General features: G+C 71.1%; 55 protein-coding genes, 3 tRNA genes, 1 other RNA gene and 3 pseudogenes. 36 read left to right on the forward strand and 26 right to left on the reverse strand.

All coding sequences use genetic code 11. The features are described from left to right. Positions 1-4: 4 nt before the first annotated feature. A pseudogene (locus IE294_RS47865) lies at positions 5-435 on the forward strand (DNA-binding response regulator); the annotation flags it as partial. A gap of 23 nt (positions 436-458) precedes the next feature. After that, a tRNA-Gly gene (locus IE294_RS28180) sits at positions 459-531 on the forward strand. A 45-nt stretch (positions 532-576) separates the two neighbouring features. Here the strand turns inward: IE294_RS28180 and IE294_RS28185 are convergent. From IE294_RS28185 to ffs, 6 genes are all read right to left on the reverse strand, one after another. Further along, positions 577-1476, reverse strand: coding sequence for a phosphoribosylaminoimidazolesuccinocarboxamide synthase (locus tag IE294_RS28185; RefSeq protein ID WP_189890695.1), 900 nt, complete (start codon positions 1474-1476; stop codon positions 577-579). 103 nt (positions 1477-1579) lie between these two features. Further along, positions 1580-3079 carry a N,N-dimethylformamidase beta subunit family domain-containing protein gene (locus tag IE294_RS28190; protein ID WP_189890697.1) on the reverse strand — a complete coding sequence of 500 codons (1500 nt, stop codon included), beginning with the start codon at positions 3077-3079 and terminating at the stop codon, positions 1580-1582. Between the two features lie 236 nt (positions 3080-3315). Continuing rightward, positions 3316-5571 (reverse strand): M48 family metalloprotease, encoded by a 2256-nt coding sequence (locus IE294_RS28195; protein WP_189890699.1) that lies wholly within the window; start codon positions 5569-5571, stop codon positions 3316-3318. A 287-nt stretch (positions 5572-5858) separates the two neighbouring features. Then, a complete protein-coding gene (gene purD, locus IE294_RS28200; RefSeq protein ID WP_189890701.1) occupies positions 5859-7124 on the reverse strand; it encodes a phosphoribosylamine--glycine ligase in 1266 nt (421 codons plus the stop codon). Between the two features lie 91 nt (positions 7125-7215). Continuing rightward, positions 7216-9594, reverse strand: coding sequence for a DNA polymerase III subunit gamma and tau (locus tag IE294_RS28205; protein ID WP_189890703.1), 2379 nt, complete (start codon positions 9592-9594; stop codon positions 7216-7218). A 66-nt stretch (positions 9595-9660) separates the two neighbouring features. Beyond that, an RNA gene (ffs, locus tag IE294_RS28210) (signal recognition particle sRNA small type) lies at positions 9661-9757 on the reverse strand. A 119-nt stretch (positions 9758-9876) separates the two neighbouring features. Here ffs and IE294_RS28215 point away from each other — a divergent pair. Further along, positions 9877-9964: transfer RNA gene (locus IE294_RS28215), tRNA-Ser, on the forward strand. Positions 9965-10303: 339 nt separating this feature from the next. Here the strand turns inward: IE294_RS28215 and IE294_RS28220 are convergent. Genes IE294_RS28220 through IE294_RS28230 form a run of 3 tightly spaced genes read right to left on the reverse strand, consistent with a single transcriptional unit; the run spans position 10304 to position 12211 of the window. Beyond that, the gene (locus IE294_RS28220; protein WP_189890705.1) at positions 10304-10717 is read right to left on the reverse strand and encodes an arsenate reductase ArsC; all 414 of its coding nucleotides are present in this window, start codon (positions 10715-10717) and stop codon (positions 10304-10306) included. After that, entirely contained in the window at positions 10710-11807 is a 1098-nt protein-coding gene (gene arsB, locus IE294_RS28225) for an ACR3 family arsenite efflux transporter (protein WP_268252817.1), read from the reverse strand. The genes IE294_RS28220 and arsB overlap by 8 nt, the downstream gene beginning before the upstream one ends. After that, positions 11804-12211: an ArsR/SmtB family transcription factor gene (locus IE294_RS28230; RefSeq protein ID WP_189890707.1), complete on the reverse strand. Its 408-nt coding sequence runs from the start codon at positions 12209-12211 to the stop codon at positions 11804-11806. Before IE294_RS28230 ends, arsB begins: the two co-directional genes overlap by 4 nt. Before the next feature lie 78 nt (positions 12212-12289). On the opposite strand from IE294_RS28230, the gene IE294_RS28235 reads away from it, so the two are divergent. After that, entirely contained in the window at positions 12290-12763 is a 474-nt protein-coding gene (locus IE294_RS28235) for an ArsI/CadI family heavy metal resistance metalloenzyme (protein ID WP_189890709.1), read from the forward strand. 97 nt (positions 12764-12860) lie between these two features. Further along, a complete protein-coding gene (locus tag IE294_RS28240) occupies positions 12861-13328 on the forward strand; it encodes a hypothetical protein (RefSeq protein ID WP_189890711.1) in 468 nt (155 codons plus the stop codon). Between the two features lie 19 nt (positions 13329-13347). On the opposite strand, the gene IE294_RS28245 is transcribed toward IE294_RS28240, so the two are convergent. Beyond that, positions 13348-15204 carry a copper resistance CopC/CopD family protein gene (locus IE294_RS28245; protein ID WP_189890713.1) on the reverse strand — a complete coding sequence of 619 codons (1857 nt, stop codon included), beginning with the start codon at positions 15202-15204 and terminating at the stop codon, positions 13348-13350. 336 nt (positions 15205-15540) lie between these two features. Here IE294_RS28245 and IE294_RS28250 point away from each other — a divergent pair. From IE294_RS28250 to IE294_RS49100, 5 genes and pseudogenes are all read left to right on the forward strand, one after another. Continuing rightward, positions 15541-15828: pseudogene (locus IE294_RS28250) on the forward strand (SIP domain-containing protein); the annotation flags it as partial. An 83-nt stretch (positions 15829-15911) separates the two neighbouring features. Beyond that, positions 15912-16505, forward strand: coding sequence for an HhH-GPD-type base excision DNA repair protein (locus tag IE294_RS28255; protein ID WP_189890715.1), 594 nt, complete (start codon positions 15912-15914; stop codon positions 16503-16505). 115 nt (positions 16506-16620) lie between these two features. Then, positions 16621-17316 (forward strand): HdeD family acid-resistance protein, encoded by a 696-nt coding sequence (locus IE294_RS28260; protein WP_189890717.1) that lies wholly within the window; start codon positions 16621-16623, stop codon positions 17314-17316. 232 nt (positions 17317-17548) lie between these two features. Then, on the forward strand, positions 17549-17869 hold the full coding sequence (locus tag IE294_RS28265) for a hypothetical protein (RefSeq protein WP_229917374.1): 321 nt from the start codon (positions 17549-17551) through the stop codon (positions 17867-17869). A gap of 53 nt (positions 17870-17922) precedes the next feature. Continuing rightward, on the forward strand, positions 17923-18048 hold the full coding sequence (locus IE294_RS49100; protein ID WP_014673632.1) for a hypothetical protein: 126 nt from the start codon (positions 17923-17925) through the stop codon (positions 18046-18048). 21 nt (positions 18049-18069) lie between these two features. Here the strand turns inward: IE294_RS49100 and IE294_RS28270 are convergent, their stop codons facing one another. Then, a complete protein-coding gene (locus IE294_RS28270) occupies positions 18070-19632 on the reverse strand; it encodes a helicase HerA-like domain-containing protein (protein WP_189890719.1) in 1563 nt (520 codons plus the stop codon). 113 nt (positions 19633-19745) lie between these two features. On the opposite strand from IE294_RS28270, the gene IE294_RS28275 reads away from it, so the two are divergent. Beyond that, a complete protein-coding gene (locus IE294_RS28275; RefSeq protein WP_004943146.1) occupies positions 19746-20042 on the forward strand; it encodes a type II toxin-antitoxin system VapB family antitoxin in 297 nt (98 codons plus the stop codon). A 108-nt stretch (positions 20043-20150) separates the two neighbouring features. Continuing rightward, positions 20151-20789 carry a LytR C-terminal domain-containing protein gene (locus tag IE294_RS28280; RefSeq protein ID WP_229917375.1) on the forward strand — a complete coding sequence of 213 codons (639 nt, stop codon included), beginning with the start codon at positions 20151-20153 and terminating at the stop codon, positions 20787-20789. An 88-nt stretch (positions 20790-20877) separates the two neighbouring features. On the opposite strand, the gene upp is transcribed toward IE294_RS28280, so the two are convergent. Beyond that, positions 20878-21513, reverse strand: a complete 636-nt coding sequence (gene upp, locus IE294_RS28285) for a uracil phosphoribosyltransferase (protein ID WP_014673635.1) — start codon at positions 21511-21513, stop codon at positions 20878-20880. Between the two features lie 95 nt (positions 21514-21608). Between upp and IE294_RS28290 the strand changes: the two genes are divergently transcribed. The 9 genes from IE294_RS28290 (at position 21609) to IE294_RS28330 (ending at position 27055) form a co-directional block, all read left to right on the forward strand. Continuing rightward, entirely contained in the window at positions 21609-21854 is a 246-nt protein-coding gene (locus IE294_RS28290) for a hypothetical protein (protein ID WP_189890721.1), read from the forward strand. A gap of 299 nt (positions 21855-22153) precedes the next feature. Then, the gene (locus tag IE294_RS28295; protein ID WP_132785103.1) at positions 22154-22684 is read left to right on the forward strand and encodes a tRNA adenosine deaminase-associated protein; all 531 of its coding nucleotides are present in this window, start codon (positions 22154-22156) and stop codon (positions 22682-22684) included. A 59-nt stretch (positions 22685-22743) separates the two neighbouring features. Next, positions 22744-23175, forward strand: coding sequence for a tRNA adenosine(34) deaminase TadA (tadA, locus tag IE294_RS28300; RefSeq protein WP_015493289.1), 432 nt, complete (start codon positions 22744-22746; stop codon positions 23173-23175). 56 nt (positions 23176-23231) lie between these two features. Then, positions 23232-23316, forward strand: a tRNA-Ser gene (locus tag IE294_RS28305). 158 nt (positions 23317-23474) lie between these two features. Next, positions 23475-23654, forward strand: a complete 180-nt coding sequence (locus IE294_RS28310; RefSeq protein ID WP_014673639.1) for a hypothetical protein — start codon at positions 23475-23477, stop codon at positions 23652-23654. Positions 23655-23664: 10 nt separating this feature from the next. Next, a complete protein-coding gene (locus tag IE294_RS28315) occupies positions 23665-23958 on the forward strand; it encodes a Dabb family protein (RefSeq protein WP_189890723.1) in 294 nt (97 codons plus the stop codon). Between the two features lie 175 nt (positions 23959-24133). Further along, complete coding sequence (locus IE294_RS28320) at positions 24134-24970, forward strand: RNA polymerase sigma factor SigF (RefSeq protein WP_041665339.1); 837 nt, start codon at positions 24134-24136, stop codon at positions 24968-24970. A gap of 336 nt (positions 24971-25306) precedes the next feature. Beyond that, on the forward strand, positions 25307-26248 hold the full coding sequence (locus IE294_RS28325) for an RNA polymerase sigma factor SigF (protein WP_189890725.1): 942 nt from the start codon (positions 25307-25309) through the stop codon (positions 26246-26248). Positions 26249-26296: 48 nt separating this feature from the next. Further along, positions 26297-27055, forward strand: coding sequence for a hypothetical protein (locus tag IE294_RS28330; protein ID WP_229917376.1), 759 nt, complete (start codon positions 26297-26299; stop codon positions 27053-27055). Positions 27056-27058: 3 nt separating this feature from the next. On the opposite strand, the gene IE294_RS28335 is transcribed toward IE294_RS28330, so the two are convergent. Then, positions 27059-27253, reverse strand: a complete 195-nt coding sequence (locus IE294_RS28335; protein WP_059263728.1) for a hypothetical protein — start codon at positions 27251-27253, stop codon at positions 27059-27061. Positions 27254-27458: 205 nt separating this feature from the next. On the opposite strand from IE294_RS28335, the gene IE294_RS28340 reads away from it, so the two are divergent. The 5 genes and pseudogenes from IE294_RS28340 to IE294_RS47870 all read left to right on the forward strand — a co-directional run. Beyond that, positions 27459-27953, forward strand: coding sequence for a MarR family winged helix-turn-helix transcriptional regulator (locus IE294_RS28340; protein ID WP_189890727.1), 495 nt, complete (start codon positions 27459-27461; stop codon positions 27951-27953). Positions 27954-28038: 85 nt separating this feature from the next. Continuing rightward, positions 28039-30501 carry an MFS transporter gene (locus IE294_RS28345; protein WP_494487333.1) on the forward strand — a complete coding sequence of 821 codons (2463 nt, stop codon included), beginning with the start codon at positions 28039-28041 and terminating at the stop codon, positions 30499-30501. Positions 30502-30603: 102 nt separating this feature from the next. Then, a complete protein-coding gene (locus tag IE294_RS28350; protein ID WP_189890731.1) occupies positions 30604-31425 on the forward strand; it encodes a YceI family protein in 822 nt (273 codons plus the stop codon). 55 nt (positions 31426-31480) lie between these two features. Further along, positions 31481-31948, forward strand: a complete 468-nt coding sequence (locus IE294_RS28355) for a PPOX class F420-dependent oxidoreductase (RefSeq protein ID WP_189890733.1) — start codon at positions 31481-31483, stop codon at positions 31946-31948. 235 nt (positions 31949-32183) lie between these two features. Next, positions 32184-32288: pseudogene (locus IE294_RS47870) on the forward strand (PPOX class F420-dependent oxidoreductase); the annotation flags it as partial. 51 nt (positions 32289-32339) lie between these two features. Here the strand turns inward: IE294_RS47870 and IE294_RS28360 are convergent. From IE294_RS28360 to IE294_RS28400, 9 genes are all read right to left on the reverse strand, one after another. Continuing rightward, entirely contained in the window at positions 32340-33098 is a 759-nt protein-coding gene (locus IE294_RS28360; RefSeq protein ID WP_229917377.1) for a TetR/AcrR family transcriptional regulator, read from the reverse strand. Between the two features lie 99 nt (positions 33099-33197). Further along, on the reverse strand, positions 33198-34583 hold the full coding sequence (locus tag IE294_RS28365) for an MFS transporter (protein WP_229917378.1): 1386 nt from the start codon (positions 34581-34583) through the stop codon (positions 33198-33200). 63 nt (positions 34584-34646) lie between these two features. Beyond that, positions 34647-36824, reverse strand: coding sequence for a glycosyltransferase family 39 protein (locus IE294_RS28370; RefSeq protein WP_189890735.1), 2178 nt, complete (start codon positions 36822-36824; stop codon positions 34647-34649). After that, complete coding sequence (locus tag IE294_RS28375; protein ID WP_189890736.1) at positions 36821-38305, reverse strand: bifunctional glycosyltransferase family 2/GtrA family protein; 1485 nt, start codon at positions 38303-38305, stop codon at positions 36821-36823. Before IE294_RS28375 ends, IE294_RS28370 begins: the two co-directional genes overlap by 4 nt. A 14-nt stretch (positions 38306-38319) precedes the next feature. After that, on the reverse strand, positions 38320-39924 hold the full coding sequence (locus tag IE294_RS28380; protein ID WP_189890737.1) for a sensor histidine kinase: 1605 nt from the start codon (positions 39922-39924) through the stop codon (positions 38320-38322). Next, positions 39921-40661 carry a response regulator transcription factor gene (locus IE294_RS28385; RefSeq protein ID WP_189890738.1) on the reverse strand — a complete coding sequence of 247 codons (741 nt, stop codon included), beginning with the start codon at positions 40659-40661 and terminating at the stop codon, positions 39921-39923. Before IE294_RS28385 ends, IE294_RS28380 begins: the two co-directional genes overlap by 4 nt. Before the next feature lie 94 nt (positions 40662-40755). Then, complete coding sequence (locus IE294_RS28390) at positions 40756-41628, reverse strand: DUF2797 domain-containing protein (RefSeq protein WP_189890739.1); 873 nt, start codon at positions 41626-41628, stop codon at positions 40756-40758. A gap of 121 nt (positions 41629-41749) precedes the next feature. Next, positions 41750-42373 carry a DNA-binding protein gene (locus IE294_RS28395; protein ID WP_229917379.1) on the reverse strand — a complete coding sequence of 208 codons (624 nt, stop codon included), beginning with the start codon at positions 42371-42373 and terminating at the stop codon, positions 41750-41752. Between the two features lie 285 nt (positions 42374-42658). Next, positions 42659-43054 carry an HGxxPAAW family protein gene (locus tag IE294_RS28400; protein WP_189890740.1) on the reverse strand — a complete coding sequence of 132 codons (396 nt, stop codon included), beginning with the start codon at positions 43052-43054 and terminating at the stop codon, positions 42659-42661. Between the two features lie 87 nt (positions 43055-43141). Between IE294_RS28400 and IE294_RS28405 the strand changes: the two genes are divergently transcribed. Then, the gene (locus IE294_RS28405; protein WP_189890741.1) at positions 43142-43633 is read left to right on the forward strand and encodes a MarR family winged helix-turn-helix transcriptional regulator; all 492 of its coding nucleotides are present in this window, start codon (positions 43142-43144) and stop codon (positions 43631-43633) included. A gap of 62 nt (positions 43634-43695) precedes the next feature. On the opposite strand, the gene IE294_RS28410 is transcribed toward IE294_RS28405, so the two are convergent. Then, entirely contained in the window at positions 43696-44373 is a 678-nt protein-coding gene (locus tag IE294_RS28410; protein WP_189890744.1) for a GAP family protein, read from the reverse strand. A 369-nt stretch (positions 44374-44742) separates the two neighbouring features. Between IE294_RS28410 and IE294_RS28415 the strand changes: the two genes are divergently transcribed. From IE294_RS28415 to IE294_RS28435, 5 genes are all read left to right on the forward strand, one after another. Next, a complete protein-coding gene (locus IE294_RS28415; RefSeq protein WP_229917380.1) occupies positions 44743-45333 on the forward strand; it encodes a hypothetical protein in 591 nt (196 codons plus the stop codon). 118 nt (positions 45334-45451) lie between these two features. Further along, the gene (locus tag IE294_RS28420) at positions 45452-46822 is read left to right on the forward strand and encodes a Dyp-type peroxidase (RefSeq protein ID WP_189890746.1); all 1371 of its coding nucleotides are present in this window, start codon (positions 45452-45454) and stop codon (positions 46820-46822) included. A gap of 35 nt (positions 46823-46857) precedes the next feature. Beyond that, positions 46858-47988 (forward strand): catalase family protein, encoded by a 1131-nt coding sequence (locus IE294_RS28425; RefSeq protein WP_189890748.1) that lies wholly within the window; start codon positions 46858-46860, stop codon positions 47986-47988. A gap of 272 nt (positions 47989-48260) precedes the next feature. Further along, positions 48261-48791, forward strand: coding sequence for a Pycsar system effector family protein (locus IE294_RS28430; protein WP_189890749.1), 531 nt, complete (start codon positions 48261-48263; stop codon positions 48789-48791). A gap of 13 nt (positions 48792-48804) precedes the next feature. Then, positions 48805-49533 carry a nucleotidyl cyclase domain-containing protein gene (locus tag IE294_RS28435; RefSeq protein ID WP_189890751.1) on the forward strand — a complete coding sequence of 243 codons (729 nt, stop codon included), beginning with the start codon at positions 48805-48807 and terminating at the stop codon, positions 49531-49533. A 47-nt stretch (positions 49534-49580) separates the two neighbouring features. Here IE294_RS28435 and IE294_RS28440 read toward each other — a convergent pair whose 3' ends face one another. Continuing rightward, on the reverse strand, positions 49581-51485 hold the full coding sequence (locus IE294_RS28440) for a tetratricopeptide repeat protein (protein ID WP_229917381.1): 1905 nt from the start codon (positions 51483-51485) through the stop codon (positions 49581-49583). 735 nt (positions 51486-52220) lie between these two features. Between IE294_RS28440 and IE294_RS28445 the strand changes: the two genes are divergently transcribed. Beyond that, positions 52221-52421 (forward strand): hypothetical protein, encoded by a 201-nt coding sequence (locus IE294_RS28445; RefSeq protein WP_189890755.1) that lies wholly within the window; start codon positions 52221-52223, stop codon positions 52419-52421. A gap of 12 nt (positions 52422-52433) precedes the next feature. Here the strand turns inward: IE294_RS28445 and IE294_RS28450 are convergent, their stop codons facing one another. Both IE294_RS28450 and IE294_RS28455 read right to left on the reverse strand, forming a co-directional pair. After that, positions 52434-52904, reverse strand: a complete 471-nt coding sequence (locus IE294_RS28450; RefSeq protein ID WP_171154822.1) for an NUDIX domain-containing protein — start codon at positions 52902-52904, stop codon at positions 52434-52436. 2 nt (positions 52905-52906) lie between these two features. Beyond that, on the reverse strand, positions 52907-53650 hold the full coding sequence (locus IE294_RS28455; RefSeq protein WP_189890756.1) for a helix-turn-helix domain-containing protein: 744 nt from the start codon (positions 53648-53650) through the stop codon (positions 52907-52909). Between the two features lie 119 nt (positions 53651-53769). Between IE294_RS28455 and IE294_RS28460 the strand changes: the two genes are divergently transcribed. The 3 genes from IE294_RS28460 (at position 53770) to IE294_RS28470 (ending at position 55598) form a co-directional block, all read left to right on the forward strand. Further along, positions 53770-54000, forward strand: coding sequence for a hypothetical protein (locus tag IE294_RS28460; protein ID WP_229917382.1), 231 nt, complete (start codon positions 53770-53772; stop codon positions 53998-54000). Between the two features lie 247 nt (positions 54001-54247). Continuing rightward, complete coding sequence (locus IE294_RS28465; RefSeq protein WP_189890758.1) at positions 54248-54691, forward strand: UCP032817 domain-containing protein; 444 nt, start codon at positions 54248-54250, stop codon at positions 54689-54691. 70 nt (positions 54692-54761) lie between these two features. Then, positions 54762-55598 carry a protein kinase domain-containing protein gene (locus IE294_RS28470; protein ID WP_189890760.1) on the forward strand — a complete coding sequence of 279 codons (837 nt, stop codon included), beginning with the start codon at positions 54762-54764 and terminating at the stop codon, positions 55596-55598. Positions 55599-56375: the final 777 nt, after the last annotated feature.

Consider the following 56375-nt stretch of genomic DNA (forward strand, 5'->3'; position numbering starts at 1 on the left):
CCGAGGCGCCGGTGATGTGAGGGTCGCCACATCCCGCGTGCCGAACTGCCCGGTTGCCAGACGCTGATCGTCATCGGACACGGGCGGCCCGGATGTGCGGAACGGGCGCTCGCGGCCGGCGGTCGCGGGTTCGTCCCGAAGGCCGTCAGGAGCCGGCGGCTCGCCGAGATCATCCGCACCGGACACGCCGGACACCCCTCCGGGGAACCCGAGTTGGCCGCCGACGCGCTTTCCGCCCGGGGCTCCCCGCCGACCGCGCGGAAGGCCGGGACGCCGGAGCCGGCCGCCGACGGAGCACCGGTCGCGCAGAGCGCCGGGCGGGCCGCGCTGTCACCGGGAACCGCGCGGAACCGCCCCTCCTCGGCGGCTACGGAACCCGGTGCCGAGAACCGTCATGCGGCAGTGCGTCTCACACGCGGGCGAGGTTGGGTATAGTTGCTCTCGCGCCACGGCGCAACGCGGACGTAGCTCAGTTGGTAGAGCGCAACCTTGCCAAGGTTGAGGTCGCGAGTTCGAGCCTCGTCGTCCGCTCGGGAATGAGACCCCGGTCCACTGGACCGGGGTCTTCTTCATGCCCTACGACCAGCTGGTGCCCGTCAGCCGCTCGTACGCCTCCACGTACTTCTGCCGGGTCGCCGCCACGACCTCCTCCGGCAGCGCCGGCGGGGGCTGCTCGCTCTTGCGGTCCCAGCCGGACGCCGGCGAGGTCAGCCAGTCCCGCACGAACTGCTTGTCGTACGACGGCTGGGCGCGGCCCGGCTGCCACTGGTCGGCCGGCCAGAAGCGGGAGGAGTCCGGGGTGAGCACCTCGTCGGCGAGGACGAGCACGTCGCCCTCGAAGCCGAACTCGAACTTGGTGTCGGCCAGGATGATCCCGCGGTCCCGGGCGATGTCCCGGGCGCGCGAGTACACCGCGAGCGTGGCCTGGCGCAGCTGGGCGGCGGTCTCGGCGCCGACCTGACGGGCCACCTCCTCGTAGGAGACGTTCTCGTCGTGCTCGCCGACCTCGGCCTTGGTGGCGGGGGTGAAGATCGGGGCGGGGAGTTCGGAGCCGTCGACGAGGCCTTCGGGGAGGGCAAGGCCGCAGACCGTACGGGACTCCTGGTACTCGGCGAGGCCGGAGCCGGTGAGGTAGCCACGGGCCACGCACTCCACCGGGACCATCTTCAGGGACTTGCACACCAGCGTCCGGCCCGCCCAGTCGGCCGGGGCGCCCTCGGGCAGCTCGGTGCTGATGACGTGGTTCCTGGCGAGGTCGCGGAGCTGGTCGAACCACCACAGGGAGAGCTGGGTGAGGACGCGGCCCTTGTCGGGGATCTCCGTGGGCAGCACCCAGTCGTACGCGGAGATGCGGTCGCTGGCGACCATCACGAGGTCGCCCGCCTCGTTCTGGTACAGCTCGCGCACCTTTCCGGTGTGCAGGTGCACCAGGCCCGGAACCTCGATCGGCTCGGGCTTTTCTACGAATCCGGACACGGTTCCTCCCCGTGGTTCTGTCCAATGCCTCGATTCTCCCGTATGGGGCTGATAGGGCGCGCCCGGGGGTGTGGGGCGGGTGCCGGGTGGGGGGCGCGTGGTGTCAGTCGCGTTTGCAGATGCGGTCCAGCAGGTTCGCCGTGGCGCGCTGGACCCGGGCGTCCACATGGCCCGGACGGTCCAGGGCCGGGGACCAGGCGAAGGTGCCGGAGGCGAACACCCAGGCGCCGGAGAGGGCGCGGTAGAGCGACGTCTCCTGGTGGCGCAGGGCGCCGTCGTTGTCGGTGTAGGGGGAGTGGGCGAGCAGGATGCGCTCGTCGTGCTCGGGCAGGGGGGTGCGCGGGAAGTAACGGTCCGCCTCACCGGCGACCAGGCCCGCGATCTCGTCGCCCTCGTGGGCGCCGGTCGCCTCCCACAGCCAGTGGCCGGCGTTGCGGACGATCAGCGGGTGCGGCTCGGGGACCCGGCCCGCGTACTGGATGCCGACCACCTGCTGCTCGGGCCGGTCGATCTCGCGCCACAGCACCGGCCGGCCGGGGCCTTTGCGTTTGCGGCAGGTCAGCAGCCGGTCCGGGACCCCGGACGGGGACGGGCCCAGCTCCACCTGCCAGTACATGGTGTTGGCGGAGAGGAAGACCAGCGAGGTGCCACGGTCCCGGGCGTCCTCGACGGTCCGGCGCATCGGCGCCGACCAGTACTCGTCGTGGCCCGGGAAGACCAGTCCCCGGTAGCGGGTGGCGTCGATCCGGCCGGCGTGCAGGTCACGGGCCTCGGCGTAGGCGAGGTCGTAGCCGTAGCGCTCGGCCCAGCGGATGAAGTCGTAGGCGTGGCCGACGTGCAGGGGCAGGCCCGCGCCGGCGTACGGCCGGTCGAAGGAGACGGTGGTCGCGGCGTCGGCCTCCCCCAGCAGCCGGCCCTTCTCGTCCCAGGCGTGGTAGAGGCTGGCGCCGGTGTGGCCGTCCTCCGGGTAGAGGTTGTACGCCTGCCAGGTGATGTCCGGCAGCAGCAGGAGGAGGTCGGCGGGGTGGTCGTCGCGGACCGTGAACGGCACGTGGGAGCGGTAGCCGTCGGCTGTGGTCAGGACGGCCACATAGGCACCGATGCTCCAGTAGGAGGGCACCTGGAGGCGCCAGGACAGCCACCAGTGGTGGCAGGAGACCGTGCGGTCGGCGGTCAGCGGCGGGGGCTGGACGATGCCGGAGAGGCGCGGGCTGGTGGTGATCTTGGACGCGCCGTCGCCGCCGTAGTGGCCGATGCGGTAGATGTCCACGCTGAACTGCTGCGGCGGGTCGACCGTGATGTGGAAGTCGATCGCCTCGCCGGGCGCGACCGCCCCGGTGGAGGTGAAGCCCTTGATCTGCCGGTGCACGTCGTCGGCCGAGCGGGGGCCGGGCCCGGACGTGCGGGGCGCCGGGACGCGTGCGCGGTCGCCGCCGGTGAGCTGCTGCGGGCTGGGGTCGACGTACCACGGCACGACGTGGCCGGTGTCGTCGAAGTACGTCTCACTGCCGCGGAGCCAGGGCACCGGGCCCTGTCCGAAGGGGTCCGTGACGGCGTGCGCGAGTGCTCCGGACTCCCAGCGGCGGATGTGGTCCGAGGCCATGGTCGCTCCCCTCCCTCAGGCCCCCGTGCCTGTCGCGGTGGTGCTCGCTGTTCTCGCTGTGCTCGGTCGTTCTCGGCCGTACTGTCGTATGTCGCGTGCCTTTGCCAAAGGCGTGGTCGGTCCCAGCACATCACATAACGCACGGGGACGGTCACTAGTCGTTGCGAATTGACCTGAACTGGAAGTCGTCTTTCCGTTACGGAGTGCGACGCGCGGGCCGCGGGCTTGCGGTCCGGTCAGACGAGACGTACCGGCTTCTCGGGGCGTATGCCGGACGCGGCCAGCCAGTCGCGCAGCGGGCCCGGGTCTCCCTCCTCGATGAGGGTGAGGACCTTGGGGGCCAGGTCGGCGGCCCGCTCACCGCCCAGCAGCAGGGAGGGACCGTCCAGCCAGTCCAGGGCGGGGACGGCACCGGCGGTGTCCACGGCCGCGCAGCACACCATCGCCGTGACGTGGTCGGCGAGCAGCTCGCGGGCGGTGCGCTGGGGTTGCAGCGGGAAGAGGGGCAGCCCGCAGGCGAACTCGTCCCACTGGGCACTCTCGGGACTCCGCCGGCCCGCGGCGCCCGCGTCCACCCCGGCGGCCTCCTCCCGAGCGAGCTCGGCGCTCAGCCCGGCGGCGAGAGCGGCACTGCGCTCGGTGGTGGGGTCTTCCTCCTCACCGAAGGGGAGCTGGGAGCCGGGCTCCCGGGCGGTGGGGGCACTGTCGGCGGCGGGGACAGCGGTGGGCAGATCGGCGGGAACATCGGTGGGGGCAGCAGCGGGGGCTGGTCCGTCGGCGTCGTCGGCCTGGGAGTCGGAGGGACCGGTCCCGGAGGCGGAAGGGCTCGGGGTCGGGGCGCCCGTCGTACCCGGGGCGGCCACAGTGGCCAGGTCGTCCATCGCCCCCGTGCCGACGCCGTCAGTTCCGGAGCCGGAAACCCCAGCGGCCACGGCGCCCCGGGCGCCCGGAGCGCCTTGGTCCGCTCGGGAGCCGGAACCGGAGGCCCCGGCAGCCCTGGCAGCCCTGGCAGCCACGTCGGCCCCAGCGCCGTTCCCTCCGGCACCGGAAGCCTCACAAGCCGCCACGCCCATGCCGGTCGCTGCGGGAGCCCCGGCGGCCCCGGGCCCCGCCGCACCCGTACCCGCACCCGCACCCGCACCCGCACCCGCACCCGCACCCGCACCCGCACCGGTACCCGCGTCGGCGTCCATCGCCCCCCAGGCTCCGTCCTCGGCGGTAGCCGTGAGGTGGTCCAGGACCCGGGCCAGGGTGGGGCCGCCGGGGTCGGGGGTCCGGGGGTCCAGGGAGGGGCGGACGCCGAGGGTGTCCAGGACGCGGTGCAGGCGGGCCGCTTCGGCGCGCCAGGTGCGGTCCACGACCTCCTCGGGATACGCCTGCCAGTCCACCGGCGCCCAGTCGGAGCCCGACTCGGCGGGACCGCCGTGGAAGAGCCGGGCTGCGAGGAGGGAGGCGGCCTCGTCGACCACGCCGGGCTCCTCCAGGAGATCGCACGCGGGCCGCTCGCCGAGCCGGGAGGCGAAGCCCTCGGCGAGCCGGTCCCGGCGGGAGAGCTCGGTGAGCGCCGCCACCACCCCCGCGTCGAGCCGGGACGGCCACCGCCCCATCCGCCAGGCCGGCAGCGCCACTCTCGTCAGCAGCCGGTCCCAGCCGGCGTACGCCAGCCCGACCTGCTCCTGGGCGACGATCCGCAGGCCGTAGTCCACCGCCTGGGCGCGCTCGGCGGCTGCCGCCGCGACCCCGCGCTCCATCTGGGTCGCGTGCTCTTGGCAGCCGCGCAGCAGCAGCCGGGCCACCCAGCCGAGGGCGGCGCACACCCCGCGGGTCAGCGGACAGCGGCCCCGGGTCGAGGCGACGGCCACGGCCGCGTCCAGCCCCCGCACGAAGCGGCGGGCGGCGGCTATGTCCGGGTGCGCCGAGGGACCCGTACCGGCGATGACCGGGGCGAGGACCGCGCGCAGCTCGCCGACGCGCATCCACCACAGGAACGGCGAGCCGATGACGAGGACCGGCGCGACCGGGGTCCGGCGGCGGCCGGGGCCCGCTATCTCGTCGGGCGCCGGACGCGGGGGCGGTCCGTGGGCCGAATGGGCCCGGTCCTCCAGCCAGCTGTCGCAGTCCGGGGTGAGCGCTATGGCCGAGGGCACCGGCACGTCCAGCCGGTCGGCGAGGTCGCGCACCATCCCGTACAGGTCGGGGGCGGAGCCCTCCGGGACCGGCACCGTGGGACTCATGGCGGGGCGGGCCCGGGCCACGACCACCGCGATACCGGCCGCGGCCAGCAGCACCAGCACCGCGAGCACGCCGACGACCCACCGGGCGGCGTGCCACCCCGGGCCGACGAGACGGCCGGTGGAGGCACCGGTCAGCAGGATCACCTCGGTGCCCGCGGGCAGCAGCGCCACGGCCAGCGCCCGGCCCCGGACCCGCAGCACGGCGAGGGCCCGGGAGCGCGCGGCCTGCGCGCCCGCCTCCACACCGATTCCGGTCACGTGCCGATCTCGCCCCCTCCCTCGCGATCGCGTGCTGCCCTGGTCTTGCTCACTCCCCCACTGTGGCACCCGCCACTGACATCGCAATGCCGGTGGGCCAAGTGCCGGAACGCTTGCGCGGCACCCTAGTTGGGGCACCGGCCCCCGTCAGCCATATGGGCGATTGCTCACTCGATGGAATGGCTTTGGTCAGAGCTGGGTGACAGACAGCAAAGATCAGGCCCCGGATTGCCTCCGGGGCCTGATGGGGTGCGAGGGGCGGTACGAGGGAGCCGTACCGGCCGTGGTCACGCCTGCGTCTGTGCCGCCTGCGCCGCCTTCGCCGCGATGTCGGTGCGGTGCTGCGAGCCGTCGAGCCGGATCCGGCCCACCGCCCGGTACGCCCGCTCGCGCGCCTCGGCCAGGTCCTGACCGGTCGCCGTGACGGACAGCACGCGTCCGCCCGCGCTGACGACCGCGTCGCCGTCCCGCTTGGTGCCGGCGTGCAGCACGTACGCGTGCGGGGCGTCCTCGGCGGCCACCTCGTCCAGGCCGGTGATCGGGTCACCCGTGCGCGGGGTGCCCGGGTAGTTGTGCGAGGCGACGACGACGGTGACGGCCGCGTCCTCGCTCCAGCGCAGCGGCGCGAGGTCGGCGAGGTTGCCGGTGGCGGCGGCCATCAGGACACCGGCCAGCGGAGTCCGCAGCCGGGCCAGCACGACCTGGGTCTCCGGGTCGCCGAAGCGGGCGTTGAACTCGATGACCCGGACCCCGCGCGAGGTGATCGCGAGACCGGCGTAGAGCAGCCCGGAGAACGGCGTGCCCCGGCGGCGCATCTCGTCCACGGTCGGCTGGAGCACCGTCTCCAGCACCTCGTCGACCAGTTTCGGGTCGGCCCACGGCAGCGGCGAGTACGCGCCCATGCCGCCCGTGTTCGGGCCCTCGTCGCCGTCCAGGGCGCGCTTGAAGTCCTGGGCGGGCTGGAGCGGGACGACCGTCTCGCCGTCGGTGATGGCGAACAGGGACACCTCGGGGCCGTCGAGGAACTCCTCGATCACCACGCGCTCGCACTCGGCGGCGTGCGCCTTGGCCGCCTCGGCGTCGGAGGTGACGACGACGCCCTTGCCGGCGGCGAGACCGTCGTCCTTGACGACGTAGGGGGCGCCGAAGGCGTCGAGGGCCTGGGCGGCCTCCTCGGCGGTGGTGCAGACGTAGGAGCGGGCGGTCGGCACGCCGGCCGCCGCCATGACGTCCTTGGCGAAGGCCTTGGAGCCCTCGATCAGCGCGGCCTCCCGCGAGGGGCCGAAGACCGGGATGCCCGCGGCGCGGACGGCGTCGGCGACGCCGGCGACCAGCGGGGCCTCCGGGCCGACGACGACCAGCTCGGCACCGAGGCCGGTGGCCAGCGCGGCCACCGCGGCACCGTCGAGCGCGTCGACCTGGTGCAGCTCGGCGACCTCGGCGATGCCGGCGTTGCCGGGGGCGCAGTGCAGCGCGGTGACGTCGGGGTCGAGGGACAGGGAGCGGCACAGGGCGTGTTCGCGGGCGCCGCTGCCGATGACGAGGACCTTCACGGGGGTCAGCCTAATGGCAAGGTTGCCGAAGCCTGGGCGCCGGGTTTGTTGGACTTTCCTCCAAAGAGACCGTTCCCCATGCGTGGGGCCCTCACTCGTTGGAGAACTCTTCCACCACCGTCGCCCCCAGTTCCCGCACGATCAGCTCGTGCCCGGAGAGCGCCGACTCGTCGAGATCCGGGTCGTCGTCCTCCGGGATGTCGTCCTCGGGGGAGACGGGCGGCGGCTCCGGTGGGGCGGCCGGCCGGGGTGCCGGAGCGGGCGCGGCGGGCGCGGCAGGGGTCCCGCTCCGCGGGGCGGCGGGCGGCTGCGGGGACGACTGGGAGGCTCCGGGGCGAGGTGCGGCCGGGGCGCCGTAGCCACCGCCGCCGGGGGCGCCGCCATGGCCACCGGCGGAAGAGCCGCCGTAGCCGCTGCCTCCGCCGTAGCCGCCGGCGACCGGTGGGGCAGAGCCGCCGCCCGACGGGTCGACGACCGCCTCGATCTTCCACTGCACGTTGAACTGCTCGGCCAGCGCCTGCCGCAGCACGTCCTCGCTGCCGCTGCCGGAGAAGTTGTCACGCGCGCCGGCGTTCACGAAACCGAGCTGGAGGGTCGTGCCGTCGAAGCCGGTCACCTGGGCGTTCTGGCTGAGCAGGATCCAGGTGAACCGGCGGCGGTTCTTGACGGCCTCCAGGATGTTCGGCCAGAGCGCGCGCGGGTCGAGCCCCCCGGTGGGGGCGGCCGGGGCGGGGGCCTGGGGCGCCGGGGCCGGGGCGGCGGGCGCGGACTGCGCCGGCTGGGTCTGGGGCTGGGCCGCGACCGTACGGCCGGGACCCTGCCCCCCGCCCTGGCTCTGCCCCTGCTGGCCGCCGGGAGCGGTGGCCGTGGGCCAGCCGCCGGGGCGTCGGCCGCCGCCGGCGGGGGCGGCGGTGGGCCAGGCGCCGGGAGCGGGGGCAGCCGGGGTCTGGGCGGCTGGAGCGGGAGCGGGTGCGGGCGCGGGCGCAGGGGCAGGGGTCGTAGGCACCGGAGCGGCCGGGGCAACCGGAGCGGCCGGGGCGACGGGGGCGACCGGAGCGGACTCACCCGGAGCCGCCGTACCGGAGGGGCCGCCCGGACCGGCCGGAACCGCGGCCGGCGTACCGGACCCGGCCGGTCCCCCCACGGCCCGGACCGCCGCGCGAGCCGCCGCGGGCCCCCCACCGGGCGGCACGGGCGAGCCACCGGCACCCGGACCGGCGCCGGCACCCGCGCCCGGTGCGAGGGCGCCGCCGTGGGCCTCGGGACCGGGGACGTACCCCATGGCCGGCGCACCGGCGCCGGCGGAGAAGCTGACGCCGCGCTCCAGGCGGTCGAGCCGGGCCATCACGGACCGCTGGTCGCCGTAGGCGGCGGGGAGCAGGACGCGGGCGCAGATCAGTTCCAGCTGGAGGCGGGGCGAGGTGGCGCCGCGCATCTCGGTCAGCCCCTCGTTGACCAGGTCGGCGGCGCGGCTCAGCTCGGCGGCGCCGAAGGTCTCGGCCTGGGCCTGCATCCGCTCCAGGACGTCGGCCGGGGCGTCGAGGAGCCCCTTCTCCACGGCGTCGGGCACGGCGGCGAGGATCACCAGGTCCCGCAGCCGCTCCAGCAGGTCGGCGACGAAGCGGCGCGGGTCGTTTCCGCCCTCGATGACCCGGTCGACCACCTCGAAGGCGGCGGCGCCGTCACCGGTGGCGAAAGCCTCCACGACGGAGTCGAGCAGGGAGCTGTCGGTGTAGCCGAGGAGGGAGGTGGCCATGGCGTACGTCACACCGTCCGCCCCGGCGCCGGCGAGGAGCTGGTCCATGACGGACATGGAGTCACGCACGGAGCCGGCGCCCGCGCGCACGACGAGCGGCAGCACGCCGTCCTCGACCGGGATGTCCTCCTTCTGGCACACCTCGGCGAGGTAGTCCCGCAGGGTGCCGGGCGGCACCAGCCGGAACGGGTAGTGGTGGGTCCGCGACCGGATGGTCCCGATGACCTTCTCGGGCTCGGTGGTCGCGAAGATGAACTTCAGGTGCTCGGGCGGCTCCTCGACGACCTTCAGCAGCGCGTTGAAGCCGGCCGGCGTGACCATGTGGGCCTCGTCGATGATGTAGATCTTGTAGCGGCTGCTCGCGGGACCGAAGAAGGCCTTCTCGCGCAGCTCACGGGCGTCGTCCACACCACCGTGAGAGGCCGCGTCGATCTCGATGACGTCGATCGATCCGGGTCCGTTGCGCGCGAGGTCGCGACAGGACTGGCACTCGCCGCAGGGCGTCGGGGTGGGACCTTGCTCACAGTTCAGGCAGCGGGCCAGGATGCGCGCGCTGGTCGTCTTGCCGCATCCGCGCGGACCGCTGAAGAGGTACGCGTGATTGACCCGGTTGTTCCGCAGCGCCTGCTGCAACGGGTCGGTGACATGCTCCTGCCCGATGACCTCGGCAAAGGTCTCCGGGCGATAGCGGCGGTACAGCGCGAGAGACGACACGCATACGAGGTTAATGGCGCCCACTGACAACCGGCCCCGCCTGGACGCGCACCCCGGGCCCCGGAACGCAAGGGCCCCCCACGCACCCGCCAGAGCCGACCTACCCTTGCTGCCTTCCGGCCCTGGGGGAGTTCAGTCAGATAGCGCCGCGTGAGGGGCTGTGCCCCACAGTACCCGATGGCGGGCGGCGGTCCGAACCCGATCGGGCCCGCGACCCCACCCGGGGACGGCCTGCGGGAACGAGTTCGCGAGCACTCCCCTCGGTCATGTAATGTTTCCGGCGGAGGATTCGCCTAGAGGCCTAGGGCGCACGCTTGGAAAGCGTGTTGGGGGCAACCCCTCACGAGTTCGAATCTCGTATCCTCCGCCAGCTCAGAGGGCCGGACCACGTCAGGTGGTCCGGCCCTCTGGCGTTCGTCCGTCTCGGTTTCCGTCTCCGTCGGGTTCCCGGCCCGCTCCGAGCGGTGCCCAGAGGGCGTCTCCGGCCTGCTGAGCGACCTTCCTGAGCATGACTCCGGTCACATGCGTGGAGCGAGCGCGCGGCAGCCCGAGTCCTTCTCCTCGGCGGAGGCCGGCATCGGTCGGGAACCGGCACGGCGGCGAACCGGCCGAGCACCTCGGCCGACTCGTCAACGGCGACGTACCGGTGTCGCGGAAGCTCGGCGGCGCCGAACTCCTCCCAGCCGGTACGGGCCGGCCGTGCCCACGGTCAGTTCGCCGGGGCGATCTCGTCGACCAGGCCGCGGATGCGCTTCTCGATCTCGTCGCGGATCGGGCGGACCGCTTCAACGCCCTGCCCGGCCGGGTCGGGGAGTTCCCAGTCGAGGTAGCGCTTCCCGGGGAAGACGGGGCAGGTGTCGCCGCAGCCCATAGTGATCACGACGTCGGACGCCCGGACCGCCTCCACCGTGAGCACCTTGGGTACCTCGGCCGCGATGTCGATGCCGACCTCCGCCATGGCTGCGACGACGGCCGGGTTCACGGTGTCGGCCGGGGCGGAGCCGGCGGAGCGGACCTGGACGCCGTCGCCCGCGAGGTGGGTGAGGAAGGCGGCGGCCATCTGGGAGCGTCCGGCGTTGTGGACGCAGACGAAGAGCACGGACGGCACGGCCGTGTCAGACATGGGCGGGGTCTTCCTGGAGGGCGGGGACGGCGGGGGCGGTGAAGTAGCGGCGGGCGTACAGGGCGACGTACACCAGGCCGATGAGGACAGGCACTTCGATGAGGGGGCCGACGACGCCGGCGAGGGCCTGGCCGGAGGTGGCGCCGAAGGTGGCGATGGCGACGGCGATGGCCAGTTCGAAGTTGTTGCCCGCGGCGGTGAAGGCCAGCGTCGTGGCCCGCGAGTAGTCGAGACCGACCGCGCGGCCCAGGGCCATGGACCCGGCCCACATGACGGCGAAGTAGACCAGCAGCGGCAGAGCGATGCGGGCGACGTCCAAGGGCTGTGAGGTGATGGCGTCGCCTTGCAGGGCGAAGAGGACGACGATCGTGAAGAGCAGCCCGTACAGGGCGAAGGGGCCGATGCGCGGGATGAGCCTGGTCTCGTACCAGGTGCGGCCCTTCGCCTTCTCGCCGATGCGTCGGGTCAGGTAGCCGGCCGCGAGCGGGATGCCGAGGAAGATGAACACGCTGCGGGCGATCTCCCACACGGACACGTCCAGCCCGGTCTGTTCCAGGCCGAGCCGGCCGGGCAGGACGGAGAGGTAGAACCAGCCCAGCGCCGAGAAGGCGATGACCTGGAAGACGGAGTTCAGGGCGACCAGGACGGCGGCGGCTTCGCGGTGGCCGCAGGCGAGGTCGTTCCAGATGATGACCATGGCGATGCAGCGGGCCAGACCGACGATGATCAGGCCGGTGCGGTAGGCGGGCAGGTCCGGCAGGAACAGCCACGCCAGGGCGAACATGAGCGCCGGGCCGGCCACCCAGTTCAGCAGCAGGGACGGCAGCAGCAGGCGGCGGTCGCGGGTGACGGTGCCGAGGCGGTCATAGCGGACCCTGGCCAGCACCGGGTACATCATCACGAGCAGGCCCAGGGCGATCGGCAGGGAGACTCCGGTCACGGTCACCTTGGCCAGCGCGTCGCCCAGCCCCGGAACCAGGCGGCCCAGGCCGAGCCCCACTGCCATGGCCGCGAGGATCCAGACGGCCAGGTAGCGGTCGACGAAGGACAGGCGTCCGGCCACGTTCCCTTCGGGTGCGGCAGTGCTCACGACGCGGCTCCGGCCGGCACGGTGCGCTCGGGCAGCGGCTCGCCGGCGGGACGGGTCAGGATGCCGGCGAGCCGGTCGGTCATCTCCGGGACGAGCCAGTAGTAGACCCAGGTGCCGCGCCGCTCGCAGTCGATCAGGCCCGCCTGCCGCAGCAGCTTCAGATGGTGCGAGATCGTCGGCTGGGACAGGTCGAAGGCCGGGGTCAGGTCACAGACGCAGACCTCGCCGCCCGACCGCGAGGCGATCATCGACAGCAGGCGCAGCCGCACCGGATCGCCCAGCGCCTTGAACACCTTCGCCAGTTCTACGGCCTGGTCCTCGTCCAGGGGGGCGGTCAGCAGCCCGGGGCAGCACGCTCCGGCGTCATCGCTCCGACCGAGCACCCTCAGCTCTTGATTCGACATGCCTCAATATTGACAGCCTTCGATTCAACCCGCAATCTTGCATCGACAGCTATCAATACAGCCGGATAGGAGCCCGTCATGTCTCGCGCTCAACTCGCCCTGCGGGTCAGTGACCTGGAAGCCTCGATCGCCTTCTACTCGAAGCTGTTCGGCACCGAACCGGCCAAGCGGCGCGAGGGCTACGCCAACTTCGCCCTCACCGAGCCCCCGCTCAAGCTCGTACTGATCGAGGGCGAGCCCGGGGAGGAGACCCGCCTGGACCACCTCGGCGTCGAGGTCGAGTCCACCGAACAGGTCAACGCCGCCACCACCCGACTGGAGGAGGCCGGCCTGGCCACCGTCGAGGAGAACGACACCTCCTGCTGCTACGCCCTCCAGGACAAGGTCTGGGTCCACGGCCCCGGCAAGGAACCCTGGGAGGTGTACGTCGTGAAGGCCGACGCCGACACCCTCGGCAAGAGCGCCGACCCCAACACCACCGGCGAGGGCTGCCGCACCAGCCAGGCCACCGAGGAGACCCCGGCAGCGGCCGGATGCGCCTGCGGTCAGTGATCCAGGTCAGCGGATGCGGCCTATGGGGCGAAAGTGCACTGTGGTGGCTGAGGTTCTTTCGCTGGAGGTGAGGGCCTTGGGGCGTTCGTTCCCTGTGGTGGCTGCTGCCGCGGCTCTGCTGGTCCCCGTCGTCTTCGTGGGCGGTACGGCGACCGCGGCGCGGGCACGGGTGCCTGTCTCCGCTCCGGCGGGCCAGTGCGCGTCCGAGGACGCGTACGCGCCGGGGGGCGGCACCGACCTGGGCGGGACGCCCAAGCGGTTCACGTACGCGGGCACCCCGTACGCCGGTGCCCGCTTCGACGGGTGTGCCAACACGCTGAGGGTGTACTACGGCGGCTATTCCAGCCCCCACTACTCCTACTACGAGGTCCGGTACACGTATCCGTCACAGCTCGGCTGGTACAGCTGGCAGCTGCGCATGGGCGAGTACCGGGTCGCGACGGTCGACGCGCCCGCGCGCGGCGACTGGAACTTCAAGGTCAGGGCGTGCGCCGGCGCCATCGACGAGGCGGGGCCCAAAAGCTGCACGGGCTGGTCCCCGCAGCTCTTCCTGCACGCCGTCTGACCCCGCCGGCCCCTCGCCCCTACCGCGTCACCCGCACCGGTGCCGACACCGTCACCTGATCCAGGTCCGACACGCGGACCGTCGCCTTCATCGTCCAGGTGCCGGGCAGGGGCACGGTGAAGGCGGGGGTGGACCAGTAGCCGCCGCGGTCGGTGAGCCTGGTGTCCAGGGGGCCCAGGCGCTGTGCCGGGAGCGTGAGGGTGACGCGGAGCTCGGGGACCGTGGCGAGGCCGCCGTCGGGGCCGTAGACCACCGCCTGGAGGGAGTCGGTGCCGACGCGGCCGGGGTCCAGGGTGATCTGGACCTTGCCGTGGCCGCCGGGCGCGCCGGTGTCGAAGGGGATCGTGATGACCGAGGCCGTCTGGACGCCCGCCGCCGCAAAGGGCGCGGACGGGGCGGACTCCGTCGCCGCGCGGCCGGGGACCGTGCTGGTCAGAAGGGTGGTCAGGGCCAGGACCAGCGCGGCGGCCACCGCCTCCAGGAGGACCGAGCGGCGCAGGAGGCGCAGGGGCGGTTCCGGGGGGAGCTCGGGGAGCGGTGGGCCCATGGCCGGTTCGGGGACACGGGCGCGGACGGCGGCCCCCGTGGGACGGGTCGGGCGGGCCGTCCAGGTGCGGGAGCAGGCCGCCGCGAGGAGCAGCGCGGTGACCACCGCCAGCTTCGCCAGGAGCGTACGGCCGTACGTGGTGCCGGTCAGTGCCTGCCAGGAGCCCAGGCCGCGCCAGGACTGGTAGACGCCGGTGACGACCAGGACCACCACCGATGTGAACGCCAGGCGGGAGAAGCGGGCCGGGACCCGGGCCGGCGGGGCGGCAGTCGTTTCCGGGGCGCGCCGCAGTGTCCACAGGAGCGCGGCCAGGCCGCCCAGCCAGGCCGCCGTGGCCAGCAGGTGCAGGGTGGACGAGACGATCGCCGCCGGGACCTGGATGCCCGCCGAGGCGTGGTCGGACGCCGACCAGGTCAGGGCCAGGGCGACGGCGAGGACCGTGGCCGCCGCGAGGGTGGCGCGGCGCGGGAGGTGGACGCGGCGGGTTCCGAGGAGGGTCACGGCGACCGCGGCCAGGAGCAGCAGCGCCAGACGGAGGAGCAGGAGCCGGCCGGGGCGGGTCGTCGCCGTGTGGGTGAGGGCGGAGAGCGAGAAGGCGGTCGTCGGGGAGGCGGCCTCCTCGTAGGGGGCGCGCAGGAGGTACACGGCGAGGGTGGAGGCCGCCAGCGTCACCGCGGCGGCCAGGGCGGGGGCGCGCAGATGGGCCGTCGTCGGCGGGCGGCAGTACGCCACGAACGCGGCCGTGCCCAGGAGGAGTGCCAGGGAGAGGTAGGCGAGGTAGCGCGCGATGGTGTGCAGGGCCGTGGTGGCCCCGTTCTCCGCGCGGTCCTGGGGCAGGGCCGCCGGTGCCGCCGTGCGTTTCCCGACCGAGAAGGTGAGCGCGCCGGACACCGGGTGGCTGTCGGCCGACACCACCCGCCAGGCGACCGTGTACGTCCCGGTGGCGAGCCGGGCGGGGAGGGTGACGCGCGCGGTGTCGGAGCGGCCGGCGGCGTGGCCCGCGGGGCCGGTGCGGAGGCGGCGGTTCGCGGGGTCGTAGACCCGGAAGGAGTCGGCCAGCAGGCCGACCGACTCGGTGAAGGCGAGGGTGACGTGGCGGGGGGCGGTGCGCAGGACGGTTCCGTCGGCGGGGTCCGTCGCGCGCAGGACGGCGTGCGCCGAGGCGGGCGTCGCCGTGCCGAGGAGGAGGGCGGGGAGGAGGAGCAGCAGCAGGAGCTTCCCTGCCGGGTGGCGCGAAGGGCCGCGTCGTCCGCGCGGTCGCCGGTCGCCGTCCCGGGCTCGCTCACGGTCCCCGCCGTGGGCTCCGTCGTCGTCCGCGTCGCGCAGCACCGTCAGCCTCCGTTCCCACCGTGCACCCGTGCCTCCCTACAGGTACGAGGGGAACCGGCCGCGTGCTCACCAGGTCGGAGACCAGGTCGTGGCCGGTGATCCGGGTCGCGAGCGGGGAGGCGGGGAAGACGCGGGCGCCGGCCACGTCCTCGGGGCGGCCCAGGCGGCCGGTGGGGGCGCGGAGCAGGAGTGGGAGGCCGTCGCCGAGGGAGAAGTGCCAGGTCTCGGCGAAGGGCAGGCGGTGCGGGGCGGAGCAGTCGGCGCCGGTGAGCGGCGCGACGACGGCGGGGGACGTGGCCGGCGACGTGGTGCAGGGTGCCTCCGGCGGTGTCGGCGGGTCCGGCCCCGGCCACCGTCTGGTTCGAGGGGGACCCGGCGGGGCTGCCCTGCCGGACCGAGGCCGGCCGGCACGAGATGCGGGCGGTGCCGCGCCGGGACGCGGGCGCCCACCTGGTGGCACGGGTCCGCGCCGAGCTGCCCGCCGTCCTCGCCGGCACCCCGCACCCGTACGTCTGGATCGCCTGCGACACCGCGACCACCCGCACGCTCGCGGCCCACGTCCGCAGGGACCTCGGTGTGCCGGAGCGCCGGGTGCACGCCCTGGGGTACCGGCGCGCGGAGTGAGCGGCGGCGGGCGGGCCGGGGACGACCGGGGGCGAGTGGCCACCCGGCGGGCGGAGCCGTCCCGCGCGCGGGATCATCGACGCATGGACGTCACCCTGCACCTCGCCCAGGACCCCGCGGCCGACGCGCTGCTCGGACGCTCCGCGCTCGCCGCGCTGACCGGGATGCTGCTGGACCAACAGATCCCCATGGAGTGGGCGTTCAAGGGGCCCCGCACCATCGCCGACCGGCTCGGCACGGACGACCTGGACGCGCACGAGATCGCGGCGATGGATCCCGAGGCCTTCGCCGCGCTGCTCTCCGAGAAGCCCGCGGTGCACCGCTACCCGGGCTCGATGGCGAAGCGGATCCAGCAGTTGTGCCAGTACCTCGTCGAGCACCACGACGGGGACGCGGAGGCGGTCTGGCGGGGCGTGGACAGCGGAGCCGAGCTGCTGCGGCGGCTGGAGGACCTGCCGGGGTTCGGCAAGCAGAAGGCGCAGATCTTCCTGGCCCTGCTCGGCAAGCGGCTCGGCGTCGCGCCCGAGGGGTGGCGGGAGGCCGCGGGAGCCTACGGCGAACCGGCGTCCTTCCGGTCCGTCGCCGACATCACCGGCCCCGAGTCCCTGGCCAAGGTCCGCGCGCACAAACAGGAGATGAAGGCGGCGGCGAAGGCGGCCAAGGCGGCGAAGAGGTAAACCGCCTCCCCCCGCCCACGCTCCGACCGGCACGGTCGCCGCCCCGCCCCGTCCCCCACCACCCGCTCGGCCCACCCCGCTGGCCCCCGCCGCCCGGCCGGTCTCAGCATGGGGTATGAGCGAGGTACCGAGCAGCGGTCCCGAGCGGGACCGTGCGTACGACGACCGGCATGTTCACGCGGGTGCGTCACCGGGCGGCCACCCCGCCGCGGCGCCGCCCGGCACCCACCATGAACCGGAGCCGCCGTTCGAGGGCCCGCTGCACGCCCTGTCGCGAGCCGCCTGGCAGATCGTCCTGCTCACCGGCGTCGGCTCCCTGGTGCTCGGCGTCCTGGTGCTGGTCTGGCCCGGTCCCTCCCTGGTGGCCGCCGGTGTGCTGTTCGGCCTCTACCTGCTGTACAGCGGGGTCCTCCAACTGGTGTCCGCGTTCGGCACGCACCGGGCGACCTCCCTGCGCGTCCTCGCCTTCATCAGCGGCGCGCTGTCCATCCTGCTCGGCCTGTTCTGCTTCCGCAGGCCCATGCAGTCGATCCTGCTGCTCGCCCTGTGGATCGGCATCGGCTGGCTCTTCCGCGGCATCACGCAGACCCTGGCCGCCGTGCACGACTCCCGGATGCCCGCCCGGGGCTGGCAGATCTTCCTCGGGGTCCTGACCTTCATCGCCGGGATCGTGCTCATCGACTCGCCGTTCAAGTCGGTCGCCGTGCTGACCCTCGTCGGCGGGATCTGGCTGGTCGTGGTGGGGATCGTGGAGATCGTCACCGCGTTCGGCATCCGCCGCCGGGCGCGCCATGTACCGCAGACCCTGTGACCACCGCCGCGACCGACGCCGTACTCCCCGCTGCGACCGCTCCCGCGACCACCACCGGACCCAGCTCCCCCCGTGACCACCGCCGGAACCCCGTCGTGCCCCCGGCCCACCGCCCACACCCCGCCCCCGTGAGGGCCCCGCCGTAAACCTCTCTCCCACCCACGTACTCCGGACGGGTGGATCTCGCCCCCGGCGTGCTGCGCTTCCCGCGTGCCGCGGGAAAACAGGGGATGTGAGCAGGAGCAGGAGCACGCCTCGGGGCCGTACCTGGCTACGCGTCCTCGTGCTGCTCCTCGCCCTGTGGGTGCCCGGCGCGCATGTGCCGGCCCAGGCGCTGCCGGATCTCGCCGTGGCCGCCGAGACGGCCGAGCACGATGTCCTCGACACACCGCTACGGCCGCCCGCCCGCGCGATCCACCGGGCCGACACGCCCGAGCGCCCCGCACCCCTTCCCGCCCCGGCGCCCGCCGTTCCGGCGGCCCGGCCGGGCCCCGCCGCGCCCCGGGCGCCGTACACCGCGCCCCTGCTGCGCACGGTGGTCCTGCGCTGCTGACGGACCCGCGTCCCCGCAAGGTCAGTCGGCTCGACGCAAGGAGCAGCACAGCCATGCCCAAGGATCCCTACGCCGTCCTGCGCGCCCTGCTGCGCGCGGAGGCCCGGCGCGGTACGGCACCCCGGCCGGACCAGCGGACACCGGAACCCCAGCGGTCGCCCGAGGAACGGGACCGCTGACCCGGCACCGGCGGGGGCGGGCTACCGCCTCCGCCGGGCGGTGCCGAAGAGGGAACGGGTGATCTCGCGGCCGAGCTGGGTGCCGACCGAACGGGCCAGCGACTTGAACATCCCGCTGCTGACGACCTGTTCGACCAGCGACGGCTCCTCCTGGGGAGCGCGCGCGGCGGCCGGCTCCGGCGGCTGTTGCGCCGGCCGGGCGGCGCTCAGCCTCTCGTACGCCGACTCGCGGTCCACAGCCTGTGCATAACGGTCGTGGAGCGGGGAGTCACGGACCGCCCGGTCCAGTTCGGCGGGGTCCAGCGGGCCCATCAGGGACCGCAGGGCGCGCAGCCGGGTGGCGGCGACCGGGGTCGGGGCGCCGGTCTCGCCGAGCACGGTGACCACGGCCTCGCCGGTGCCCAGCCCGGTGAGCAGTTCCTCCAGGTCGTACGCCGATCTCGGGAAGGTCTGCACGGTCGCCCGCAGGGCCTTGTGGTCGTCGGGGGTGAAGGCGCGCAGGGCGTGCTGGACGCGGCTGCCGAGCTGGCCGAGGACGTCGCCGGGCACGTCCTTGGGGGTCTGGGTGACGAAGAAGACGCCGACGCCCTTGGAGCGGATCAGGCGGACCGTCTGGGTGATCGACTCCAGGAACGCCCTGGACGCGTCGTCGAACAGCAGGTGCGCCTCGTCGAAGAAGAACACCAGCCTGGGCTTGTCGGCGTCGCCGATCTCGGGCAGGTCGTGGAAGAGGTCGGCGAGCAGCCACATCAGGAACGTCGAGAAGAGCAGCGGTTTGTCCTGGACCGCCGCGAGTTCCAGGACCGAGACGATGCCCCGCCCGTCCTCCGCCGTGCGCAGGAAGTCCGCCGTGCCGAACTCCGGCTCGCCGAAGAAGTCCGTCATGCCCTGCGCCTCGAAGGCCGTGAGGGAGCGCAGGATCACCCCGGCCGTGGCGCCGGACAGGCCGCCGATGTCCTTGAGTTCGGCCTTGCCCTCGTCGGAGGTGAGGAAGGCGACGACCGCGCGCAGGTCCTTGAGGTCGATCAGCTCCAGGCCCTTGGTGTCGGCGTAGTGGAAGATCAGGCCGAGGGACTGTTCCTGGGTCTGGTTCAGCCGGAGCACCTTGGCCAGCAGCACGGGGCCGAAACTGGTGACGGTGGCCCGCACGGGGATGCCGTGGCCGAGGCCGCCGAGCGCGAAGAACTCCGCCGGGAAGCCGGCCGGGGCCCACTCCTGGCCCACGTCGGCGGACCGCTTGCGCACCCGCTCGTTCGGCTGCCCCGGCCGCGCGATGCCGGACAGGTCGCCCTTGATGTCCGCGAGGAACACGGGCACGCCCTGTGCCGACAGCTGCTCCGCGATCAGCTGGAGGGTCTTGGTCTTGCCGGTGCCGGTGGCGCCCGCGACCAGCCCGTGCCGGTTGAGCACGGGCAGCGGGATGCGGACCGGCGCGTCGGCGCGACACGCCCCGTCCCACAGGAGGGCGCCGAGATCGAGCGCGGGGCCGGTGAAGGCGTAACCGGAGGCGATCTTCCGCGCCTCTTCCGGCAGGGCGGGCGGCCCCTGCGGGCCGGCGGGCGGCACGGTCTCGCTGTCACTCATCTCCGACCCCTGTCCCCATAGTTACCCATATGCCCGGTTTGATCCATCTTTTCAAGCCTCGCACTCCGTCGCCATGGCTGCGCCCGGAACGTCTTGGCCGGTAGGCTTTCCGTGTGATCTTCAAGCGCATCGGAAACGGCCGGCCGTACCCCGACCACGGCCGGGAGAGCACCCGGCAGTGGGCGGACGTCGCGCCGCGCCCGGTCCGCCTCGATCAGCTCGTCACCACCAAGCAGCAGCTCGATCTGGAGACCCTGCTGGCGGAGGACTCGACGTTCTACGGCGACCTCTTCGCGCACGTCGTGAAGTGGCAGGGCGACCTCTACCTGGAGGACGGCCTGCACCGCGCGGTCCGCGCCGCCCTCCAGCAGCGCCAGGTGCTGCACGCGCGCGTGCTCGAACTCGACTGACCCGGCGCGACACGGCCGTTGGCCCTTTCGGGTTCCGCTGAGCGGCATCCAGCGGCATCGGCTGATCATCTGATAGGCATCGCCGCTCGGGCGCACTACGCTGCGCCCATGAGCATGCTGACTCCCCCCGGCATGGGCGGCCAGTACCGCGTCACGGGGGACAAATACCCTCGGATGCGTCCGCCCCGGCGGCGCGGCAGGCTCGTGGCCGTCGCGGTGGCGTCCGTCGCCGCGCTCGGCCTGATCGGCTGGGGCACGCTCCAGCTCGTCGACGTCTTCACCGGAGGCGGCGACAAGTACACGGCGACGGGTTCCGCGAAGGACTGCCGGACCAAGACCGCCGCGGCCCCGGCGGCCCAGGTGCACGCCCTGCCCAGGCCCAGGCAGATCACCGTGAACGTCTACAACGCGACCGAGCGCACGGGGCTCGCCAAGACCACTGCGGACGAGCTGAAGAAACGCGGCTTCAAGATCGGCGACGTGGGCAACGCGTCGAAGCAGTACGACAAGAAGGTCAAGGGCGCCGGGATACTCCTCGGCTCCGCCGCCGCGCGGGACACCTCACTGCGCGTCCTCGGCACCCAGCTCGACGGTGCGCAACTGCGCGCCGACAGCCGCAAGACAGCCGACCTCGACCTCGTCATCGGCGACGCCTTCAAGGGGCTGGCCAAGCAGGGAGCGGCCGATCAGGCTCTGGCCAAGCTCAGCGAGCCCGCCCCGACGGCCTCTCCGAAGAAGAGCTGCTGAAGGGAAGGGGCGCGGGGAACCGCGCGAGAACCACGCACGCCCCCGCACCCGCGCACGGCGAGCGAGCCGCACCCCGGTGGGCGAGGACCTACTCCGCCGCCCCGTAGAGCCGGTCCCCCGCGTCCCCCAGTCCCGGCACGATGTACCCGAGCTCGTTGAGGTGGTCGTCGACAGCCGCCGTGACCACGGTGACCGGCGTCCCCGCCAGCTCCCGCTCCATGACCTCGACGCCTTCGGGAGCGGCCAGCAGGACCACCGCCGTGACGTCGTCGGCGCCGCGCTTGATCAGTTCCTGGATCGCCGCGACCAGCGTGCCGCCCGTGGCCAGCATCGGGTCGAGGACGTACACCTGGCGGCCCGAGAGGTCCTCCGGCATGCGCGTGGCGTACGTGGACGCCTGGAGCGTCTCCTCGTTGCGGATCATGCCCAGGAAACCCACCTCGGCCGTCGGCAGCAGCCGGACCATGCCGTCCAGCATGCCGAGGCCGGCCCGCAGGATCGGCACCACCAGCGGGCGGGGGCGGGCGAGCTTGACGCCCGTGGTCACCGCGACCGGCGTCTGGATGTCGACGGCCTCGGTGCGCACGTCCCGCGTGGCCTCGTAGGCGAGCAGGGTGACCAGTTCGTCGGCGAGCCGCCGGAAGGTCGCGGAGTCGGTGCGCTGGTCGCGCAGCGTGGTGAGCTTGTGGGCGACCAGGGGGTGGTCGACGACATGGAGACGCATGCCCCTAACGGTACCTGCGCCCCGGACTGCCCTCACGCTGGCGTCAAACCGGCCATCCGGGGGAAAGTGGGAGGGACGGACTGGGGTGGTGTGACGTGCCTGACCTGCCTGACCTGCCCGCGGACGCCTCCGGGCCCACCGGCGACACGGCCGGCCCCGCTGCGCGCTCCGCGCGGACCGATTCCGACAAGCCCGAGAGCGAGACCGAACGCCGGCGCCGCCGGGCGCAGTTCCTGCGTGAACTCGCCGAGGCCCGTGCGTTGCGCGCCCGGGTCCAGCCCCGGCGCGCCAAGGCCGCACGGCTGCGCCACGCGATGCGCATGCGGACGTTCCGCTGGTAGATCCGGGGCCGTTCCTGGGACGAAGGAGCCACGCTCGCGCCGGTGTCGGGAGGCGGGCGTGCGTGAGCGCCGGGAAAAGCCGCGTACGATCCGCAGGTGGCGGCAATGAGCACGCTGGTGAGCCGATCACGGATCCACGATCGAAACAGCCAGACACAGGGAGCCGAAGACGTCCCCTGGAGGCCTTGTTTCTGCCACGATTCCGAGTGGGTGGGGCTCGGAGCCCAGCTCTCTCCGCCCAAGTACCTCCGCCGGGGGGACCCCCAACCGGCACGCCTATGACCAGTGGGAGAGTCACGGTGTACTTCGCCGCACTGCTCGCGCGCACCGAAGACGGGTGGGAAGCGAGCGACACAGAGCTCGACGATGTGGAGACCCTGTCGGATCTGGCCGACCTGGCCCGGGAAGCCTCTCCCGACGAGGACACGGTGCTCGTCCTGATCGAGCAGGAGGACGCCTGGTTCGGTGTCGTCCGCGTGGACGGCGAGGACGACCCTCGCATCTACGTCTCGGACGCCGCCGCCGCCCAGCGCAGCGCGTACGGGGAGCTGCTGCTCACCGACGAGCTGCTCGGCCGGGAGCCCGGCGCGGACGACGGCCCGGACCTGGACTCCCTGGACCTCGACGGCACCGAGGACGGCGAGTCCGAGGACGACGAGGAGGAGGGTGCCGCCACCGACGCGGTACCGCACAGCCCGGTGGGCGACAGCGAGATCCTGGACGACCTGGGCATCAGCGAGAAGGAACTGCGCGCGCTGGACGCCGACGACGCGCTGAACACGATCGCCGAGGCCCTGGGTGCCTCGGAGGTGCTGGAGACCGTCCGCTGACCACGCCACAGCGGGCGCGGAGCACGCCGGACCCGGTGCGGGACCCCTGGCGGGCCGCGATGCGGCTCGCCCTGGACGAGGCCGGTCTGGCCGTCCGGGGCGGGGACGTCCCGGTCGGCGCCGTCGTGCTGTCCCCGGACGGTACGACGGTGCTCGGTGCCGGGCACAACGAGCGTGAGGCCACCGGTGATCCCACGGCCCACGCCGAGGTCCTCGCGATCCGGCGGGCGGCGGCCCGGCTCGGGGAGTGGCGGCTGACCGGCTGCACGCTCGTCGTCACGCTGGAGCCGTGCACGATGTGCGCGGGCGCGCTCGTCCAGTCCCGGGTGGACCGGGTGGTCTACGGCGCCCGGGACGAGAAGGCGGGCGCGGCCGGTTCCCTGTGGGACGTGGTGCGCGACCGCCGGCTCAACCACCGGCCGGAGGTCATCGAGGGCGTGCTCGCGGCGGAGTGCGCTCGGCTGCTCACCGAGTTCTTCCGTGCCCGCTGAGCCGCCGCCGGATACCGATTTCGAACCACGGCCCCCCGTGCTGTAGGGTCTCCCTCGGTAGCGTGTCCGAGCGGCCGAAGGAGCTCGCCTCGAAAGCGAGTGTGGCGCAAGTCACCGAGGGTTCAAATCCCTCCGCTACCGCTCACCGAAAGGCCCCGTCGACCGACGGGGCCTTTCGCGCGTTCCGGACACAAGCCGCGCGTGACGGCGCGCTGTTGACCGTACGCGGGAGGCCGAACGTTACACTCGCGGCCGGCGGGCAGCAGGGGCCCGAGGGCGCTGGTACAGGGGAGGCCGCGATGGCGGTGAACGCCAAGAAGATCGCCGTGTACGTGCTCGTGGTCTTCGCGCTGTACGTGATCATCACGGATCCGGCCAAGGCGGCCGACTACGTGCAGATAGGCTTCGAGGGCATATCGGACGCCGCGAAGGCCGTCGGCGACTTCATGACCTGGGTCGCCCACGGCGGAAAGAGCTGAGGTACACCCCATGATCCGCCATCTGGTCCTCTTCAAGCTCAACGAGGGCGTCGAGCGCGACGATCCGCGGGTCGTGGCGGGTGTGGAGGCCTTCCGGGCCCTCGGCGGCCAGATCGAGGAACTGCGCTTCTGGGAGTGCGCCTGGAACATCAGCGACCGGCCGATCGCCTACGACTTCGCGATCAACTCGGCCGTCGAGGACGCCGACGCCCTCAAGCGCTACCTGGAGCACCCGGCCCACCAGGCGGGCGTCGCGCTGTGGCGGGAGTTCGCCACCTGGGTGATCGCCGACTACGCGTTCTGAGCCCCGCACCCCCAGCACCCCTCGCCGTTCCGGCGAGGGGTTTTTCGTGCGATGCGTACCCAATTCATCAGCGTTTGAACCACAACACGAGGTTATCGGGTGCTTGCACACGGTGCACATGTCTTGTGATGCTATGACCGCTTTTGACGGATGACTGACCGATGAAGAGGTGGCGTTGACCGTGTCGGCCAGTACTGCGCCGCCCCAGGAAGAGGCGCCCACTCCGACCCCACCGGCCCCCGAGAAGCGCCGCGGCGCGGACACCCGGGCCCTGACCCAGGTGCTGTTCGCCGAACTGAAGGACCTCACCCCCGGCACGCCGGAGCACAACCGGGTGCGCGGAGCGCTGATCGAGGCGAACCTCCCGCTCGTGCGCTACGCCGCCGCCCGCTTCCGCTCCCGCAACGAGCCCATGGAGGACGTCGTCCAGGTCGGCACCATCGGGCTGATCAACGCCATCGACCGCTTCGACCCCGACCGGGGCGTGCAGTTCCCCACCTTCGCGATGCCCACCGTGGTCGGCGAGATCAAGCGGTACTTCCGGGACAACGTCCGCACGGTCCACGTCCCGCGCCGGCTGCACGAGCTGTGGGTGCAGGTCAACAGCGCCACCGAGGACCTGACCACGCTCTACGGCCGCTCGCCGTCCACCGCCGAGATCGCCGAGCGGCTCCGGATCAGCGAGGACGAGGTGCTCAGCTGCATCGAGGCGGGACGCTCGTACCACGCCACCTCGCTGGAGGCCGCCCAGGAGGGCGACGGACTGCCCGGACTGCTCGACCGGATCGGCTACGAGGACCCGGCCCTGGACGGCGTGGAACACCGCGACCTGGTCCGCCACCTCCTCGTCCAGCTCCCCGAGAGAGAACAGCGCATCCTCCTCCTGCGCTACTACAGCAATCTCACCCAGTCACAGATCAGCGCGGAACTCGGCGTCTCCCAGATGCACGTCTCGCGCCTCCTCGCCCGTAGCTTCCAGCGGCTGCGTTCCGCAAATCGGATCGACGCATAACCGCAGCAGACGCCGTGGCGGCTGATGCATAGCGGGCGCACGGAAGCACGCCCCGAACACCACTGCATCGCAAACCCGATCGAGCGTTAACCGGCGCGGGCGAATCGCTCACCAGGGCTGTTGCCGACACTTCGGTTCCGAATATCCGTCAGACCCCTTGTTTGCAGGGCCGATTCCGATCTGACATGTCGACATGTCGGTACAGCGCGTTGCCGACATGTGACATTCTGCGGGAAGCGCGTTTGCCGGGGCTCCGGCTCCGGTATTCAGGTGAAGGCTGCGTTGCTCGCAAGAGACGGCGCCGCCGCGACCGTCCCGCGACCCAAAGGGGGTGGCATGTCCGCAGACCAGGGCAGCTCGAAGGTGCTGACGCCCACGCTGAGCGAGGCAGCGCCCAAGGAGCTCGACGCTCTCGACGTCCTCGACGGCTTCGAGGGTGTCACGGCCCTCGAAGCCGTGCCGTCCCCGGCCGCCGGCCCGGCCGCCGAAGCTGTCCCGGCCGCGCAGGTCACGGCCACCATCGACACCCGCACCCTGTCCCGCTCGCTGTTCCTGCGCCTGGCCGCGCTGGGCGAGGACAGCCCCGAGCGGGGGTACGTCCGGGACACCCTGATCGAGCTGAACCTGCCGCTGGTCCGCTACGCGGCGGCGCGGTTCCGCTCGCGCAACGAACCGATGGAGGACATCGTCCAGGTCGGCACCATCGGCCTGATCAAGGCGATCGACCGGTTCGACTGCGAACGGGGCGTGGAGTTCCCGACGTTCGCGATGCCGACCGTCGTGGGCGAGATCAAGCGGTTCTTCCGCGACACCTCCTGGTCGGTGCGCGTCCCGCGCCGGCTCCAGGAGCTGCGCCTGGCCCTCACCAAGGCCAGTGACGAGCTGTCCCAGAAGCTGGACCGCTCCCCCACGGTGACCGAGCTGGCCGCCGTGCTCGGTGTCTCCGAGGAGGACGTGGTCGACGGCCTCGCGGTCGGCAACGCCTACACCGCCTCCTCCCTCGACTCCCCGGCCCCCGAGGACGACGGCGGCGAGGGCTCGCTCGCCGACCGGCTCGGCTACGAGGACACGGCCCTGGAGGGCGTGGAGTACCGGGAGTCCCTCAAGCCGCTGCTGGCCAAGCTCCCGCCCCGGGAGCGCCGGATCATCATGCTGCGCTTCTTCGCCAACATGACCCAGTCGCAGATCGGCGAGGAGGTCGGCATCTCCCAGATGCACGTCTCCCGTCTGCTGACCCGGACGCTGGCGCAGTTGCGGGAGGGTCTGATCTCGGACTGACGCTTCCCGTCGCTTCCCATCTGACGAGGCGTCAGTCACCATGACCGGATGCTTCGTACCGGGATGTTTCGTACGACGACATGGACGCGTGGCCGCCGAGGCGCCGTTACGGCAGCGTCGGCGGCCGTCGTCTGTCTGGGCGGGGTGCTCGCCGCGTGCGCGGGCGGTGGTCCGGGCGGCGGCTACACGGCGGTCGGCGCGGGACCGGGCGGCCCGACGGCCGCGGCGCCGTCGGGGTCGGTGATCCTCGTGCCGCTCGACGGGGACAAGGGCCGCGACGCACCCCGTGACGCCCCGCGCAGGACCGGCTCCGCCGCGCGTACGGAGGAATCGACCCCGTCCGGTGACCCGCGCTCCGCCCCACCGGCGCCGGCACCGAGCGGCGAGGACGGCCCCGGCACCCCACGGCCCCACGGCAGCCCGGACGGTCGTACGACTCCGCCGGCGGCGTCACCGAGCCCGGCCGCCCCCGCTCCGAGCCGTACGACGGCCCCCACCGCACCCGCCGACCTCTCCTGGGGCGAGCCGGTGAGCGAGGACACCGACAAGCGGTGGTGCCAGAAGGTGACCGTCGCCTTCCGCAACTCGGGCGGTACGGCGGTGCGTTCGGGGTCGGTGACCTTCGGCACGCACATCATCGGCGCACTCGGGATCGACTGGGGGACGGTCGGGTCGACCGTGGAGCTGCCGGTGCCGGTGGCGCCGGGTGCGCACAGGAGTCCCACCTGGACGGTGTGCGTCGACGCCTGGCGGGTCCCGCTCGGCATGCACGTCGAGACGCGGGACGTCTCCGTCCGCTGGGAGTGAGTCCTACTTGACCGCCAGATAGGCGACGCCGGCGACCACCAGCAGCGCCACGATCACGCCGATGATCAGACCGACCCGTGGGCCGGAGGAGGCCGCCTGCTGCTGGGGCCCCTGGGGGGCCTCGTCGACGAACGCGCGGAACATCTGGGTGCTGCCTGCGGGGTCGTAATTGCCCTGGGGGCCCTGGGTGTTAGCCATGGCCCGAGACCCTAGCGAATCCCGGTGACCGACCCAAGTGCGGGGCCACCGGGACAGACGGGGGCACGCCACCCGCAGTCACCTGCATATTTACGATCGCAATACTTGCCTTTGCCAAGTTTTTGCGCCGCCGGACCCCTGCTTGTTTGCCTTCAGCAACCAAGCAGTCCTATGGTTGCCCCAAGCAACGAATACGGGAGGTGTGATGGCCGGGCAGGCGCAGTTTGAAGAGCTGGCGCGTCAGCTCAGTGCCGTCGGAGCCGTGAAACGGGACATGGGGCGGATCCTGCCGCCCGACTGCCCGGCCGGCTCGGCCGCCGTGCTGACCCTGCTCGGCCGCCACGGCGACATGCGCATGAGCAAGCTCGCGGAGCTGCTCGCCGTGGACATGTCGGTCACCAGCCGGCATGTCGCGCACGTCGCCGCACGCGGCTGGATCGAGCGGCACCCGGACCCGGCGGACAAGCGCTCGCGCATCCTGCGCCTGACGCCAAAGGGCCTGCACCAGCTCGACGACCTGTCCCGGCGGACCACGCACCTGCTGGCCGAGCGGCTCGCGGACTGGACCGACGAGGACGTCGGCGAGCTGATCCGGCTGATGACGCGTCTGCGCGCCTCCTTCGGCGACTGCCGGTCCGCCCCGCTGCGGCTCCCCGCTCCCGTAGACGAAGAGACCACCCGTACACCCGCAAGCACGTAAGAAAAGGAAGCCCATGGCAACGACCACACCAGCCGGTGTGCGGGCTCACGCCAAGCACGGGGGAGGCTCCCACGGCGACGCCCCGATGACGCACCGGCAGATCATGGAGGCACTGTCCGGGCTGCTGCTCGGCATGTTCGTGGCGATCCTGTCGTCCACGATCGTCTCCAACGCCCTGCCGCACATCATCGGGGACCTCGGCGGCGGCCAGTCCGCCTACACCTGGGTGGTCACCGCCGCCCTGCTGTCGATGACCGCGGCCACTCCCCTGTGGGGCAAGCTCGCCGACCTGTACAGCAAGAAGGCTCTCGTCCAGATAGCCCTGATCATCTACGTGGTCGCCTCGATGGCGGCCGGCCTGTCGCAGAACCCCGGCATGCTCATCACCTTCCGGGTGTTCCAGGGCATCGGCGTCGGCGGTCTGTCCGCCCTGGCGCAGATCGTCATGGCGGCGATGATCTCCCCGCGCGAGCGCGGCCGGTACTCCGGCTACCTGGGTGCCACCTTCGCCGTCGCCACCGTCGGCGGCCCGCTGCTCGGCGGTGTCATCACCGACACCTCCTGGCTGGGCTGGCGCTGGTGCTTCTACGTCGGCGTCCCCTTCGCCGTCCTCGCGCTGATCGTGCTCCAGAAGACCCTGCACCTGCCCGTGGTCAAGCGGGAGGTCAAGGTCGACTGGGGCGGCGCGACCCTCATCTCCGCGGCCGTCTCCCTGCTGTTGGTCTGGGTCACCTTCGCCGGTGACAAGTACGACTGGCTGTCCTGGCAGACCTACGCGATGGTCGGCGGATCGATCGTCCTCGGCGCGCTCTTCGTGCTCGTCGAGTCCAAGGCGAGCGAGCCGATCATCCCGCTGCGCCTGTTCAAGAACCGCACGATCACGCTGGCGTCGCTCGCCTCGCTGTTCGTCGGTATCGCGATGTTCTCCGGCACCGTCTTCTTCAGCCAGTACTTCCAGCTGGCCCGCGACAAGTCCCCGACCATGTCGGGCGTCCTGACCATCCCGATGATCGGCGGTCTGTTCGTCTCCTCGACCGTCTCGGGTCAGTTCATCACCCGCACCGGCCGCTGGAAGGCGTGGCTGGTCAGCGGTGGCGTGCTGGTCACGGCCGGCCTGCTGCTGCTCGGCGGCATCCGGTACGACACCGCCTACTGGAAGATGGCCGTCTTCATGGCGCTGCTGGGTCTCGGCATCGGCATGATGATGCAGAACCTGGTCCTCGCCACGCAGAACCAGGTCTCCCCCGCCGACCTCGGCTCGGCCAGCTCCACGGTCACCTTCTTCCGCTCCCTCGGCGGTGCGGTCGGCGTGTCCGCGCTGGGTGCCGTGATGTCCCGCCGGATCACCCACTACGTCCAGGACGGCGTCGCCGACCTCAGCCCCAAGTACCAGAAGGCCCTGGCCGGCGGCTCCGGTTCGACCGACAGCATCCCGGACATGAACGCGCTGCCGAAGCCCATCCGGACGCTGCTGGAGAGCGCCTACGGCCACGGCATCGCCGACGTCTTCATGATCGCCGGCTGCCTCGCCGCCGTCGCCTTCCTGATCACGCTGTTCATCAAGGAGGTCCCGCTGAAGACCAAGGGCGCGCTCGCACAGGCCGCCGAGGGCAAGGCCCCCGTGACCGACCCGGCCGCCGCGCCGGCCGTCGCCGAGGCCCAGGCCCCGGTCGCCGCGCCGGTCCCGGCCGCGGTCGCCGCCACCACCGGGGCCACCTCCGACGGCACGGCCACCGCCACCCGGCCGATGGCGGCCGTCGCCACGATCGCCGAGCCCGGCGGCTCCGGCGGCACCCCGGTGCACGGCTTCGTCCGCGGCGCCGAGAGCGCTCCGGTCCCGCAGGCCGCGGTCACCCTGATCTCGCTGTCCGGCCGCCAGCTGGGCCGCGCGGTCGCCCAGGCCGACGGTTCCTACGCGCTCGACGCCCCGGGCACCGGCAGCTACGTCCTGATCGCCTCCGCCGACGGCTACCAGCCGCAGGCCTCCACCGTCGTGGTGGGCGAGGAACCGCTGTCGTACGACATCCTGCTCAGCGGCACCAGCGGGCTGACCGGTGTGGTCCGGGCCGCGGGGAGCGCGCTGCCGGTCAAGGACGCGATGGTGATCGTCACCGATGTGCGCGGTGACCTGCTGGCCACCGCCGCCACCGGCGAGCAGGGCGACTTCGCCCTCACCGACCTGGTGCCCGGCACCGTGACCGTCGCGGTCAACGCGAGCGGGTTCCGGCCGCGCGCCCTGCCGGTCGAGGTCGGCGCCACCGGCGTCACCCGGATCGAGGTCGACCTGGACGCCGGCGCCCGGCTCCAGGGTGTCGTCCGGGCCCCGCACGGCCCGCTGGCCGACGCCCGGGTGACCCTGGTCGACCAGGCCGGCAACGTGGTCGGCACCGCCACCACCGGAACGGACGGGGCGTACGCCTTCACCGACCTGGACAGCGGCGAGTACACCGTCATCGCGACGGGTTACCCGCCGGTGGCGACGGCCCTGACCGTCTCCGGCACCGGAGCCGACGGCCACGACATCGAACTCGCCCACCCCGGCGAGTAGTTCACCCCGGCCCGTGGCGGCGCGCGCCTTGAGCGGAGGGCGCGCCCGCCACGGGCCGGTCTCATACGACCAATTTTTGAGCCTTTTTCAGGGAGAAACGGGATGGGACTGACCGCGAAGATCCGTACGCGGGACGGGTGGGCCGTGTCGCACGCGGTCGTCACGGTGACCGACATGACCGGCACACAGGTGCTGCGGGCCGAGGCGGACGCCGAGGGGGCCGTACGGGACACCACCGAGCTGGCGCCGGGGGCGTACACCGTGATCGTGACGGCCGTCGGCTACGCGCCCGCCGCGTCCAGCGCGATCGTCACCGCGAGCGGCCGGGCCGAGGTCGGCACGGTCACGCTGGCCCGGCAGGGCGGCACCGAGCTGCCGCCGCCCGGCCCCTGGACCGTCGACCCGGCGCACTCCTCCGTCGCCGCGGTCGCCCAGCACCTGGGCATCTCCAGCGTGCGCGGCCGGTTCACGGAGTTCGGCGGCACGATCGAGATCGCGCCCGACGACGTCACCAAGTCCCGGGTGGAGGCGGTGATCAGGGCCGCGTCCATCGACACCGGCAACGGCATGCGCGACACGCACCTGCGCTCCGCGGACTTCCTCGACGTCGAGAACCACCCCGAGATCACGTACCGCTCCACGGGACTGACGCAGGCCGGCTCCGACCGCTGGACCGTGCACGGCGAGCTGTCGCTGCACGGGGTCGTACGACCCGTCGACCTGGACCTGGCCTACCTGGGCACCGGCGCCGACCCGTGGGGCGGCACCCGGGCCGCGTTCCGGGCCACCACCGAGCTGCACCGCGAGGACTTCGCGATGAACTACAACCAGGTCCTCCAGGCGGGCATCGCCGCCATCGGCACCACACTGAAGGTGGAGCTGGACATCCAGGCGGTGCAGGGCGACTCCCTGCCCCAGGCGTAGACATAGGCACAGCAGGGTCAGCCACCGGGGCACCCGCTGCCCCTAGGCTGCCCCCATGGCACCGAACATCGCTACCAACACCCGTGTGTCGCTGGACGAGCTGCTGGACTTCGTACGCCCCCGGCACCGCGCCCTGCTGATCACGCGCCGGGCCGACGGCTCCTCCCAGGCGTCCCCGCTGACCTGCGGCGTCGACGACTCCGGCCGGATCGTCGTCTCGACCTACCCCGAGCGGGCCAAGACCCGCAACGCCAAGCGGGATCCCCTGGTCGCCCTGGTCGTCCTCAGCGACGACTGGAACGGCCCCTGGGTCCAGATCGACGGCACGGCCGAGGTCATCGACACCCCCGACTCGGTGGAACCGCTGGTCGAGTACTACCGCAACATCGCCGGCGAACACCCCGACTGGGACGAGTACCGCCAGGCGATGGTCAAGCAGGGCAAGTCCATCATCCGGGTGACCCCGCAACGATGGGGCCCCGTGGCGACCGGCGGCTTCCCGGCACGACTGGCGTCCGAGTAGTCCCCGCCCCGGGCCGGCCCCGTGAGAGCGGGGCACGGGGGCGGCCGGCGGATTCGCGGCGCTCGGCTCGTGACGGAGGAGTAGTCGGCTACCGCGGCGAGGGAGCCGTTGGCGGCCAGGGGACCGGCACAGCTGGTACCCGAACCATCCCCGTCCGCGCGGCCCCGACGGGCGGAGCCCGGCGCAGCGCCCCGAAGCCTGCGCAGCAGTGCGAGGGGCGCAGACGAAAGGGGCCCGCCAGGCGATGGTCAAGCAGGGCAAGTCCATCATCCGGGTGACCCCGCAACGATGGGGCCCCGTGGCGACCGGCGGCTTCCCGGCACGACTGGCGTCCGAGTAGTCCCCGCCCCGGGCCGGCCCCGTGAGAGCGGGCACGGGGGCGGAGGGGGAGTCAGCCGCGGGTGACCATCGCCTCCAGGCCCGCGATCAGCAGGTCCAGCGCGAAGGTGAAGTCGCGGTCCAGCATCTCGGCCACCGTGTCGCCGCCGCGCGCCGCCATGAGGTCCTTGGACTCCCTCATCACGTCGGCGGTCCCGGGGACCTCGTCCACCATGGACATGGCCTGCTCGAAGTACTCGTCGGGGCTCAGCCCGGTGTCCGCTATCCGGGTGAGGAAGTGGCCCTCGATCGTGCCGAAGCCGTACACGAACTGGAAGACCGCCGAGATCGCCCCGGTCACCCCGTGCGCCGGCAGCCCGGCCCGGCGGACGACCCGCTGGATCACCCGGGAGAACGCCAGGGAGTTCGGGCCGATGTTGAGGAAACGCCCGGCCAGCGGGGACAGCCACGGATGGCGGACCAGCTGCGCCCGGTACGCGGAGGCCAGCGCGCGCAGCTGCTCCCGCCAGTCCTCGTCCGCGTTCTCCGGGTCGGGCAGCCGCAGCTCGGCGTAGGTCGCGTCCAGGGCGAGTTCGAGCAGGTCGTCCTTGGTGTCGACGTACCAGTACAGGGACATCGCGGTGACGTTCAGCTCGGCCGCCAGCCGCCGCATGGAGAACTTGGCGAGGCCCTCGGCGTCCAGCAGCCGCACGGACGCCGCGGTGATCCGCTCCCGGTCCAGCCCGGACGGCTGCCCGCTGCGCCCACCGCGCCGGGCCTTGCCCTCCAGCCACACACTGTCCCGTGCCGACCGACCTGCCCGCTTCGTCACCGGCGGCCCTTCCTCGATTCCGCTCACTGTCCCAACCTAAGGTGCGCGCGGCCGACCACGACGTAGCACGGTCGCCCGACTACCCCTGCCCGCGAGCACCTAGGCGGACACCCGCTCCGCCCGCCGCAACAGCCCCGCCGCCACGAACCCCCCGACCAGCACGGCGACGGCTCCCACCAGCTGACCGGTCCCCAGCCCGGCGGACAGGGACTCCCCGGACGCGACCGAAGAACTGAGCACCGCGCCCAGTACGGCCACCCCGAGCCCGTTGCCGAATTCGGCGAGGGTGCCGTTGATCCCGGCCCCCACCCCGGCCTTCTCCGGAGGAATCGCGCTCATGATGGCGTGCGCCATCGCCGGGTTCGCCACCGCGCACCCCGCGCCGATCAGCAACAGCCCGAGCAGCGTCCCCGCATAGCCCCCGGAGTCCAGCTCCGCGATCGACACCAGGCCCCCAGCCATGCACACCATCCCCAGCGCGATCGACACCGGCGTGCCCAGCCGTGCCGACCACTTCGCCGACAGCCCGGTGAAGTTGAGCGCCACCACGGTCAGCGCCAGCGGGGCGGTCCGCAGGCCGGCCTCCAGCGGCCCGTACCCGAGCACGAACTGAAGGTGCTGTGTCAGCAGGAACAACGCCCCGCCCATGCCGAACACGATGAGCACGGCCCCGGCGACCGCCCCCGTGAACCGCGGGTCCCGGAAGAAGTGGAGGTCGAGCATCGGCTCGTCGGCCCTGCTCTCCCACCAGGCGAAGGCGCCCAGCACGAGCACCGCCACGGCCGCCGTGCCGAGCACGCGCGCCGACGTCCAGCCGTGGCTCGGCCCGGAGATGATCGCGAACACCAGCGAGGCCATGCCGATGGTGGACAGCACCGCGCCCGGCAGGTCCGGACGGTCACCCCGTGGGTTCTTCGACTCCGGTACGAGCGCCACCACCGCGACCAGGCCGAGCGCCGCGACCGGGATGTTGACGAGGAAGATCGCGCCCCACCAGAAGTGGTCGAGCACGAAGCCGCCGATCAGCGGGCCGCCGGCGAAGCCCAGCGCGTTGACCGCGCTCCAGATGCCGATCGCCTTCGGCTGCTCCTCGGGGGAGAAGATCTGCATCGCCACGGCCAGGGTGGTGGTCAGCAGCAGCGCGCCGCCGATCCCCATCCCGGCCCGCGCGGCGATCAGCCGGCCGGTGCTGTCGGCGAGTCCGGCCACGAGCGAACCCACGCCGAACAGGGCGAGCCCCGTGATCAGCATCTTCTTGCGGCCGTAGCGGTCGGCGGCGCTTCCCGCGGTGAGCAGCAGGCCCGACTGCACCAGGGAGTACGCGTTGATCATCCACTGGATGTCGGAGGTCTCCGCGTGGAGTTCGCGGGTCAGGGAGGGGATGGCCACGTTCAGCACCGTGTTGTCGAGCAGCACGGTGAGCTGCGCCAGACAGATGACGCCGAGGATCAGCCAGCGTTGGGGATGACCTTGGGGGGTGGACATGCCGTACACCGTATAGCTGTCGCTATACGGTGTACAACGCATTTCCCGGTCAGTCGGCTGCCCTCAGTCGTTCGCCTTCTGCGTGAGGTCGTAGAAGGTCGCCGATCCCACCGTCACCTTCTTGAAGGTGCTCTGGATCCACGAGCTGATCTGCGAGGCGGTGCCGCCGTTGCCGCCGCCGCCCATGCCACCGCCGGCGATGAAGTAGTGGATCCTGCCTTCCTCGACGTACTTCTTGAACTGGGCCGGCGTCGGGGACGGGTCGGTGCCGTTGAAGCCGCCGATCGCCATCACCGGGTCGCCGGTGGCGAGCTGGTAGCCGGCCGCGTTCTGGGAGCCGACGGACGCGGCGACCCAGGTGTACTTCGAGGCGTCCTCCGCCAGCAGCTTCTCGGCCTCGGACGACACGCTCGTGCCGTTCAGCAGGCCGCCGATGCCACCGGCGCCGCCCATGCCGCCCTCACCCGTCCGGCCGCCGCCGGGGAAGCCGAAGCCGTTGCCGTTCCGCTGACCCCACTGCCCCTGCTGCCCCGGCTGCCCCGGCTGGGCCGGGGTGCCCCCGGCGCCCGGGAAGCCATTGCCCTGCTGACCTCGCTGGTTCTGCCGGCCCTGCCAGCCCGGCAGCCTGCCGCCGAAGCCGCCCCGCATACCGCCACCGCCGCCCCGGCCGCCCATCACGCTCGCGCCCGCCGGGCCTGCCGTGACGATCGAACCGGTGTGGCCCTCCTGGAGCGTGCTCAGGGTGTACGCCGTGGGTCCGGCCAGCGCGGCCACGAGACCCACCGCCGCCGCGCCGAGCGCCAGGTGCCGGGAGATCCGGCCGGCGAAGACCAGGCCGAGCGCCGCGCTCAGCCCGCCGATCAGGACCAGCCACTTCAGCCAGGGCAGGTAGTCGGGGGTGCGGTCGAGCAGCACGTACCCCCAGGCCGCCGCCGCGACCACGGACGCGGCGAGCGCGATCGACGCCCACGGCTGCCGCCGCCGCTCCCACAGCAGCCCGGCGCCCATGCCGACGACGGCCGCGAGGTAGGGGGCGAGAGCCACGGTGTAGTACTGGTGGAAGATGCCGGCCATGTAGCTGAAGACCACCGTGGTCATCAGCAGCGAGCCGCCCCAGACCAGGAACGAGGCGCGGGTGACGGACGTCCTGCGGGCCTTGCGGGTGGCCACCAGGCCGGCGACGAGCAGGATCAGCGCCGCGGGCAGCAGCCAGGAGATCTGGCCGCCGACCTCGGAGTTGAACATCCGGTCCCAGCCGGTCTCGCCCCACATGCCGGAGCCGCCCGCGCCGCCACCGCCGCCGCCCACGCTGCCGGTCTCCTCGCCGTTGAGGCGGCCGAGCCCGTTGTACCCGAAGGTCAGCTCCAGGAAGCTGTTGTTCTGCGAGCCGCCGATGTACGGGCGGGACGACGCCGGCCACAGCTCGACGACCGCGACCCACCAGCCGCCCGAGACGACCAGCGCGAGGGTCGCCGCGGCCAGCTGACCGAAACGCTTCCTCAGCGACACCGGCGCGCACACCGCGTACACGACCGCCAGCGCCGGCAGGATCAGGAACGCCTGGAGCGTCTTGGCGAGGAACGCGAAGCCGATCACGACCCCGGCCCACACCAGCCACTTCGTACGGCCGTCCTCCAGGCCCCGGACGACGAGGTAGCAGGCCACCGACATCAGCAGGGCCAGCATCGCGTCCGGGTTGTCGAACCGGAACATCAGCGCCGCGACCGGCGTGAGCGCCAGCACCGCGCCCGCGATCAGACCGGCCACCGGGCTGAACCGGCGGCGCACGGCCGCGTACACGACGGCGACCGTCGCCACGCCCATCAGCACCTCGGGCACCAGGATCGCCCACGAGTCCAGGCCGAAGACCCTGACCGACAGCTCCATCGGCCACAGCGAGGCCGGCGGCTTGTCCACGGTGATCGCGTTGCCCGCGTCCAGCGAGCCGAAGAAGAACGCCTTCCAGGACCTGCTGCCCGCCTGGACGGCCGCGGAGTAGAAGGAGTTGGCGTAGCCCGAGGCACTGAGGTCGTAGAGGTACAGCACGAGGGTGGTGGCGAGCAGGCCGAGGAGGGCCGGGCGGACCCAGCGGGGGTCCTCGGGCCGGCCGCGCCACAGTCTCCGTACGAACGGCTGCCTCGGTTCACCCGCCTGGGGATCCCGCGGGGGCGCGGTCGGTGACGGTCCCCAGTCGGCCGCGGCGCCGTGCTCTGTCGTCGGCGGGTCGTAGTGCGTCGTCATCGGGCGTCCCCCGGGTCGGTGTCATGAGGGCGCACCGGCTGCAACCGCGTGGTCGCGTCGGTGACGCCGCTCCAGTTGCCGTCCGCGGCCTCACCGGCGCGGAACTGAGTGGTCTGGTACGGCTGCGGCGGCGCGACCGGCCGCTGCGGCAGCGGTGCGTACGGAACCGTCGTGCGGGGGGCCGGGGCGTACGGAGCCGTCGTGCGGGGGGCCGGGGCGGCCTCCGGGGACGGGACGGACTCCCGGCGCTCCGGGAAGACCCAGGCGCGGAAGAGCAGGAACCGCAGCACGGTGGCCGCCAGGTTGGCCGCGATGAGCACCGCCAGCTCGGTGGAGTGCGCCGGGCTGTCCGTGGCCGCGTTCAGGGCGGCGAGCGAACCGCTGGTCAGCGCGAGACCGATGCCGAACACGACCAGGCCCTGCGCCTGGTGCCGTACCGCGCCGCCCCGGCCGCGCACCCCGAAGGTGAGCCGGCGGTTGGCGGCCGTGTTGGCCACGGCCGAGACCAGCAGCGCGAGCGCGTTGGCGAGCTGCGAGCCGCAGAACTGCCGGAAGAGGCTGTACAGCAGCAGGTAGAAGAGGGTCGACAGGACGCCCACCACGCAGAAGCCGACCAGTTGGCGGGCGAGTCCCCGGGGCACGTCGGTGAGTTCCCGGTCGCGCGGGTCGTCACCGAAGGGCCGGGTCAGCCGGTCCAACGGCAGCGAACCGGTGGTCAGCGCCTTGCCGACCCGCCACACGCCCTTCAGGTCGTCGGTCGCGGTCTTCACGAGGTGCACGGTGGAGTCGGGGTCGTCGACCCAGTCGACCGGCACCTCGTGGATCCTGAGCCCGGCCCGCTCGGCGAGCACCAGCATCTCCGTGTCGAAGAACCAGCCGGTGTCCTCCACCAGCGGCAGCAGCACCTGCGCCACATCGCGCCGGATCGCCTTGAACCCGCACTGCGCGTCCGAGAAGCGGGCCTGGAGCGAGCCGCGCAGGATCAGGTTGTAGGCCCGGCTGATGAACTCCCGCTTGGGGCCGCGCACGACCCGGGAGGTGCGGGCGAGCCGGGAGCCGATCGCCAGGTCGGAGTGACCGGAGATCAGCGGCGCCACCAGCGGCAGCAGGGCGTTGAGGTCGGTGGACAGGTCGACGTCCATGTAGGCGAGGACCGGGGCGTCCGACGCCGACCACACGGTCCGCAGCGCCCGCCCCCGCCCCTTCTGCTCCAGGCGGACGCTGCGGACCTCCGGGATCTCCGCCTCCAGCCGCGCCGCCACCAGCGGGGTGGTGTCCGTGGACGCGTTGTCCGCGATCGTGACGCGGAACGCGTACGGGAAGGTGCGCGTGAGGTGCTCGTGCAGTCTGCGGACGCACGGCTGGAGGTCCTTCTCCTCGTTGTAGACGGGGATCACTACGTCCAGGACAGGCGTACCGGCGTCTCCGGCCGGGAGGTGCTCCCGCGCCGGCAGGGTGCCGGGAGAAGAGTCGGTTCGCATGGCACCGACTTTTCTCAACTCCCCTGTCGCACCCATGTGGTGGCACTGTGCTGTGCCTGTGAGTCCGAGCCCCGGCTCGTTCCGGGCTCCTGCCGGGGCACGGCCGGGCCGAGGGCGGGCAGGTGCACGGTGAACACCGTGCGGCCGGGCACGCTGTCCACGGTCACGGCACCGCCGTGCGCGGCGGCCACCGCCTGCACGATCGCGAGCCCGAGCCCCGTGGACCCGGTGGCGCGCGAGCGCGCGGAGTCCCCGCGGGCGAAGCGCTCGAAGACGTGCGGCAGCAGCTCCGCCGGGATCCCCGGCCCGTTGTCCTCGACGTCCACGCACATCCACGGCCCGCGCCGCTGCACCCGCGCGGTGACCGTCGTACCGGGCGGCGTGTGACTGCGGGCGTTGCCCAGCAGGTTGACCAGCACCTGCTGCAACCGGGCCGCGTCCGCCGACACCGGCGCCGGCTCGTCGGGCAGTTCGAGCCGCCAGACGTGGTCCGTGCCGGCCGCGCGGGCGTCGCTGACGGTGTCCACGACGAGCGGGACGAGATCGGTCTGCTCGAACTGCAACGGCCGCCCGGCATCCAGCCGGGCGAGCAGCAGCAGATCCTCCACCAGCAGGGTCATCCGCCCCGCCTCCGACTCGATCCGCCCCAGCGCGTGCCGCGTGTCCGGGCCGACCTGCTCCCGCCCGCGCCGGGTCAGTTCGGCGTACCCCCGGATGGACGCGAGCGGCGTCCGCAGCTCGTGGCTGGCGTCGGCGACGAACTGCCGTACCCGCGTCTCGCTCTGCTGCCGGGCGTGCAGGGCGCCGTGGACGTGGTCCAGCATGCGGTTGAGCGCGGCACCGACCTGCCCGACCTCGGTGTGCGGATCGCACTCCGACTCCGGGACCCGCTCGCTGAGGTTCACCTCGCCGGTGTGCAGCGTCAGTTCGGACACCCGGGTGGCGGTGGCGGCGACCTTGCGCAGGGGGCGGGTGGCGACGCCGACGAGCACGTACCCCGCGATGGCGGCGGCGACGAGACCGGCGGCGGTGACGCTGATCTCCACGAGGATCAGGGTGTCGATCGTGTTGCCGACCGTCTCGGTCGGCAGGGCGACGTAGTAGGTGCCCCCGGCTCCGGTGACGTACCGCGTGAGGTACTCGCCCAGGCCCGGGACGACGACGGTGTGCGTGCCCGTGGTGGGCACCTTGTCCAGGGCGGCCTTCTGCTCGTCGCTGAGGGGGACTGCGTCGTTCCGCTGGAAGGGGCCGTCGTCGGTGGCGGCCTTCCGGGCGAAGACCGCCCGGGTGACCGTGCCGTCGGGACCGACCTCGGCGGCGATGGTCTTCGGCTGCGTCGGGCCCTTGACGAAGCCCGTGAGCCGGTCCGTCAGCCCGGCGTCGTTCATGCCGCCGGGTTTCATGGGTCCCGACAGGCGCTTGCCGGCCTCCGCCACCTGCCCGTCCAGCTGTTCGTACAGGTGCGAGCGCAGCGCCAGCGTGGTGACCGTGCCGATCACGGCGCACACCACGGCGATCAGCGTCACGGACGCGACGACGAGCCGCGTCCGCAGCGTGCGCGGCTGTCCGGCCCGTCGCTTCCGCCGCCGTTGCGGACCCGGCCGTCGCCGCTCGCTCATGACGCGGCGGGCTTGATCAGATAACCGGCCCCCCGCCGGGTGTGGATCATCGGCTCCCGCCCGGCGTCGATCTTCCGCCGCAGATAGGAGATGTACAGCTCGACCACATTGGCCTGCCCGCCGAAGTCGTACGACCACACGCGGTCCAGGATCTGCGCCTTGCTCAGCACTCGCCGGGGGTTGCGCATGAGGAAGCGCAGCAGCTCGAACTCGGTGGCGGTCAGATGGATGCTGTCGCCGCCCCGCGACACCTCGTGGCTGTCCTCGTCCAGGGTCAGATCGCCCACGACGAGCACGGAGTCGGAGCGCCGGTCGGCGGCCCCCGACCGGCGGATCAGCCCGCGCAGCCGCGCGACGACCTCTTCGAGACTGAACGGCTTGGTGACGTAGTCGTCCCCGCCGGCGGTGAGCCCGGCGATACGGTCCTCCACCGCGTCCTTGGCGGTGAGGAAGAGGACCGGCACATCGGGCAGCTCGCGCCGCAGCCGGCCGAGGACGCTCAGCCCGTCCATGTCCGGCAGCATCATGTCGAGCACGACGGCGTCGGGCCGGAACTCACGGGCCGTCTGGATGGCCCCCTGTCCGTTCCCCGCACTCCTGATCTGCCAGCCCTCGTAACGAAGGGCCATGCTCAGCAGTTCGGTGATCGACATCTCGTCGTCCACCACCAGCACGCGGACGGGGCTCCCGTCCGGCCTCAGCAGTTCGGTGCGCCCCTGGGGCGAGGTCGTGGTCATGCTGGACACCTTGTCGGTGCCCTCTGAGAACACGCTTTCACGAGTCTGTGATTTCCCTGAGAAACGCACAGGCGCCTCTCAGGGAGGACCCGGGTCAGAACAATCCGTCCGGTTCCCTCCTGAACTCCCGCACGGGGAAAGCGCATCCGGCCGCCACCGGCTCCGACGGCACCAGCTCCCAGCCGGTCATCAGCCGCGTGTCCAGCACGACGACCCCGCGACCGCCGACCGCCAGATGGAGATCCGGCCCGGCGACCGCGACCAGCTCACCGCTCACACTCCCGCCGGGAACGAGTCCGACCACCTCCCCGAACGCCTCCGGCCCCCCACCGAGCCCGAAAACCCCGACGTGGTCGACCACTTCGCAGGGATCGGGCCGCAGCGACTCCGGCCACCCGGTGAGCGCGACGGCCCGCGCGTGCAGCTCCCGCACCTCGGCGGCCCGCTCCGCCTCCGTCCCCGGCAGCGCCGACCGCACCGCCCGCTTCTCGGCGTACGGAATCCGGTCCGGCACCCGCAACGCGGCCCGCAGCAGCTCCTCGGTGCGCCGGGCGGCCATCAGCGGACCGGTACCGAGCCAGCTGAAGCAGACCGCGCCCTGCTCCAGCAGCCGGGCCGGCCCCCGCTCGACGGCGGTGATGCCGACCTTCACCATCCCCGGCCCGAACCACGCCAGATACACCCGGTACGGCCGTGGATCGTCGGCGATCGTGTCGGCGGCCACGGAGTGCGCCCGGTCCAGCCGCGCGCACTCCTCGCACCGGGCCCCCGTACTCCGCGCCGGCACGGCGGCCCGCACCGGACAGAGATGCCCCCGCGCCCCCACACACGTACGCCCTCCGCCCTCCGGCACCGCGAAGGCGACCCGCTTCCCCCGGGGCAGCGCACTGCGCCGCCCACCGTCCCACTCCAGCACCGGACCACCTGCCGCCCACCGCAGTCCCGTGCACTTCCAGACCTGTGCCATCACTCGTGAGGGTAGGACGTGGGTCTGACAACTGCCCGAGGGCGAGGGGTGGGGGTACGGTGGGCGAAGGCCCGAAGCCGCAACCTTGTATTGCGGCTTCGGGCCTTCCTCCGTTGTTCGGCTACGGCAGCACGTACACCGGCATCCCCCCGGCCCCCACTCCCGCCTGCCGCATGCACCCCCGCTTGAGCAGCATGCGCACGCAGTCGTGGACCCGGTCGAGCGTGAGCCCCGTCCGCTCCGCGACCTCCTCCAGCCGGCAGTGCACCGGCCCGCGCACCAGCGCCGGGGCGAGGTAGGCGGCCACGGCGTGCACGTCCTCGGTCACGACGAGGTTCTTCGCCCGCCAGGTCGCGAGGAGCTGCCGAGGAGTCACGGCCGAGCGGACGGGACCGGCCGGCCGCAGCCGGTCCGCGATGACGTCCAGCGAGTCGGCGATCCGCCCGAGCACGTCATGCACACCACCGACACGGTCGGCGAGAGCGCCGAGGCGGTCGTTGGTCCGGCTCAACTGATCGGTGACGCGCCCCAGGTGCTCGTTGGTCCGGCGCGTCTGCTCGATCCGTTCGATCCGCGCGACCGCCAGCTCCTCGTCCGCCCGGATGTTCCGCTCCTCCAGCCGGACGATCGCGTCGGCGACCTGCTGGGGCATGAGGTAGGCGGTGGTGCCGTCCGGGGAGGGTTGTACGGGGGCGGGGTCGAGCGAGTAGGAACCGTCTCGCTGGAGGTCTCGATGACCTCGCAAACCCAGCTCTTGAAGGGGCCGCACTCGGGCTTGGTGCAGGCGTTGACGAGCTGGACGAGCCCCTTGAGGTTCACCATCTTCATCGAGCGTTGAAGCCTGTGACCTGCGAGTTTGCGCAAGGTGTCGGCTGTAGCGACGCCTTGTGCAAACTCACCCAGGCTTCGCGTCCCGCTTCGCTCCCGTCGGCTGCTCCGACGGGGTGTCGTTCTGCTCGTTCATCGAGCATCACCTCCACCCCGGAAGCTAGGGTCGGCGATCGGCAACTGCCGTTCGAAGAAGTCTCGTTCACTCGATAGGGGACAGAGGGATCGATTCGGCAGGAACCGCACCCGGCGCCGAGGCCGGCACCGCACCGGACACCGAGGCCGGCGCCCCGGCCGACCGCTTCCGCCCCCGCCCCGCCAGCCGGCACCCGACGCACCCCGCGTGCCCGTCCCGCGCCTGCGTGTCCCGGACCCGCATCCCCCATTGCTCGCGCGGCCGCACCCCGGGCGGCTTGCCCCAGCCGGACAGGTGCAGGGCCCAGGTCACCAGGACGCTCACCGCCACCACGGCCAGCCCGGCGCCGACCACGGGGAGGGAGGCCGTACAGACCCCGAGCCCCGCCACGGCGCCTCCCGCGGTCGCGATGGCGGCGCCGGTCCAGCCGGCGATCGTGTGACCCTCGTCGTACAGACTCATGGAACCGCCTCCAGGGGACGACCCAGTTCCCTCACGGGCTAAGAAATTTACATTCCGAATATCTCACGACCTAAGGGATTTCGAAAGATGCACGGCACGCCGCGCCCGCCCGCCACTCCGGCCCAGGCGCTGTCGGCGATGGACCACCTCATCGCCGCCCACCTCATCGGACAGCAGGAGCTGGCCCGGCGGCTGGGACTGAACGTCACCGACCTGACCTGTTTCGCCTTCGTCCTGGAGGCCGGCGACGAGCTGCTGACGGCGGGCGACCTCGCGGCCCGCGCCCACGTCACCACGGGCGCGGTGACCGGCATCCTCAACCGCCTCGAACGCGCCGGTTACGTCACCCGCCGCCCCGACCCCACCGACCGCCGCCGGGTCCGCGTGGCCGCCGTACCGGACGCCGTCACCCGCGTCGAGGCGGTGTACGCGGGCCACTACAAGCGCCTTGCGGCCCTCTTCTCCGACTACTCCCCCAAGGAGCTGGCGATCATCACCGACTGGTTCACCCGCGCCACGGCGCTGGCCCACGAATACCTGGAGAAGCTCAACCGCGACGACCCGACCGAGGAGTGCTGACCCCGGAGCACGCCGAAGGCAGCCTCCTGGTAGGAGTCGCCGTCACCTGCGGACCTGGCCCGTCAGGAGGTGAGGACGGAGATGCCGTCCCCGAGCAGCTTCAGCCCGAGGACGAAGAACAGGACGGCCATCACGGCGACATTGTGCTGAGCTGCCCAGTCCTTCCAGTTCCCGAGCGTGGTCCTGGCCCGCTCCCCTCCGAGCAGGAAAACGCCGAGCGGGACCAGCAGGCCGAGCGTGGCGATCACGACGAAGATCGCCAGTGAGGCGATCTGCTGCCCGACCGGGAGGCCGGCCGAGCCGATGGCGGCGCCCGCGGCGATGGTCAGCGGGGCGTTCTTGGCGTTGAGCGCGGCCAGGGCCGTGCCGAGTCCGAAGACCTTGACCGGCGTGAGGCGGTCGATCGCGCCCATCCACTTCGGCAGCTTCGCCTGCGAGGGGTCCTTCGGGCGCCGCCGCCACTGCCGGGCGCCGAAGAAGAGGAGGAGCAGGCCGAGGGCGAGCTTGAGGGCCCCGACCCAGGTGGCCGGGTGCTTGTGCGCGGAGGCACCCGCCGGGGAGGCGATCGCCAGCATCACGGCGCCCAGCACCGAGAGCCCGATGATCCAGCCGACGGTGAAGAGGATCCCGTTGAGACGTCCTCGGGGCGTGGCGAGGATGAGGATGACGGCGATGACCGGAAGCGGGCTGATCGCGACGCCGGCCGCGAAACCCAGCACGTCACCGAGAACTGCGCCCATGGCTGCCTCCAGCTGAGGTCAGGGTGGCGATCCCGTTGGGCAATGGTCCGGCGGGGGAGGGGAAGCGAGTGCCCCGGCCGCCTGCCCGGCGGGAGGGATTCCCGTGCGAGAGGTCGCGCCGCGGCGTCACGGCCGCGTGGGAACGGCGGACCGAGAAGGTGACGACCCCGTGCTCGGCACGCACGGCCCAGTCCCATCTTCCTGCGCCGGGCTCGATCTGTCCTCGGCGGCTTCGACGCCGGGGCGCGGTCCCCAGCGGCCAAGATGCGAGGCCGTGCATCCGCGGTGAGCATGGACTGGTGAGGGCGATGGCGCCCTGGCTTCGGTGCTTGGCGACCCTCACACCGATCCGTGGCAGGAGAGTTCACGATGACTGCAACGGCACGAGCGGACCAGTCGGCCCACCCCGATCGTCCGGGCAGGTCGGACGGGGTGTGCAGCGAGTTCACCGTGTTCACCGAGATCAAGCCCGGCCATGCGGACGCGTTGCGCGAGGATCTCGCCACCATGGCCGACGCGGCGGATGACGAGAGGGTCCATGCGGCGGTGCGCCAGATCGGCACCCTGCACGACGCACGGCACGTGATCTTCGACAACGACACCCGGTTCATGTTCGCCAGCGTCTTCGACGGCTCGTGGGACGCGTACATCGACGACTTCGCCAAGACGGTGGTCGGGGAGCGCTTCGACAAGGTCTTCTCGCACAGCGTGGGGTTCCCCGGCGTCAAGGATCCCGGGGCGAAGGACTGGTTCATCGCTCACCAGGCGCCCGCGGGTGTCTTCGTCAGCGCCTATCCCGACCTGACCGTCCAGCAGATCTACAAGGACCACCGCGTGGAGGAGGCGTTCGAAGAGGTGCTGGACACCCCCGAGTTCCGCGCGGCCCTGGAGAACCCGGCCAACGAGGAGCTGGTGAACACGCCTGCCTTCCAGAAGCTGCTGGAAGAAGCCTCGGCCTAGCCCCCGGGCACAGCCGCCCGGCAGAGCTGAAGTCCACTTCGGTGCGGCGCGTCGGCGGGCGCGCACCAGCCTATGCGGGGATGTCCGGACAGCGACCGACGCGGAGGCGCACACGATCATGAGCACGGCAGACAGCGGCAGCGCGGCCGGTGTACGCGTCGAGATCGAGGACGTCCAGAGCGGGGCACTGCGCCCGCGTCCCGTCCCCTACGAGGGGAAGTTCGTCTTCCTGCGCGTCGACGACCGCCACGCCGGGCGTGCCCTGCTGCGGCGGTTGCTCCCGCTGACGTCAGGTGGCCTCGCGAGCGTGGACCGGAGCCGGGACGCCTGGGTGGCCGTGGCGTTCACCTACCAGGGGCTGCGGGCCCTGGGGGTGCCCCAGGAGTCGCTGGAGAGTTTTCCGCGGGCGTTCCGTGAGGGCATGGCCGCTCGGGCGGAGTTGATCGGTGATGTGGGCGAGAACGCCCCGGCCCACTGGGAGGAACCGTTCGGGACGGGCGACGTCCACATCGCGCTGAGCGCCCTCGCCTCGGATGGGGCGCGACTCGACCGGGAACTGGAACGGGCCCAGGTCGCTTGCCAGGAGACCCCCGGTGTCCGGGTGATCTGGGAGCAGGACGTCCACCAGCTTCCGACCGGACGCACCACCTTCGGCTTCCGGGACGGCATCAGCCATCCGAACATCGAAGGTGTCGGACTGCCCGGCTCCAATCCGCGGGAAGCCCCCATCAAGGCCGGTGAGTTCATCCTCGGCTACCCCGACGAGACCGGCAATCTGCCGCCCATGCCCAGCCCCGACGTGCTGGGGCGCAACGGAACGTACGTGGCCGTCCGCAAGATCCACACCAACGTGGCGGCCTGGCGCCGGTTCCTGCGCGCCAACAGCTCCAGCGCCGAGGAGGAAGCACTCCTGGCGGCGAAAATGGTCGGACGCTGGCCGAGTGGCGCGCCGCTGGCGCTGGCGCCGGAGCACGACGACCCGGAGCTGGCCGCGGACCCGCACCGCGTCAACGACTTCCTGTACCGGGAGAACGACGATCGCGGCCTGCGATGCCCCGCCGGCGCGCACATCCGCCGGAACAACCCCCGCGACGCCACCATCGTCGGCGACGCACGGATGCACCGGATCATCCGCCGCGGCACCACCTACGGTCCGCCGCTGCCCGAGGGCGTACTGGAGGACGACGGCGCCGACCGGGGCCTGGTGGGAGTCTTCATCGGCGCCCACCTCGAACGACAGTTCGAGTTCATCAAGTCCGAATGGGTCAACGACGGCAACTTCATCGGCTACCCGGGCGAGCAGGACCCGGTGGCCGGCCATCACGACGGAACCGGCAGCGTCACCATTCCCGGCAAGCCGGTCCGGCGCCGCCTGCGGAACCTGCCCAGCTTCGTGGTCACCCGCGGCGGCGAGTACTGCTTCGTGCCGGGTCTGCGTGCCCTGCGCTGGCTCGCCGAACTGGAGGACCGAGAGGAAGTCCACCCCTGAGGTCCGATCGCGCTCTCGGAGGAGAGGCCGAAGTCATGGCAGCACAGTTCGTCCCCTACACGCCTGACGTCGAGGCACAGGACCCTGACTTCGACCGGCACGTGCAGACGGTGATCGAGAAGACCGAGAACTACATCGCCGAGTCCGTCGAGGCCGGTGGCACCGGACAGGCCCTGCGCGACGCCCACGCCAAGGGCTACGGACTGGTCCGCGGGGAAGTGGAGATCCTGGACGGGCTGCCCGCCGAGTACGCCCAGGGCATCTACGCGACGCCGGGAACCCACGATGCGCTCATCCGCTTCTCCAACGGCTCACCGCACGCCGGAGCCGACGCGCGACTGGGCGCCGCCACCGGACTGGCACTGAAGATGTTCGACATCCCCGGCCCGACCCTGCTGGAAGACGAACCGGACACGGGCACCTTCGACTACGCCAACATCAACGGACCGATCTTCTTCTGCAACACGGTCGAGCACTACCTCTTCATCCAGGAACTGTTCCTGAACGCGCCGGCCTACTTCTCCCAGGGCCGGCCCGGCGCGCATCGCTTCTTCACCGAGTTCGTGACCGGCATGGGAACACTGGGCCAGGACGACTGGGCATGGGACGAGTTCCTGGCCTTCTTCCGCCTGTCGAAGACCCCTCCGGCGAACCTGCTCCTGTCGAGCTACTGGACGATGGGCGCCGTCCGGCACGGCGACTACATCGCCAAGGTGCGCATCACCCCCGACCCGGACCGTGCCGCCGCGGTGGTCCGGCGCACCATCGACCCGTCCTCCGCACAGGAGGTCTTCCGGCCGGCCCTCCAGGCCGAGTTGCAGGAGCGGCCCTACGTCTTCGACATCCAGGTCCAGCTCTGCACCGACCTGGAACGCATGCCGGTGGAGGACACCACCGTGGAGTGGCCCGAGCGGCTGTCGCCGTTCGTCACCGTGGCCAGGCTGCGGCTCCCCCAGCAGGACATCTCCGGCCCGGAGAACCTGGCGAGGATGGACTCACTGTCCTTCACACCCTGGAGGGTCACCGCCGAGCACGCCCCTCTGGGCAACATCATGCGGGCCCGCAAAGAGGTCTACCGCCACTCCTCCATGGCGCGCCACAAACTCAACCAGCAACCACGCACGGAACCGCGCAGCGCCGACGAGGTACTCGGCCCGGCGGGGTGACGCGAGAGGCCCCGGATCTCTCCGGGGCCTCTCGTCTGTGTGCACTCGGCAGGATTCGAACCTGCAACCTTCTGATCCGTAGGATTGGGCAGCGGGACACGGGGCGTACCAGCGGCTCCCCACTCTGATGGCCTGGGTGCGCAAGCCTGCGCGTCTGTTTGCCGCCGTTGCCGTCAGCGTTGCCGTCACTCTCACTAGATCAACTAGCTGGCACCGCAGAAGACTTCGCCCATCTCATCCGGATTGTCAGTGGTGCGATGGATGATGGTCAGGTGACGGAGACGCCTCAGGTTCCCAGACCTGTTCACCCCCCGAACGCCGACCACGCCTGGAAAGCTTTGGGCCTGGTCATAGATTGGATCAAGCACGCAGAGACCAAGGCCGGCGCCACCCTTGCCGCGACAGGTGTCACTGGTGGGGTGCTCTACAACCTCGTGAAGGGTGTAGCACATCCTTCTACGTGGTTGATCTTGTCTTCGATGCTCTGCGCGCTCTCAGTGGTGGGGGCTGGTCTGTGCGCCAGCTTGGTCCTGTGGCCTCGCCTGAAAATGAAGGAAGAACCGACAAGCCTGCTGTACTTCCATCACATCGCCCGCGGTCACACGGCTGGCGATACCTATGCCAGCAGCTTGATCGAACTAACTCAAAACGCTGAAGCCCTCGTGACGGAGATCGCCAGGCAGGGATGGGCCAACGCAAAGGTTGCGCACAATAAGTACATGTGGGTCGGTCGGGCAATTCGCTTCCTCCTCACCGCTCTCGCCACCCTCTCCCTCACCGCCGGCCTGCGTGTAATTAACTAGCCAGGAGTTAAGTTTGGACAGCAATCACAAGCCGTATAACCACATCGACAGCGCTCGGAGGATTAAAGACTATCTCAACGGAAACCAGCAGCAATTCGAGGAACTCAACTCCCTACCGGACAGAGATAGACTTACTTTTTCGAACGGGTTTTACGCCAACTGCTCAGCCATCTTTGTAGACATCCGGGAGTCATCTCAGCTTCCCGCACACTATAAGCGCCCCAGGCTCGCCCGGATCTACAGGGCGTACCTCTCCGAGTTGGTCGCCATATTTAACGGCGACCCAAACACTCGCGAAATCAACATCGCCGGTGACGCCACCTGGGCAGTTATTAACACACCAACAAAGCCCGACATTGATGCCGTCTTTTCGCTAGGAGCGAAGGCTAATTCCATGGCGAAGATCCTCAATTACGAAATGAGGAAAGCGTCGTATAATAGACCGATCAAGGTGGGTATCGGCATGTCGTGGGGGCGTGCGTTGATGATCAAGGCCGGGCACAACGGAAGCGGTATCAACGACGTGGTTTACATGGGAGACGTAGTCAACGAGGCAGCCAAACTTGCAAATTACGGAAACAGCAGTCCGGGAGTCCCTCCTTTGGTGACATCCTCGAATTTCCACAGCAACCTCAACGACCACAATCGGAAACTGCTGAACTACGATTCTACCCGAAACTGCTACACGGGTGAGGTTATAAATGTCGCAATGGAAGAGTGGTTCAAGGAGAACTGCAAATAGCACTCTTCCTAGATCTACTTCATCCAGGATCGGGCAGAGCTAGGCAGTTACAGCCAGGGTGCTGTAGGCACGCCGTCTGCATCCAGCCCGTGCGGCCATCGAGCACCTAGTTGCAAATGCTGAGCTTTGCCCGCGTTAGCGGCTAGCCGATAGTAGGCATCCGCCCCCTGCTGGTCTCCGACCTCCTCCCGCCGCCGAGCCAGTTTAGCCAGGGCACTCTCGTCACCGACCTCGATCGCCTGACGATAAAGAGTCTCGGCCCCTTCGAAGTCCCCCGCTTCCTCTCGACGTGTCGCAAGGAAGCACAAGGCAACGGTGTCGCCATCGTCTGCGGCTCTCCGGGCCAATTCTTCAGCCTCTGCCGAGGATCCACTGTCGTCGCGCAGCTGAGCGAGGTACGTCAGTGCCCTTGCATCGCCAGCATCTGCAGCCATGGCGACCAATTCTTCAGCGCCCTCTCGATCACCGGCCTGCAACCGCATAGCGACGAGCGGAAATATCTCAGCAAAATCACCGACGCCCACAGCTTGGCGGATCAGAGCCATGGCCGCAGCCGACTCTCCGACAGCATCCCGCAGCACCGCCAGTGAGTACAGCTCATGGGGCTTTCCAGCAGCTGCGACTTGCTTTTCCAGGGCCTCGGCGCCCTCCCGGTCGCCGGCCTGTCGCCGCAACCGGACTAAGTCCACCAGAGCTCGGGATTCACCAGCCTCAGCAGCCCGGTGGTACAGCGATGCGGCTCCAACGGAGTCCCCAACTCGCTCCCGCTGCTCCGCCAGGAGGTACAGCGCCAAAGGATAGCCACGATCCAGGGCCGGCGACGCCACAGCTTCGGCCCCCTCCCAGTCACCATCGTCCACCAAATTGAACACTAGATGGATTACCGCACGCTTATTTCCAGCTTCGGCCGCCAGACGGAAAAGTGAATAAGCTTCCTGTCTAGCTCCGCACTTTTGATGCACAAAGGCAAGCTCAAGCAAAGCATTACTATCACCTGATTCTGCGGCCTGCCGAAACAGAGCTGCCGCTTCCTTGCCGCGACCAAAGCTTTCCTGCATACGGCCCATATACACCAACGCGCTCGGATCGCCGAGGTCAGCGGCCCGCTGATGCAGATGGTAGGCCCATCGGAGCCGATGGCGATCTAGGGCAGATTCCGCCAGGTCGTTGAGGTCTTCGGGGCGGGCCAAGTGAGTATAGGCCGCATGCCAAAAAGAGTCGGGCGGGCATTTAGCTCGACGCGCCTTGCGCCCATGCTGCTCAAGGTAGTCCGCAAGCCGAAACATAGGACCGATCGACGAGCCTTGGGATGCGCCGGGAGGGCTGCCAGGAGGACGCCGATCGGGGCGGGCACCAGTACGGCGCAGAGGTGCTTGTTTGCCGTGAACTGGACGGGCGAGATCAGCGAAGGATGCTTCCGCCCAGTCTTCCATGAGGTGATCAAAGTCGTCATCGCTCAGGTAGTCACTAGCAGCATCGATGAGGAAGCTCTGGGGCAGATGCAAGCCAATGCCGAGGCGGCGCCCGTCCATTGCCGCCTCCAGCAAGGCCTTGGCAGCCGGAGTGCCCTGTTCGTAGCGCCGCAGCAGTTCGGGGGCTCCGGCAAGATGCTGGGCTACCCGTCCCCCAGCAGTAGCCCTGGTCAGGGCATCAGCCAACAGCTGATCACCGTTTTTTGCGAGAGAAGCCGCAGCTTGCAACGCCGGCTCGTCGAAAGAATCCGGAACCGTCAGTGTCCGCCCCGCCAGCAACTCCCGCACTCTGCTGTACCGGTCCCTTTGACCAGGCGCGGTCAAATCGGTGTATTCGTCGGCGAAGTCAGGCCAAAGAGTACCCAACACGAGAATGGGCCCCCGTGCCGGTTCAGTGAGCAGGCTATGGATGGCAGCTGCGACCTGCTCACCCAAACCAGGATTGCCGAGGTAATGCTGCGCCTCGTTGAGCCACACCACGGTGCAGGGGCTCACTCGTTGCAGCCCCTCAAGTGCGGCCTCGCTCCGGGTCGGGTCGAAGGGATGCCATAGCCGCCATCCCCTGCTCGCCAGTGGCTGGACAGCTTCCCAACAAGCCCTCGTCTTGCCTGTCGAGGATGACCCGACCAGGACAACCATCCGGCTGCGGCCTCCAGCCGCATCTCGCACCGCCTCCGCAAGAATCCGATCGTGATCCCGCATGACGTAGCCGGACAGGTGCGTCAGACCCTTAGAACGGCCCCCGGTGAAAGCAGGCCCGGCAGGATGGACCTCCAAATCATGAGGGTCCCAGTCGCTGATCGGTTTGCCTGGGGCCTCATCCGTACCGCAGATTGGGCCGGGCCCCTCGGTCGCAACCCTTCGAAGGTCCAACAACTCCTTCTCCGGCAGTCGCAACACCCGTGCCAAGGCCACGACCGTCTGTGCTGATGGTGCGGCGATCGCATCGGGTTGAAAAGCCATCTGCACCGTCGTGCGACTCAATCTCGCCTGGGTGGCCAGCTGAGTCTTGCTCAGCCGCGTGCGAGCCAGCCCGTCTGCCAACCTCGTCTGCAGTTCAACAAGCGCTGCGTTCCGCTCCTGCTCAGGTTCGTGCACTTGCCCCCCAGACTGTTGTGTTCGCCAGTGTTCATCTTTGTCCAGCCGCACCCCGCCACACAGCCGTTCCGCGACAGTCCAGGCACATCAATAGCCAGTCAAGTAAGGGAGCTTGTCGTGTCCGGCCTCGCCACTGTTCTGCTCACCATCGCGTTTGTGGTCATCGTCGCGCTGCTAGCCGCCGCCGGTGCAGGCAAGCTCGCCCGCCTAGACGGCGCCACCTACCCCACGGCCGTCATGAGGGCTGCCACCACATTCGCCACCGTACTCACGCTCGCGGCTACCCTGGCCGGCGCGCTCAGCCAGGTCTTCTCCTGAGACTGTTCGAGGTCAACCGAGATAGGGCCGCTCACGGTGCTCCAGGAAGTGACGGATCCGCAACCGCTGCGTGTGGTGCATCGGCAACTGATCGATCTCCTCCGGCTGGACGAACCGCAGCTCCGTTGACTCGTCCGAGATCGCGAGCCGGCCCCCGACCACGCGGGCGGTGAAGCAGACGTTGAACTGCCTGCGCACCTCACCGTCCGAGTAGGCGATGACGTGGCGAGGGTCGGTGTACGTGCCCACAAGCCCAGTGATCTCTACATCCAGACCGGTTTCTTCCTTCACCTCGCGGACGGCCGTTCCCGGGAGTGAGTCGGTCATCTCCATGCCGCCACCTGGCAGCGCCCAGAGATCGTTGTCCCGTCGACGCTGAAGGAGAATGCGCCCTTCGTCGTCGGTGACCACGGCGGACGCTGCGACCACCAGGCTGTTCGGCTCCGGTGCCGCTGGGTCGTCGTAGTACTCGGTCCGTGCCATGGTCACCCTTCTCGAACCGGCGTCGCGGTTTCCCACACCGCGTCGAAGCTGCTGGCGTAGGTGTCGAACATGCCGCCTTTTCCGCTGCGCCGGAGATGCCACACGGGAGCACCGTAGGCGTTCACGCCCCAGACATGGGCATTCACCAGTGCCTGGTCATCCGCACGATAGATCGAGTTGTAGAGCGTGGTGGCATGGGTGCGCACCTCGATGCCAGGTACCCCAGCAAGGGGGCGGTAGTGCATGAGGGCGAGTCGGCAGCGGGACTCGATCCCGTGGCCGAACCGCTCCTCCGCGCCACGCTGTTGGACATTCGTGCTGTCGGGGTCGCCGATCGCTATACGGACCGCACACCCGTCGTCCGCTCGCTCTCGCAGTAGGTCATTGAGCCGCGGGTACGCCTCGTGCAGGAAGACGGCGGCGTACACCAGCACGTCGATGTGCTCGCGCGCCTGGGTCAGCATGTCCACGAAGGTGGACACGGGGATGTCCGCCCGCTGGTCGTAGAGAGCCACAAGTTCCGGACTGACAGCGCGGGCAGGGCGTGCCTGCCGGAGCGCGGGCCATAGAGCGTGCACGTCTTCTCCTAGTATTTCCGCTGCCAGCATGGCCGTGGCCCGGCGCGGCGTACGCCCCAGATTGACCCATCGTTCTACGGACTTGGGGTCGACTTCGACCTTGTCCGCAAGGGCGGCGTACGTCCAGCCGCCGGCCGCCATGGCAGCACGTAACCTCTCGTTCGGCATCCCAATCTCTCCTAACAGCCGGGGACGGCACTAGGGACGTTCTACCCGACGCGGGACGTCCCGAAGTGGGGTTTGTCGGAGGTTCCGACGTCCTGATGAGCGGCAGGATGCTCGTCCGCATGGCGAGCAACCAGCAGACCAGACCAGGCATCGGTGAACTGGCGAAGGACACTGCCAGTGGACGTATCGGCGTCGTCATGGGCGAGATCGGCGCCCGGGTGCAGATAAGGCCCGTCGGCGGCGGCGTCGAGTGGGATGCCTTGCCGGACAACGTGGTGGCCCCGACCGCGCGGGAAGAACTGAGCACCCGCCTGGCCATCAAGAACGGCAACAGCCGGGACGGCCTGTGATGCGCGCCATCGGCCGGTATGCCGGGGTCCTGTTCATCATCATGATCAGCGGATCGTGTGGCCTGGTGATCGGCATGGCCCTCGCAACCAGCCAGTAGACCGGCCGCCCCGAACGGGGTGCCACCTTCCCTGGCTCCCCCTTCCCCGTTCGGGGTCGGCCTTCCATCCCCCGGTCGCCATAAGCCGTGCCTCGGCGACCGATGCGGGCGCAAGTGCCAGAACACAGCGACACTCAAGGAGTATTCGCATGACGGCAACGGCCAACGATCAGAAGACCGGTCGCGCGGTGGCTGGTGAGGAGCTGTTCGACAGCCTCACCCACTTCGTGATCGTCCACGACGGGCAGTCCCGCGAACGGGCCGAGCGGATCGCGGACCAGGCGGTGGCCTTCGTGGTCACCGCCGCGACCGCGACCGTCCCCATGGTCCCGTCCGACGACGTGGACCTCGGTCTGCACGCACTCATCCTGCACACGAAGGAGTACGCCGCGCTCTGCGACCGGTACGCGGGCCGCTTCCTCCACCACAACCCCATGCCGGGCGGAGGGCCCCGTGACCCGAAGAAGGTCGCCGCGTCCGCACACGCGATGAAGGCGGCCGGGTTCATGGTCTTCGACGACCTCTGGACCGTGGACGGCACGAACCTCGCGCAGTGCGACGCGGACTGCGGCCGTCCGTACGGTCAGGCGTAGCGACCCGACACCAGCGGCGCGGCTGGCCTCGATGTGGGGTCGGCCGCGCCGCCCGGAAGGAGAACAGACGTTGTCCGGGACACCCCCTGAACTGCCGATCGTCGTGCTCGACGCACTGATGCCCAGAGCTCAGCGCCTGGTCGTCAATCGTCGGGGCTCGATGGTCTGGGAGGTCGAGAGCCATCGGGGGCAGTACGCCGTGAAGGTCGGTTACCCGATCGAGGCGACGGCCGACTGGCCCGCACAGCCCTGGACGGCACTCGCCCCCGCCCGCGAAGGGGCCGTGCTGTACCGACTCGGCTTCGATGACTTCGCGTACGGCGAATGGGAGCTGGGCACCTGGAACTTCCAGCCGTGGCACGAAGGGCCCGACCTGTACGAGCTGTGGAGGCCCTGTCGTGAGCCGGACTCTCGTACGGAACCTCATACCAGCGCGGCCCTCGGCTGCGTAGAGGCGCTGGCCGAGCTACACGGCAGAGGCTGGGCCCACGGCGACGTGCAGCCTGCACACTTCATCATCGGCCCGGATCGCACGCACCTCATCGACCTGGCCTTGGCGCGTGGCGGACGCGTCCCCGAGGGGTACGACTTCCCGTTCCGCGGCTGCCTCGTCCACTACGAGGCGCCGGAGATCGCGCGCAGCGTGCTTGCGACCGGAGAGGCGCAGCCTACGCAGGAAGCGGACATCTATGCGCTCGGCGCGTCCCTGCTCATTTCCGCCACGGGCTGGCGGGCCGTCGAGTACCCGGACGACGCACCGCGCCCCGAGCAGAGACAAGCCGTCGCGAGCGGCAAGCGCCGGCCTGTGAAGGTGCATGGCGAGCTGGGCGAACTGATCGACGCCATGCTCAGTCCGGCGCCCGAGGACAGGCCCACGATCTACGAGGTCGGTAAGGCCCTGAGCTGAGCCGTAGACCCACAAGCAGAAGACCGGACCACCCCTCCGCCTGGACAGCATTCAGGGTGGCCCGGTCGCGGAATCCCTGGTCAGGACCCCGGTGCCGATGGTACCGGGGCGGTTGGCGTGCTCGTATGCGGGTGCTGCTGGAACCCCGGTTCCTCGTTGTCGAGTTGGAGAGGAGTTCTGACCTGAGCCACCGAAAGTCAGCCACGACGGCGGGTGCGCCGAACGAGCACCCGTCACGTGTGTTTCCAGCAACCACCCGCCGGCCTCGACCACGCTTCTTCAATGCGTCACGGTCCTCGGTCCCATTCCGGCCGGAGCGTTGTCAGCGCTGCATGACGCATGGGCACCGCATGCGGCTCTGCGGCCCATCCGGCTTGGAGCGGTGGCCGGTTGGGCAGGGGGGTCACGCATGGTCGGCGCCGGCCTGGTCCTGGTGCTCGGGGAGGTCGGGTTTTCCCCTGGCCTGGTCGACAGTCTTGGCGGTGCTGCGCGCTGAGCGGCGGGGGGCCGCCGGAGCGGTGGCGGAGACAGGGAGCGGCGGCGGCCACGGGCCGCCAGCGCGCGCGGCCCGCCGCAGGCGGGCCGCCTTGATCCAGTAAAGAAACTCTGAACAGCTCCGCTGCGCTGGGCCCCTGGCCGGGCGTGTGGTCACGCGGTCCCCGCCTACCCGCCCGTTCCACAGCATCGACGCCTCTATGGCGCTTATGGCCGCATCGATTCCTATTTGTTCTGGCGGTCGGCGGTCTCTATCCACAGGCAGGGGATTACAGGATGCCG

Origin of the sequence: Streptomyces canarius (genome assembly GCF_014650735.1) — a bacterium.
Lineage (GTDB): Bacteria > Actinomycetota > Actinomycetes > Streptomycetales > Streptomycetaceae > Streptomyces > Streptomyces olivaceoviridis.

Bases quoted from the DNA above. Each gene is read 5' to 3' on its own strand.
- IE294_RS28190 (WP_189890697.1), bottom strand. From the start codon at position 3,079: ATGGCCTCGGACCACATCCGCCGCTGGGAGTCCGGAGCACTCGCGCAC.
- IE294_RS28220 (WP_189890705.1), bottom strand. From the start codon at position 10,717: ATGTCTGACACGGCCGTGCCGTCCGTGCTCTTCGTCTGCGTCCACAAC.
- IE294_RS28230 (WP_189890707.1), bottom strand. From the start codon at position 12,211: ATGTCGAATCAAGAGCTGAGGGTGCTCGGTCGGAGCGATGACGCCGGA.
- IE294_RS28235 (WP_189890709.1), top strand. From the start codon at position 12,290: ATGTCTCGCGCTCAACTCGCCCTGCGGGTCAGTGACCTGGAAGCCTCG.
- IE294_RS28255 (WP_189890715.1), top strand. From the start codon at position 15,912: ATGGACGTCACCCTGCACCTCGCCCAGGACCCCGCGGCCGACGCGCTG.
- IE294_RS28260 (WP_189890717.1), top strand. From the start codon at position 16,621: ATGAGCGAGGTACCGAGCAGCGGTCCCGAGCGGGACCGTGCGTACGAC.
- IE294_RS49100 (WP_014673632.1), top strand. From the start codon at position 17,923: ATGCCCAAGGATCCCTACGCCGTCCTGCGCGCCCTGCTGCGCGCGGAG.
- IE294_RS28270 (WP_189890719.1), bottom strand. From the start codon at position 19,632: ATGAGTGACAGCGAGACCGTGCCGCCCGCCGGCCCGCAGGGGCCGCCC.
- IE294_RS28280 (WP_229917375.1), top strand. From the start codon at position 20,151: ATGAGCATGCTGACTCCCCCCGGCATGGGCGGCCAGTACCGCGTCACG.
- upp (WP_014673635.1), bottom strand. From the start codon at position 21,513: ATGCGTCTCCATGTCGTCGACCACCCCCTGGTCGCCCACAAGCTCACC.
- tadA (WP_015493289.1), top strand. From the start codon at position 22,744: ATGCGGCTCGCCCTGGACGAGGCCGGTCTGGCCGTCCGGGGCGGGGAC.
- IE294_RS28310 (WP_014673639.1), top strand. From the start codon at position 23,475: ATGGCGGTGAACGCCAAGAAGATCGCCGTGTACGTGCTCGTGGTCTTC.
- IE294_RS28315 (WP_189890723.1), top strand. From the start codon at position 23,665: ATGATCCGCCATCTGGTCCTCTTCAAGCTCAACGAGGGCGTCGAGCGC.
- IE294_RS28325 (WP_189890725.1), top strand. From the start codon at position 25,307: ATGTCCGCAGACCAGGGCAGCTCGAAGGTGCTGACGCCCACGCTGAGC.
- IE294_RS28330 (WP_229917376.1), top strand. From the start codon at position 26,297: ATGCTTCGTACCGGGATGTTTCGTACGACGACATGGACGCGTGGCCGC.
- IE294_RS28335 (WP_059263728.1), bottom strand. From the start codon at position 27,253: ATGGCTAACACCCAGGGCCCCCAGGGCAATTACGACCCCGCAGGCAGC.
- IE294_RS28340 (WP_189890727.1), top strand. From the start codon at position 27,459: ATGGCCGGGCAGGCGCAGTTTGAAGAGCTGGCGCGTCAGCTCAGTGCC.
- IE294_RS28345 (WP_494487333.1), top strand. From the start codon at position 28,039: ATGACGCACCGGCAGATCATGGAGGCACTGTCCGGGCTGCTGCTCGGC.
- IE294_RS28350 (WP_189890731.1), top strand. From the start codon at position 30,604: ATGGGACTGACCGCGAAGATCCGTACGCGGGACGGGTGGGCCGTGTCG.
- IE294_RS28355 (WP_189890733.1), top strand. From the start codon at position 31,481: ATGGCACCGAACATCGCTACCAACACCCGTGTGTCGCTGGACGAGCTG.
- IE294_RS28365 (WP_229917378.1), bottom strand. From the start codon at position 34,583: ATGTCCACCCCCCAAGGTCATCCCCAACGCTGGCTGATCCTCGGCGTC.
- IE294_RS28370 (WP_189890735.1), bottom strand. From the start codon at position 36,824: ATGACGACGCACTACGACCCGCCGACGACAGAGCACGGCGCCGCGGCC.
- IE294_RS28375 (WP_189890736.1), bottom strand. From the start codon at position 38,305: ATGCGAACCGACTCTTCTCCCGGCACCCTGCCGGCGCGGGAGCACCTC.
- IE294_RS28380 (WP_189890737.1), bottom strand. From the start codon at position 39,924: ATGAGCGAGCGGCGACGGCCGGGTCCGCAACGGCGGCGGAAGCGACGG.
- IE294_RS28385 (WP_189890738.1), bottom strand. From the start codon at position 40,661: ATGACCACGACCTCGCCCCAGGGGCGCACCGAACTGCTGAGGCCGGAC.
- IE294_RS28390 (WP_189890739.1), bottom strand. From the start codon at position 41,628: ATGGCACAGGTCTGGAAGTGCACGGGACTGCGGTGGGCGGCAGGTGGT.
- IE294_RS28400 (WP_189890740.1), bottom strand. From the start codon at position 43,054: ATGAGTCTGTACGACGAGGGTCACACGATCGCCGGCTGGACCGGCGCC.
- IE294_RS28405 (WP_189890741.1), top strand. From the start codon at position 43,142: ATGCACGGCACGCCGCGCCCGCCCGCCACTCCGGCCCAGGCGCTGTCG.
- IE294_RS28410 (WP_189890744.1), bottom strand. From the start codon at position 44,373: ATGGGCGCAGTTCTCGGTGACGTGCTGGGTTTCGCGGCCGGCGTCGCG.
- IE294_RS28415 (WP_229917380.1), top strand. From the start codon at position 44,743: ATGACTGCAACGGCACGAGCGGACCAGTCGGCCCACCCCGATCGTCCG.
- IE294_RS28420 (WP_189890746.1), top strand. From the start codon at position 45,452: ATGAGCACGGCAGACAGCGGCAGCGCGGCCGGTGTACGCGTCGAGATC.
- IE294_RS28425 (WP_189890748.1), top strand. From the start codon at position 46,858: ATGGCAGCACAGTTCGTCCCCTACACGCCTGACGTCGAGGCACAGGAC.
- IE294_RS28450 (WP_171154822.1), bottom strand. From the start codon at position 52,904: ATGGCACGGACCGAGTACTACGACGACCCAGCGGCACCGGAGCCGAAC.
- IE294_RS28455 (WP_189890756.1), bottom strand. From the start codon at position 53,650: ATGCCGAACGAGAGGTTACGTGCTGCCATGGCGGCCGGCGGCTGGACG.
- IE294_RS28460 (WP_229917382.1), top strand. From the start codon at position 53,770: ATGGCGAGCAACCAGCAGACCAGACCAGGCATCGGTGAACTGGCGAAG.
- IE294_RS28465 (WP_189890758.1), top strand. From the start codon at position 54,248: ATGACGGCAACGGCCAACGATCAGAAGACCGGTCGCGCGGTGGCTGGT.